Origin of the sequence: Limosilactobacillus antri DSM 16041, assembly GCF_000160835.1 — a bacterium.
In the GTDB taxonomy this organism is placed as follows: Bacteria; Bacillota; Bacilli; order Lactobacillales; family Lactobacillaceae; genus Limosilactobacillus; species Limosilactobacillus antri.
In genome coordinates this window covers 98,926-156,275 of record NZ_GG700738.1, presented here as the reverse complement: position 1 = coordinate 156,275, position 57,350 = coordinate 98,926, and the positions used below count along the sequence as shown (strand labels likewise).

The window sequence follows — 57,350 nt, the reverse complement described above, 5'->3', positions numbered from 1 at the left end:
TTGTAAAACCAATCAGCCCGGTCACAGCTGGGTTTCGGTTACCGTCATTCAAGCACTTACGATTCTTAAAAATATCTCGACCATAATTATAAACTTGAAAAAGTAGTAAAACGCCAAGAATTAATTGAGTTATTAGTGTTGTATTCATTTCGACCACTCCTGGTTGATGGGCAAGAAAGATAAAAAATTAATTAAATATCTCTCTTAGTTACTTTACCAATTCCGCAATTCGATTATAAATTATTTCGGTATCACCCGCTTGCAGCGTCCGTACATCCAAAAGAATTTGATCATGTTCTAAACGTGCAATAATCGGTATTGGACCCGTCCGTAATAGCTGCTCAAATCGGGTTGCTGAATAATCTTCAGGGAGCTGAACGCTTACTAACGCCGTTGGAATCTCGTAGCCGGGAAAGGAACCGCCACCCACTTGAGAGCTACCAGGAATCACTTTAACTGAAAGCCCATTGACGGTGTTGAGCTTGTTTGCTAAATCATTTGCGCACCGTGTTAGTTCATCCATCTCTAAAGTAATCATTCTTAAAGTTGGAATCTCTCTTACTGCCCTTTTAGGGTTACGATACAGATCCAGCGTCGCTTCTAATGCGGCTAATGTTAACTTATCAACCCGCAATGCACGCAATAGCTGGTTACTCTTAATCTTTTCAATTAATGAATGTTTTCCCGCAATGATCCCTGCCTGCGGACCACCGAGGAGCTTATCACCAGAAAAGGTGACAATATCGCTGTTGGCCACTGCTTCTTGAATCAGTGGCTCCTTTGGTAAGCCATACTTACTTAGGTCAATAAACAGGCCACTTCCTAGGTCATTAATCATCGGGATATCCGCAACCTCCGCTAATTGCTGTAATTCGGCTGTCGATGGTCGTTCGGTAAAGCCAATAATACGGTAATTACTGGTGTGAACCTTTAAAATAGCACCCGTATCTTCATTTAAGGCTGCCTGGTAATCGCTTAGATGGGTCTTATTAGTCGTTCCAACTTCATGGAGGGTTCCGCCGCCCTTGGTAATAATTTCAGGAATGCGGAAAGAACCACCAATTTCTACCAACTCCCCCCGTGAAACAATTACCTCTTTACTCGGTACTAGGGTATCTAGCGTTAACATTACGGCCGCTGCGTTATTATTAACAACTAAAACGTCTTCAGCTCCCGTAAGCTCACGCAAAACTTTCTCCACATGATGATAACGCAATCCTCGTCTCTTCTCCTGCAAATTGTATTCTAAATTAGAATACGAGAACATGATCCGGTTAATGTAATCTTTAATCGCAGGACTGAGTAACGAACGGCCTAGATTGGTATGTAGTATTACCCCCGTCCCGTTAATGACAGGTTCAAGAGATGGACGACGTTTCAACGTACATTCGTCAATAATTGACTGAACGATTTGATCTAGGGCAATACTGGTAACTTTACCGCTGATAATGGATTGGCGGACTTCAGTCAGTACCGAATTAATTAGTTTTTTTACCTCTTGGCTACCCATCTCGGTAATTAAAGGTTCTATCCGTGAATGATGAATTAAATCATTCACGGATGGGATCTCCCTGAAAAGTTCTTCGCGTGTATTTTTATTTATCACTATTTTTCTCCTACTACACTTGCTCAGCAATTTCTTTGATAACTTCGCTGGCCGCTAATGCCTCATCTTCGGTATTAAAAGAACAGAACGAGAAACGGACAATTCCCTGCTCCACGGTTCCTAATGTTTGATGAATCAGCGGAGCACAATGGGCACCAGACCGTGTAGCAATTCCATATTCACTTAAATAAGCACTAACATCAGCTGAATTCATTCCAGCAATATTTAGCCCAATTGTCGCGACATGGGGCGCCACTAAGTTAGTATAGATGTGGATATTAGAATGATCTTTAATTTCTTGAACAAAATAATCCGCCAATTTTCTAGTTTCCTGGCCAAGTTTCACATAGTCATGACTCATCAAATAATCTATTCCAGCACCCAAACCAGCAATTCCGGGAACATTGGCTGTTCCTCCCTCTAAACATTCGGGAAAGCGCTTCGGCATTGAGTGATTATACGAATCAATCCCACTACCGCCAACAATCAGCGGCTCGATGTCAATTTGGTGGCTAAAGCAAATTCCACCGGTACCTTCTGGACCATACAAAGATTTATGACCAGTAAAGCAAAGAACGTCAATACCTATTTTTTGCATATCAATTGGTAAAACACCAGCCGTTTGTGCCGCATCTACCACAAAAAGGATGTGGTGACGATGGCAGATCTCTGCTACCTTCTTTAAATCAACTAAGTTGCCGATAACGTTTGAAGCGTGGGTACAAACAACCATTTTGGTGTTGGGCTTAATTGATTTTTCCAACGTAGTCAGATCTACTAAGTTAGTCTGAGCATCTAGAGGCAAGAATGTGTGACTGACATTATACTTCACCATTTGATAAATTGGCCGTAAAACCGAATTATGATCATACATTGTTGCAATTACATCGTCACCCGGCTTTAGATAACCCTTAATAACCGTGTTCAATGCCTCTGTAACATTTTTGGTAAAGACTACCAGGGAACTATCTGGGACGTTAAAGAACTTGGCAATCTTTTGACGAGTTTGATAAACCAGCTCGCTCGCATTAACGGCAATTTGGTACGTTCCCCGAGAAGGATTGCCGTACTGGCCGCTACTCAATACCTGGTACACTGCCTTTGCGACAATCGCTGGCTTATGGACCGTAGTCGCTCCATTATCAAGATAAATCATTTTCTTTTCATCATCCATTTAAAATATGCACCCGATTCATTCGTTTAGTAACTCCATCCTTATCTAAGCGCTCCAATACCATTATCGCGTACTTCCGGGAACTCTCGGTTAAATCACGATACTCACTCAAACCAATTCCTGCTGAATGACTGGCTAAGTAATTACGTACTTTTTGAATAATTTCCTGGTAAGTTTTCCAGCTCAGACAATAGCCATCCCCTAGGTAAACAAAATCTTCTCCATCAAAGGATTCTAAAAGTGGCAAGACTTGAGATTGCTCACCTAGTTGTTCGACACTCACCGGAATCAGGTCACCAGTATTAAGCTTTTTAAGTAACTCAGCCTTCAACTTTTCTTGTTGTGGCGTCAGGACAACCTTAAACTCCTTAGTTGCTACTAGATCATTAACAAGCTTTACCTGCTCCTGATCTTTCATCATTTTAATCAGGCTGGCCCCAACTGGCACCTGAAGTGCCTTATTAAGCCTCGATATTAATTCTGGCCGTGGAACTCCCCTCCTTAACGGGTGCTTTTCTTGGGCGTCCGCCAAGGACCTAACAACCTGTTGCATTACATTGTCAATATTATTACTTGTAAAATAATAATCATCAATTGCTACTAGTTGATGGGCATCAAGAAGTTGCTGAAGATCCTTCTGAAGTTCTTTGGTATCAACATCAATAAGACTGGCTAACTCTCTAGTCGTCGCCACCGTTTTGCCTGAATTTTGAAGGTAATCCACAATAATTGCCTTTTCGTCACCACCTGCGCGAATCCTTAGCGTGTTAATAATTGATTGGTTATTACGCGAATGATGCTTAGCATTAGCCGATAAAATTGTTCCCCCAGCTACAGTAACCATTGGGGAGTAAGTTCGCACAATAAAACGATCTCCATTTTTTACAGCAACTGGGGTTTCTAAACGCAACTGTGCTAGACAGTTTGTGCCAGCTTTAACCTCGTCTTCAACCATAGGGTAAAGACGCCCAAAAACTTCAACAGACCCCACGTACAGCCGAAAACGTTCATTGAGCTTTAGACTGGGGACGTTCGGCAGCATATTTAATTGCACATCCAGTAACTTACTTGAGGTAACATTGCCAGGGACTGTAACTATTTCACCCTTATGAATATCCGATGATTTGACATCAAGATTAAGTGCAACCCGGTGGTCTGGCTGAGCGACTAGTTGATCCTGATCATTAACTTGAATGTTTTTCACCCGGACGGGAATCTGAGACGGGTAAATTTCCAGGTTGTCATTAGCTTTGATAAAACCATCAATTAACGTTCCGGTAACCACCGTTCCATGTCCCTTGATGGTGAAAACCCGATCAATGTTCAAACGGGGGTTACTTCCAGCACGGTGTTTCTTAATTTTTGAAGCAGTTTCATCCATCACGGCGATTAGCTCTTTAATTCCCCGACCACTAACCGCATCGGTCACCACCAGTGGTGCTTTCTCTAGTGGCCCGTTCTTAAAGTGTTCTCGAATATCTTCTATAGTTAACTGACACATTTCCGGATCAACCGTATCTGCCTTGGTTACCGCAATTACAAAATTCTTAATTCCTAGCAGCGACAAAATTGCAGCATGTTCTTCAGTCTGAGGCATCACACCCTCGCCAGCATCAACCACTAGTAACGCCATATCAATCCCTGTCAATCCAGAAATCATGTTTTTGAGGAATTTCTCATGGCCCGGAACGTCAACAAAGGCAATTCGCTTTTTGCTCGGTAAATCAAAATAAGCGAAGCCTAAGTTAATGGTTAGGCCCCGCTTTTTCTCTTCCGGAGCAGTATCAGTATCGATTCCTGTAAGTCGTTTGATAAGGGTTGTTTTACCATGATCAACATGTCCTGCGGTTGCAGCAACAATATAGTCCATAACTATGATAGCCCTACTTTCTTTACTTGATTACTGTATAACTACTCTTAATTCCATCACGAAGGGCATGATAGAATCCCTTATAACTCACATTATTATTATCCAACAATTTTTTCAACTGGTTCGTATCATCCATTTCAAACCGCAAACTCAAACCGCAACCAGCTACAATTTTACCTGGAGTACCAATTAAACGGGCATGAAAATGATTATTCTTAGCAAGCGTTTCCGTTTTAATCGCCTCATGCGTTGAATCAAACACCACTAAGCCATATTCTGCATGCATTTTACATCCCCATCCTTATGAAGGCTTAACAACCCGCTGAGCACTCCGCATCAATTCGGTAATTTGAAACATATTAGTGATGGAGCCAACGCCTAGTTGGTCCTTAATGTCAAAGAAGTTAACACAAATTCCACACTCCATGATCTTAACCCCCATTTTTTCCAGGTCCTGCAGGTCTTCCAGTGTATCAGCATCGTTAATAGCCAGTTTAACACCACTGTTGTACATCAAAATGTATTCCGGTAAAACATCCTGTTCCGTCAGTGAGGAAACAAAGCTCTTCGCTAATTGCTTACCAAGAGTAGAATCACCACGGCCAACTTCATCTGAATTAAGAACAACAATGTAACCGTCAGAAAGCCGTATATTATTGATAGCGGCTGGCTCAATATGTTGCTCATCATCACCGGTAACTGAGTATTCATTAATGGCCATTCGACAGGCATTGGCAGATTTTACATCCTGCTTTTCTACCGTAACTGCCCATTCATGATCTCCTTTTTGTTCAACCGAGCATTTATATCCAAGTTGGGCCGCCATTTTTGAAATATTTTCTGTGGCAATTTCTTCGCTTACTCTAGTCACCACAACATCATTATCGCGAAGCGCCTTCCGTGTCATAATTACTGGTGTTGGACATGCTTTCCCCATTGCATCAACAGTTTGCATAATTAATAATCTCCCTTTCCTTAATCCACAATAATTTCCGTTTGGTCATTTGGATCTTTTTTAGTAATCTTACCAATAACAGCTGACCGTGTAGTAAGCTTTTTCAGCCTATTCATCATTACATCTGCATACTGCGGCTGAACAGCAATTAACAAGCCACCTGAAGTTTGCGGATCAAACAGCACTTCTTGTAATGCGTAATCATCAAAAGTAAAATCAATCCGCTTACCTAAAAAGTCTCGGTTACGTTGACCACCAGCGGTAGTCAAAAATTCACCAGCACATTCATATGCCTCTGGAATCATTGGAATGTTTTCTGCAGTTAACCGGGCCTGATACTCACCGTGCAACATCTCCGTTAAATGTCCCGCCAAACCAAATCCAGTAATATCCGTACATGAATCAACCGGATAATCACGCATAATATCCGCTGCATACTTGTTCAACGTGGTCATTGAATCAGTAGCTGCTTTGAAGGCTTCTTCATCAACCTGGCCGGTATTATACGCCGGAACAATAATTCCAACTCCCAAGGGCTTAGTAAGAATTAAAACATCCCCATCCTGAACATTATCGTTGCGCAGAATCTTATCGGGAGCCACCTTCCCCATTACGGAGAGACCATACTTTGCACGATGATCGTGAATCGAATGCCCTCCAGCAAGGATTCCTCCCGCTTCCTTAACCTTTTCTGCGCCTCCTTTTAATATCTGTTCCAAAATTTTCATGTTACTGTCTTCTGGAAAACACACAATATTTAGACAAGTAACCACATCACCGCCCATCGCGAATACATCTGACAAAGCATTAGTCGCCGCTATTTTCCCAAATAGGTACGGATCTGTCACCATTGACGGAAAGAAATCTAACGTTTGAATAATGGCGGTTTGATCATCGATCTTATAAACAGCTGCATCATCGTCTGAATTATATCCAACCAGTAATCGATCACTCTTTTTCGGTCGTGGCAGTGATTTTAAAATTGCTGCTAAATTACCAGCGCCAATTTTAGCATTACAACCACCGCAAACGGTTAAAAAATCCTTCTCGGTTGACGGCATAGCGTTCACTCCTTTTATTTAATGGATGGTTCCATCCTATGTATGACCATGGTTACCCATGGTCGATCGCTGTTTCAATGCTTAAAAAATCCTAGGCCTTATTTTGAGCCTTAAACTTCTTAATACCTTCGACTAGCATCAAAATTGAAGTATAAACCATTACAATAATAACAAGCCAAGTCAGCATCTTGACATTCATGCTCTTAACAAAAGTATAGGCAACGTAAACACCGATAGAACCGGCAATAGTAATTGCAATTGATGGTACACGTGCATAATCATTATTTTTGATAAAAGTATGAGCAGCAACAGGCATCAACGATGCGCATGAGGCCATCATAATTGGGAAGGTTACCAGTGGGTTCATTCCCATTAGGTAAACTAATGCTAAGCAGGGAGCATAAAGTCCAATTCCGGCTGTCATCAATGCTCCCAAAATAAAGTTGACAATTGCCGCTAACCATAACTTCCAACCGTGAATTCCCATAGCAGTATTACCAGCACCAAGAGCTGCTGTAACTCCAGTAGCTGATAAAACCATTAAAATTGCGGTAACGGCTAAGGCAATCCCCATCACTACTTGAATTTTCTTTTCATCAAGTTTAGCAACCACCTTAGAACCTAACCAAGAACCAAGGATAGCTGCAACAACCATTACCAAAAGAGTCGTACTTTCTACTTTAACAGTACCAGTATAGAGAAACGCTTCCACTAACACAGGGATTGAACAAGCAACCGTTAATGTCCCTGGTAACAACTTGTCACTCTTAAGTGAGTGCGTTAATTTCAGAAACATGGTTGTTGGTGCATAGGAGCCAATTCCCAGTGTATCAAAGAAGTTTGTAATGAATCCGATAATTCCGGTCACAATCCAGTTTCCATCATTAATCTTCTTTCGATTAACAATTAAATCGCGACCGAAAATAATTACAATATATACCGACATAATGCCCAGGATAATCCGGACAATTGTTGTTCCATTCATACCTTAAATACCTCCTACGCTTTTTTATTTGAGGTTAAATCCTCCCGATAGTGGATCATGCGGATCAAATAGTAAGGTATTAAGGCCAGTAATGTAAGCAGAGCCAGTAACTTCTGGGATAGCTGCTTTTTGGTCTCCTATTGTCGTTTCCTTCAGAACCCTACCAACAAACTTAGTCTGTAGAATACTCTCATAAACAAATTTCTCGTTTAAACCTAATTCACCCTTAGCATATAAGGTCGCCATCTTAGCACTTGTCCCAGTACCACATGGTGAGCGATCAACCTGTCCATCACCAAAGACAACTACGTTTTGCTTTGTAGCATCATCGGACTTTGGATCACCGTACATTTCAACTAAGTCAATTGTGTTAATATATGGCATAGTTGGATGTTGAACCTCAATTTGCTTATTAGCAGCATGAAGAATCTTCATCCCAACTTCAGCTAACTTAGATGAGTTTTCTGGTGAGATCTTTTCCTTTACTTCTGCAACTGGCAGGATAGCAAAGAAGCTGCCACCAAATGAAACATCCAATGTAACCTTTCCAAGATCTGGTACGTCAATTGTAACGTCCTTCTTGTACAGAAATGCTGGGACATTTTGGAACGATACACTATCAACAACAAATGGTTCTGACATATGAGCAGTTGCCCGAATAATTCCAGCTGGTGCCTCTAAAACGACCTCTTTTTCACGATCGGTTTCCTTAACGTCGACCATACCAGTTTCAACAATTGCTGTCACCGCAGCAATTGTATTGTGGCCACACATATTAAGGTAACCACCAGTATCCATGAAAATAATGCCAAAATCAGCTTCAGGGTTCTTAGCAGGTACTAAAAATGCCCCAAACATTTCACTATGGCCACGAGGTTCAAGCATAATTGATTTTCTCAAATCATCATGATGATCAATTAAATATTGCTTTTCTTCAGCAATAGTGTTCCCCTCTAATTTGGGAATACCACCAATAACAATTCGAGCAGCTTCACCAGCGGTATGTGAATCAATGACACTTAACATTCGATTGAATTTCATTTTAATATACCTCCAGTCTATCCATTTCCGTCGGCCCGCATTTTAAGCTTTAGTAAGCCGAGTGCCTTATTTGCATCATGCAAATCAAGACTGTTTTCACCAACAACTGTGGTTTCAATTCCCTGTACAGACTTATTAATATCAAGTACATACTTCGTATATTCGTTACTGACCACAAATGTAGCCTGTTTACCAATGAACTTTAAGCCAATAATTGAAATACCTTCATCGCCTATTGCAGACATAGTGTTCATAAAGTCGACGTCCGAATTACCCCAGCCATCCGCTGCAATTACGGCGCCCTGGGTTGACATTCCCTCAAGCCACTTAGCAGTCCGTTTGCCTACCAAGTGCTTCAAGGTATTGTCCTCCGGTGTGCCGACAACAATTACTCCCTGAAGGTTAATGTCCGGATCACTGCCAAAAACTTGGACCAGTGGATCATGAAAGTGATGAAGCGTAGTTTCCTTAGTCGACGGCCCAACACCCATAAGTAATTCCTCCTCTAAACCATTGCATGAATTGCACCATCACGATATTCGTTCGGTGTTAGTAGTACCGGGAAATTATCCATATCAATAATAGATTCTCCTCCACGCATACCGCTTGGTTCCGTTGGAAATAGTAGGTTGTCATACATGGCTCCCTGACCCGAAACCTGTTTTACAATAGCCACGTTCGGTTTACCCTTACCTTGGTTAGGGTAGTTGTGATACTCATGAGTTTCACTAGCCTCACGCCCGTCAATCATTTTCATAATTTTACGAATCGGTTGAAGGTAATCATCAGCATACTTAAAAATATCCGTAAACAGTTTACGACTATATTCATATTTTTCTCCCAACATAACGTCAAACGAAATAATATAATCATCTGGTCCCGGAGTCCCGGGAGTGCCCAGCTGCAACTGATCTTGTAAAATCCCAGCAGAAGATCCAAAGTCATGTAATTGCTTTCCTGTAATATCGGCGCCAGTGATTATAAGAACGACCCCAGTTAACGTATGAGTTAATCCGGTTCCAATCTCCCCCAATACTTTTGTCGAAATTGGCACGATGTCCATAATAGAATTTACCTGGACATTATGATGATGTGGACGAATTATACGAATTTTAATCGAATCATAGTACGAAGGAAGTTTTAAATTAGCCTGCTGTGGAATTATTAAGTGGCCAGCATTAAATTTATATTCATCACCAAAAGAAACAGTCTGAACATTAAATGCTTTAATTTTTAAAATATCATTTACCACTAGACTTCCCTCTTTTCAAAAAAGGCCCGGCCATACAAACAATCTCATATAGCCGCGCCTTATTAGCCTAAATTGAGGTTAAATATCAGCAACATATTCGTACGGAAGTGGTACGATCTTGCCAGGTTGGTCAATTTCCACCAGTTGTTTTAACGTGTCTTTTACGATACCAGTTTGCATCTCCACGTTATTTGGTTCGCCGGCATTGGCACCCATCGGTACACGAGGAGCAACGGCACGTGGCGTACCCTGCTGACGTACTACTGGAGGTAACGCTGCAATGATAATAGTAGGAATCCCTAGAGATTCAATAGCTCGCTGCACGATCACGGCAGTTCTGTGGCAGGTACCTCAACCAGCAGTCAGAATAACGCCATCGACGTTTTCTTCCTTAATCTTTTTAGCAATTGCTGGACCAGTTTCTTCAGTGAAGACTTTAACGTCTCCACCACCACCCATACAAGTGTAGAAGTTAGGTGCAAGAGAACCGATAAATCCTTCATCCGCCAATTCACGCAAACGGTCAATTGGGAACATACAGTTAATGTCCTTGTTAACATCGGTGTTATCATATCCACCGTGTGAAACCATTAGCTCATCATCCGTTGCAGAACTTGGAACTACCCGGTAACTAGTATCACCGGCGAGGTTAAACGGCTTATCTTTTTTCATATGAACACCGGCGGCAGTAACAATCGCAATCTTCATGTCCTTAAGCGGCTTTGTTACTTTAGCAAAGACCGGCTTTGGAGTAATTGGAACGAAGACTTCAGACTGTAAGCCATCAATATTTAATAAGCTCATTCCTTTGTCCTTCCTTTCTCTTTTTCTTTGGCAATTTTGGCCATTCGCTTTTTGTATTCATGAAGCGCACCCAGATATTTCTGGTTGGCTTCAGTGTCAAGAACTTCAGGATATGACATTAGCCAACCGACTTCTTCACCAACTTTTGGATCATACTCCGTAATTAGGAGACGTCGGGGAATATCCATCTTCCCCATCCGCCCTTTGAAATCAATTTTAACACTAACATCATTGACTTCGGTAATTACACCTTCGAAAACACGTTCAGTCGATGAATATTTTAACTTGTCGATTTCAGAGGAATAATCCATTCGTTTGTCAGTCATTAGTCAACATCCTTCTCATAATGTTCCTTACGCTTCTTACTCATTGGTAAACTCTGCTCATTTTTGGCCAGTTCAATCTTCTTACCAGTAGCCTTTTCGATTAAGTCAATGTTGTTTAACTTAACGTTAGGATTCCACTTACGTTCAGGCTTCTTAATCTTTCCACCAGCCATCTTGGTTTCAAGCATTGCCAGGGCCCGAATAGCATCTTCTTGACAAAGCGTATTGTTTTCAAGAACTTCGTTTTCGATTCCCCACTTGGACTTGTTATTATCAACAATAGCGTCCATGTACTTATTACCAGTTACCAGTTCACCCTGAATAGCCGAGTAGGTAATACCTACAACTGGAACACCGCGTGAGCCAATTGCTTCGATGTTTTCACCATAGTCAATGTGGTTATTACCGAACCCTTCGGTAGTCACAATCGCACCATCAAGTCCCATGGCTTCAGCCCACATTCCAAGGCGCTTGGAAACATAGCTCTTTTGAGTGTTTGCTTGTGGTGAGCCAATTAGGCAGACACCGACAACATCAATGTCTTCATCCTTAAGGGCTTCTTCAACTAGCGGTTCACGCCAGTAGTGACGTGAAGTTTCCTTCGATGCGGGTCCAATACAAGTCAGAGCATGGATACCACCATCAAGAACTTCCAGTGGTGAAAGCATGATTGGTAAATTACCAAGGTCAACATTCGCCTGAGCACCTAAAGTACCAACCGGTTCCTTTGGCAGAATTAGGTTATCGTGCATAGCACCTTGGCCCATAATTTCCTTAACTAAAAGGACCCGTTTGTTACCGAAACGACGCTTTTGCTCAATCTTTTCGGTATCAACAACCAAACTGTCGTCAGCCTTCTTAAGAGCTTCACGAATATGTTCGACAATTGTGTCGGCAGCTTCGTGAGCACCACGTGGTCCACGACGTTCACGGTTAGTACCGGCTTGAACAGTTGCGTTAATGACAAGCATAATTTCACCCTTGTCAATAGCACCTGGACGGCCCCACATAACGTTTTCATCAACGTAACCTTCGGAGGAACCAAATTCACCAACTTGAACACCGTTCTCATCAGTACCAGTCAGAACAGTGACAACACCGTCAAGGACACGGGTTACACCTTCACCAAGTTCGCCCTCTTCCTTCGTGGCAATTGGTTGAACGTCCATGATACTATTGGTGTATTTGTGGTAATCGTCAGGAGTAATAACACTAACCGAAATATCCTTAACGATTTCGTGATTTTCAAGTGCTTCCTTGCAAAGTTCGTCTGTGTTACCAATAACCAACGTAGTACCGTCAATCTTGGTTTCATCCCCAAACTCAACCTTGTCAATCTTGAAATGCTTCCGGGTCAGAGTCCGAACAACTTCTTCATCAACTTCTGGTTCTTGTTGAGAAGTAGTTTCCTTCGTCTCACCAGCAGAAGGTGCATTCTTAACAGCACCTTGGTTTACCATTGCTAACGGTACATCCAATTCGATGCCCTTACCTTCCTTCACAGAAAGGTGAACAACACCATTAGAAACATTACCGTTGGCAACCGTGGCAGTTACATCTGGAGAAGCAGGAGTAGCATCTTCTGTAGCAGGTGCATTATCCGTGTCTTCCTCATCATCTTGTGCTGAAGGATCCTGAATATTGTCAACAACATCCGGCGTTAATGGCAGCAAAGCATCCATAGTCTTGTCTAGAGTTGCTCCTAATACCTGACCAATTTTCAAGACATTGTCAGGTAATTCTAGCAGACCTGAATCCTCATAATCAGGGAAAAGCGTAGGATCTTCCAAGTCGGAAGCCTCTAGTAGCTTACCCTTTTCGCGCCGACAGCATAAGACAGCCGGGTCGTTGAGGTGCTCCTTAGCAGTTTCAACTGAAATAGACATAGGCCAACCTCCTTAAATAATGTTCAGTTAGCCGCGTCCGTAAGTAGATTGATGATTCATGTGTGGTTTGTATCATTTATTGTGAATCTACTTACAAATCACGACATAACCAACCTATAATCCTGCTTGATATCATTGCAGCTTCTATCAAGCAATTTCATTATATTTTATTTTTGAACCGTTTTCAATCAAATATAGGATTAAATTAATGCTCATTTTTACAGAAATCACTAATTATTATTATATTTTTTAGATGGAATTGGCTTATTCAGTTAAGCACAATCAAAAGCATATTCCTTCACTAATCAAGAAAAAGAACCAAGAAATTCTTCCTTGGTTCTAAGTTAAAAGTTTATCGGTTTGTCTACGCAACTCTAGTTTAGTCGTGCTCGTCAAGCCATTCCATCAGAGCTTTTTCATAGTCATCCTTTCGTTCTACAAATGCCATATGACGACAATATTCGAACAAATGCCATTTAGCATTTGGGATCCGATCATACATCGACTTTGCTGTATATGGAGTACATAAGTCGTCGGTGCCACTTGTAACCAAAACCGGCACGTGAATATCTTGTAATTTATCCATGTAATCATAGTCTTTTAAATTGCCCTCAGGATTATATTCATTTGGTCCCCATCCAGTAATGTATGCGACTGTTCCCGCATTTTTCTTCCGACGAAGTGGTTCTGGGTCAGTGGAAGTAGGAGCAGAATTACAATGCATTTCCATAAATTTAGCGTTAGCCCGTTGATACTCCGGACTAGTAAAATCCCCTTTAGTCTCCGCGTCTGCAATTGCTTTTTGATCACTTGGATCCATAAATTTAATCATTCTGTGAAGTTCCTTGTCCCACATCCATGATGCCGGCAAGGTACTAGCAAGGATTCCCGACTTTATTCCCTTTGGTTGTTCATCGCAAAGATATATAATTTCAAGCATGCCGCCCCATGATTGTCCTAACACGTGAATCTGCTCAAGTTCTAAATACTCGCGAAGAGCTTTTAATTCTGCTACCCAAGTTTTAGCATTGTAAACCTCGTCAGCCTTATCATCAGGCATCGAAGACTTGCCGCAACCAATTTGATCATACATTACCAGTTGCCGCTGATCCTTTTCAGCTAGATCGTCAAGTAGCTCAAAGTAGTTATGAGTTGATCCAGGTCCACCGTGCAAAAGTAATAGGGGCGCCTTATTACTCTTTTTGCCAACAATCCGATAGTAAGTTTTATACTCTCCAAACGGCATATAACCTTCTTGAATTTCTGTCATTTTATTCACTCCCAAATCAAATAAAAAAGAGAGCCGATAGTGATCGACTCTCATTACTTTTAAAAGCTTTATATTCATCCTGGCGGGAATACGTAGGAATCGAACCTACCTAAGAAGCTTCTAACTCCTCGCACTGGTTTTGAGGACCAGGGGGCACACCAGAACCCATCTACTCCCACTGAACATTGTAACTAAAGCAGTAAGAATCGTCAACCTACAGTTGGATAAGTTTTGCCAGCATACCACGCATGGAAAATAGGATGACTGCGATAATAATTGCAATAACGCCCATAACTCCAAAGTACATGGTTGCATTGGGAACACTATACAGTTTTACTAATTGTGCATTAAATGATTGAGCAGCGGCATCACCCAAAAACCAAATACTCATCATTTGGGCATTAAAAGCTTTAGGTGCTAGCTTTGTTGTCAGTGATAATCCTGATGGAGAAAGGAATACTTCTCCAATTTCCACAATGGCAATACTCAAGATTAACCACCAACCGGAGAATTTAACTCCGACCCCATTAATCGCAATTGGAATTAGCAATACCAAGAATGAAAATGCCGAAGCTAACAAACCGATTGTAAATTTAGAGGTTGAAGATGGTTGATGCTTTCCCATTTTGGTCCACATTGCCGCTACAATTGGCGAATATATTAAGACAAACAAGGCATTAAATCCTGTAAACTGGCTAGCTTGTACATGAAGGCCAAAGAGTTTTAAATTAGTCATTTGTTCCGCAACCAATGGAAAGATCGTCATCGTTTGTTCATAAATTGACCAAAAGAAAACACTGGCAACAAAAACAACAATGTAGACAATTACATTTTTACGATCCTTTGGGGTGATCTTAGGACTTCGAAAAATGTTAAAAAAGTAAATTGCTGGTAACAAAATACCCAGTATTGTGATAATGAAGATAATATTATTAACATTTAAAGTATGAGTAAAGTACATCACCAACAAGCCAACAATTATAATTGCTGTTACCCAACTCACCTGTTTAATAACCTTAGATTTTTCTTCTGGTTTAATCGGATCATTAGGGTATAATCCGTCATTTCCCAAGTATTTTTTACTACCAATATAATACTGAATTAGTCCAAAAATCATTCCAATAGTCGAGAGTGCAAATCCGGCATGGTAACTATACGTTTGTCCAACCCAGCCAACAATAAATGGCGCAAGCAGTGCCCCAATATTTATTCCCATATAGTAAATGTTAAACCCTGCATCACGGCGGTCATCTTTTTTAGAATATAGACCACCTACCATATCAGAAACATTGGGTTTCAAAAAGCCAGTACCCAAAACGATAATTACAATTGACACATATAAGCCAACAAATTTAAGCGGTAATACTAAGATGAAATTCCCAAGAGCAATCAGAACACCGCCCCAAAAAACGGTTTTCCGTGGTCCAAGTAGTCGATCGCTAACGAACCCACCAATTACAGTTGACATATAAATCAATGCACCATAAATAGCAACAATTGATGTTGCTATTGAAGTGTTCATTCCTAATCCACCCTTGCTAAAACTATCAATCAGATAGAAGAGCAAGATAGCATGCATGCTATAGTAACTAAATCGTTCCCACATTTCAGTAAAGAACAACGTTGATAACCCGTGTGGATGACCAAAAAATGCAGTATCCTGGTTTCGCCTTCCACTCGGCGAATCATTACTCATATTAATCCATTCCCTTCACAAAGTGCTTAAAAATAATTTGTTACTACAGGCCAAGTCATATTAAATAGTTTTTATTTGCGGACAATTTCTAAACAAAGTATTCTTAGCAGTTAAGCTATTCAGTACCATACTTGCTCAATTGTATGTTAACCAACAATTACTGTAAAATTTGGTAATAGCTGTGATTCAAGCACTAATATTAGTAATCATTGTTCATAATTGCGCAAGTGACTGGATATTAAAATGCATAATATAAGGGAATAATGTTGTTCCCTTGGTATTATGCATTTTTAGAATAGCAACTAAAAATAATCCTATTCGTTATTTTCTGGCAAAATGTTCCGCATAATCCGCATATCAACTGCCCGCCGAGCAAAATCCGTAGTGTGGTATACGGGCATATTTAGTTTTGGCGCTACCCCCATAACGGTATTAGTACAGTCAGTACAGTTACCTACTAGCAAGGTCTTGGCGCCTTCCTTACGTAGTTTTAAGATGGTTTGTGCCTGTCCAGGACAAATTCCTGGGTTCTTACACTTAGCAGTACCGGTTTTCGGGTTAACTACAGCATTTTTACACCATTCTACACCGGTTACGTCAGCATTCATTTTTTCCGCTAACTCTTTCATCCGTGCTGGTGTAGCGCTGCAGGCACAGGCCAACAACCCCACCTTTTCACCGTGTAAATTAGGGAACGGAATAGTGGCAATAATACCACCATCAACTTTAGTAATCGGACTATCTAGAGTTGTGCTATGACCAGTAAATGGTCCACCCATAATTAATTCTCCGTAATCCGCCATATCAGGGAATTCACTTAAGATATCGCCAACAAGAGTACCAACTGGAACATCCTTATGCACCAATATCATTTTGTTATCACCATTCAACCGGCCAGCAACCGTAATGTCTTTACTCATGACTGGCTCACGATTTTCAATTGCCCGTGCTGCACGGTAAACAGTTTCTACATTAGTGACAATCGCATTAGCGGCATATGGTAATTCTGTTGTTTTTAAGACCGCGTTCTCGCCATCAGGCTTCTTATATAAACCTGAATCACGCAAAACAGCCCGCTCTTCACCTTCTGGGTAGCGGTTCCACATTAACTCTAATGAAATATCATCATGAGTTCGTGTCAATTCCTCAAGCAAGGCCACAACATTAGTATGATAGCGCTTGATTGCAATATGAATATCTTTTGCTTGAACGATTTCTTTGATGTATTCAGCGCCCCGAATAATTTGTTCAGCATCTGTCGTGATTCGTGAAACGTTATGCCCCAGAATTGGTTCACATTCTGCAGCATTAATAAATAAATGCCCACCCGGAATTGGACGCGAATATTTGGCAGCGGCTGGAAATCCTGCACCACCAGCACCAATAACACCAGCTTCACGAATTGCCTCTAAATTAGAATCAGTGTCTGGAATTTTCACAAAATCTGCAGGCTGTTCATCATCGGCTTCAATTACAATTGCCTCATCATTAATTTCAGTAATTGTACCATAGACACTTGCGTGCAAATTTGCACCCAGCCCGTCTGGCTTCCCAATCAGTTGGCCACGTTTGACATGGTCGCCTTTATTAACAATTGGTGTAACTGGAACGCCAACGCTCTCTTTCAGCGGTAACACTAACTTACTCATAAGTGCATCTCCTATTCAATGCACAAACCACACATAAACCTACGTTAATAATATCACAATTACTTGTTGTTGAAAACGGTTCCTAAGTAATAAAGTAAATATCCTAATTCAAAGACATAATTTTCTAAACTATCTTAATTAAAAAACGGGCAACCACACACCGTGGTTCCCTGTCCAACCGAAACAATTTACATTTTCTCTAACCGCTCGATGCGCGCATCCAGTGGTGGGTGGGTCGCGAATAAATCGCTAAACCATCTGTGGTGACCATTCTCCTCCGGATCACTGATGTATAAACCGCTACTGCTAGGAGCAACGTGTTCCATCGGCTGAGCACCTTTGAGCTTCTCTAACGCGCTGATCATCCCGTGTGGATTTCGGGTCAGTTCAACTGAACCGGCATCCGCCAAGTATTCACGATTTCGCGACAGCGCCATCTGAGCAATGGTGGCCGCCAACGGTGCCAGGATAATCAACAATACTGATCCTAGGATTGCGAAGACACCCCAGCTATTATCATCGTCGTCATCGTTACTGCTACCACCAAACCACCAAAAATTGCCGGCAAAGTTAACCAGCATACTAATCGCCGCTGACAACGCCAGCGCAATCGTTTGAAGGCGGATATCATAATTACGCACGTGGCTCATCTCGTGCCCCATCACTGCTTCCAATTCTTCCCGGTTCATAATTTCCATCAAGCCGGTCGTCGCCGCCACCGCGGCGTGCTCCGGGTTATTTCCCGTCGCAAAGGCATTCGGACTGGGGTCGTCAATAATAAAGACCCGCGGCATTGGCACCTGGGCCACCATTGCCATATCCTCCACCACGTGCCACAGTGCAGGTGCCTCCTTTGCGGAATGGATTTCGTGAGCATTATTCATGTTCATCACTACGTCCGTCGATTGGCCAATAATCACAGCCATATAAATCAGGGCCAGTACTCCGGCAATGATAATCCCACCAAACGCAGAACGGGCAAACAGGTAGCCAATTGCCGCCCCAATCAAAGCAACGAGCAAGAAGAAGCCGGCCATCACAAGCACGGTTCTTCGCTTATTTCGTGCAATTTGCTGGTATAACATCTATCTCACCCTAATCGTCAAACGAAACCTTAGGCGTTTCCTTTGCACTGTCCGGCACCTGCAAGTAATCCATCTGCGCAAAGTGGTGCAGCTTAGCGACGATATTGCTCGGGAACGACTGAATTTTGGCATTCAACGCCGCCACCGTACTATTGTATAGCTGCCGGGAGTACGCAATCTTATTTTCCGTATTGCTCAGCTCCTCCATCAGCTGCTGGTATTCGGTGCTCGCCTTTAAATCTGGATAGTTTTCCGCAACCGCAAACAAAGTCCGTAGGGTCCCCGTCAGCTCGTTTGAAACCTCCATCTTCTTGGCGTGATCATCGTCAGGAACATTATTCAACGCCGTGCGGAGCTCCGTAACCTTCGCCAGCGTTGAAGCTTCGTACTTACTGTACCCCTTCACCGTTGACACTAAGTTGGGGATCAAATCATTACGCCGCTGAAGCTGAACGTCAATCTGACTCCAGGACTCCTGGGCGTGAACCCGTAACTGGACTAGCCCGTTGTACATCACAACGTAAATTCCGATGATGACAACCAGCACCAGGATGACAATTAAAATAGCCATTCTGCTCTCCTCCTTTAAATTATTGTTAATATTTTACCAGATTTAATTCGCCAGTGAAAAGCTCCCGCTGCCCCCTTAGCAAAACTTTAGAATTTCTTGTATGATAAACTAAAAGAAATCAATCAATGAGGTGTTAATATGAACGTTCTATTTGTCTGTCTCGGCAACATCTGTCGGTCACCGATGGCAGAAAGCATGTTTCGCCAACTAGTTGCCAGCGCAAACCTTAGCAATCAAATCCAGGTCGACTCTGCTGGCACCACAGACTACGAAGCGGGCAACCCGCCGTATCCCGGCGCGCGGCGGACGATGGAACAACATGGGCTCCCCACCGCGGGACTGGTTGCCCGCCCAATTACTCAACGCGACTTTGCGTGGGCGGACTACATTATCTGCATGGACCAGATGAACCTGACCGCCCTCCGTCGCATGGCCCCTGCTGGTGACCAGCATAAAATCCATCTAGCAAATGAAGTGGTTGCGGGCCACGAAAACGAGGAGATTCCCGATCCTTGGTACACCCACCGTTTCGAGGATACCTACCGAAGCTTATCGCGGGCCCTTCCCCAATGGCTAGACCGGATTAAAGGCCAGCTGTAAGCCACCCGGTTGCCGATTTTCTTTGCGGAAACTCTTATCTGCAGCAGGTGTAGAGAGGGGATACGGCATAGGTATCATTACTAAGCTAAAAATCATACACAAATGGGGCCTAAAGCTCGGCAATGTCGAACTCTAGGCCCTTATTTGTGCTTCCTAAAAGCCAGCTCCGCAGTAACTAAAAAGTCCAGAACGACTTATTCGTCCTGAACTAATAGCGAAAGCCCAAGCTTCCCATCAGCACTCAGCATAAACGGCTTCGCTTACTAATTATTAAAAATCAGTCCTGGTCAGCAGGGTGGTACTTCCCCGCCTTTTGCAAAATATCCTTGGCTTTTTCAAGGTAATGGTGTTCGGCCCGGAAAGCTTTAACCTTATCCCCTTCGGTATCCGTCAATTGACCAAGCTTGTCATCAAGTTCCTTAAAGGCCTTTTCCAAGTCCTTAATAACGACCTCTTCATCTTCCATGTAGATGTAGTGGTTCTCAGCCGGATCCTTATGGCCTTCGCCAGCACGCTCTTCTAACTTATCAGCGTCTTTGTCGACTTTATAAGCGTGCTTCAAGATCGACTTGATATCCTTAATCGTTTCGTGCTGGGCCGTCCGGTGCTTCTTATTATCAATACTATCTTCAATCTTTGTCAGGTGTCCTTCCGCATCGGCAATCTTCTTTGCGATCCGGTCCAATGCTTTTAATTGACGTTTTGCGTAATCAGCCATAGTAACTACCTCCTAAATAAGTAAAACTATTACGTTTACGTCACCATTATAGTAATATAATTTAAATTATACAATCATTTAACATTATATATTATCTAAGCATTAGATAAATAAATTCAAATCACAACTAAGGTTATATTATCCTTGGGATATTAGCCAGCTATTACGAATTCCGTCCAGTAGTGTACTTACTGCTAAAGTTCTTCTGCACCTGCTGGGGAGCCTGCTTGAACGGCTCGGACTGGATGAACCGGCCCCGAAGCATTAACCGCCGTTCGCCGTTAGCGTTGCAAGTGATTAACGTAATGATTCGCTGCGGGGTGTCGTTGACCACTTCTACCTGGGTCGGCTCAATAAAGGTGCGCTGGTAGATCTTATACTCATATACCCGCTTTAAATCGGTAATGTACACCATCTGGCCCACCTTAGCATGGTAGTACAGTGGTGAAAATAAGATTTTACTCCCGTGCGCCATATTATGGCCAGCTAACGCATAGTTGCCCTGGCCCATCTTCATGTCCGGCCGCATCGTTCCCGCTGCTAAGGCTAGGGTCGTATTATTGACCCCATTGGCAATTGGAATCGTCATGTTCGCCGCCGGGACAGTAATTTCACCGATAATGTTAATCGGCTGCTTTTGGGCCCGCGCCCGGGCCACCGTCTGCAGGTTCAGGTCCTGAACATCATTATAATTATACGTCGCCTTCTTTGCGGCGTCCCGTTTGATGGTCTGCTGGGTAATCGCGGGGCGGTAGTTGCCCACCAGCTGCTCCTTGATCTGCTGGTTAAAAATCAAGCAGAGCGAAATTACCAGCAGGATTACCACCAACGTCCACCGGAGCCAGTTCGGCAATCCGCGCTTATTCTTTTTTTCCACGTTCCGTCCTCCTCTATTCCATTCGACTGCGTTCAGTTTACCATAAATAAAAAAGGAGGGCGATGAACAAGCACACCTTGTTCATCGCCCTCCTGCTCCAAGCTAGCGGTCTTACTTGAGACCGTACTTTTTGTTGAACTTGTCCACCGCACCATCGGCCTGGGTAAACTTTTGCTTACCAGTGTAGAATGGGTGTGAATCTGAGGTAACTTCAACCCGGATCAGTGGGTATTCGTTGCCGTCTTCCCACTTGATGGTTTCCTTGGAAGTAGCAGTAGAACCAGAGATAAACTTGAAACCAGTAGAAGAATCTTCAAACACTACTGGATGGTAATCTGGATGAATTCCTTGTTTCATAACTTTATACGCTCCTTTTGCCATGAATCATTGCCTGAAACATAGATAATCAACCCTAATAGAATATCATGAATCAGTTAGCAACGCAACCGCCTAACCAATTTTTACCGACGAATCGTCTTCAATCGAAACGTTTGCGTGGAGGCGGTTCAGCTTCCAAACAATCCGGTCATAGCCCCGCAGGATGTTGCCGGCGTTATTAATTACGGTTGTTCCGTCAGCCATTAAACCAGCAATCGTCAATGCGGCCCCGGCCCGAATTTCTCCGGCACTCACGTTTGCCCCGTGAAGGGTAGCCGTATGTTTAACGACGATCGTTCCGTCATGGGCTTCAATCTGCATCCCCATCTTCTGTAATTCAGGGACGTGCTTAACCCGCTTCGGGTAGATCGTATCGACAATCACGCTGTCCCCTTCCGCCAATGACATTAACGGGGTCAACGGCTGCTGCAGGTCAGTTGCAAAGCCCGGGTACGGCATCGTCTTAACATGGATTGGCTTAAACCTAGTGGTCTTTGGTACAAAGATGCGGTCGCTATCAATCTGCAAGTCAACGCCCATTTCAATCATCTTACTGGTGAATGATTCCAGGTGCTCAGGGATCACATTGTGGATCATTACGCCATCGCCAAGCGCTGCAGCTAGGGACAGGTAAGTCCCCGACTCAATCCGATCGGCAATAATCGTGTGGGTATTCATCGACTGGAGGGTGTTAACCCCCGTGATCCGGATGGTATCAGTTCCCACTCCCCGAATCTTGGCGCCCATGTTATTCAAAAACGTTGCCAGATCAATGATTTCCGGTTCCCGAGCGGCGTTTTCAATCACCGTCGTTCCCTCGGCCCGTACCGCCGCAAGGATCGCGTTGATCGTCGCCCCAACGGAAACCATGTCCATAAAAATCCGGGCGCCGTGAAGACCATTTTGGGCCTCTAAGTGAACGGTCCCGCCGTTCTCACTGACCGTCGCGCCTAAAGCCTTAAACGCTTTAAGGTGCTGGTCGATTGGCCGGGGCCCGATATTGTCACCACCAGGAAAAGTTAACGTAGCACGGTGGAAACGACCTAACAGCGAGCCCATAAAGTAATAAGAAGCCCGCAGGCTCTTGATTGCCTTGCTTGGAAGTTCAGCTTCGATGATTTGTGTTGGATCAATGTCTAAAACGCCATGGCTAAACTCCGACTTGACGTTCATCGACTTCAAAATGATCATCAGATTGTGAACATCCAAGATATCCGGTACCGTATCAAATTGTACAGGTGTATCCGCTAGAATTGCGGCCGGAATCAGCGCGACGGTGCTGTTTTTCGCGCCGCCGATCGTTACTTCGCCCGACAGCCGGTTTCCTCCTTGAATGATCATTCGTTTCATTTCCGTGTTTCCTCACTTAAAAATAGTTAGTTATTATTTGCTTTATTTTTTTAGTTATTGTTAATAAACAATCAATAGTAATGATAATTAATTGTTTATTAAATTACAACCTTTTATCGGTAATCTTAAGGAAATTAAAAGAGGCGGCGAACCGGTCGTACTGACCTTATTTGTCCCCTCCCCCGTCGATGTGCCGTTAGTCAACTAAAACGCCGACTAGCCAGCACTAGTGCAATCGCGTTAGTACCTTTCCGCTGCAATGGAACCTGGTTGTCCCCATTTACCCGGTTTACTTACCAGCCGCTGCCGCCTTGACAAAGGCCGCGAATAGTCCTTCTGGGCGGTTGGGGCGTGACAGGAATTCTGGGTGGTACTGGGCCGCAACAAAGAACTTCTTCTCCGGCAGTTCCACGACCTCGACCAGGTTCCGGTCAGGGTTAACCCCCGAAACAACCAGGCCGTGATCTTCCATTTCTTGCCGGTAGGCGTTGTTAAACTCGTAACGGTGCCGGTGCCGTTCGCTAATCATGGATTGATTACCGTAGGCTGCTGCCGCAACGGTCCCCGCCTTCAGCTTGCATGGGTAGGCCCCGAGACGCTGCGTTCCTCCCATATCCTCAACGTCTTCCTGGTCGGCCATCAAGTCAATAATGTTGTGTTCCGTATTCGGGTCAAATTCGGTCGAGTTGGCGTCCTGGTAGCCAAGCACGTCCCGGGCAAACTCGATGCAGGCGGTTTGCATCCCCAGGCAGATTCCCAGGTAAGGCACGTCATTTTCCCGGGCGTACTTAATCGCCGTAATCATTCCTTCAACTCCCCGGTTGCCAAAGCCGCCCGGAACCAGGATTCCATCGTAGTCCTGCAGGGTTTCTTTGACGTTTGCCGGCGTAATGTTTTCCGCGTTAAAGTGGTCGATCTTAACCTTGGCATTAACCGGGTAGCCGGCGTGGCGCAGGGCTTCGTTAACGGAAATGTAAGCGTCCTGCAGGTCGGTGTACTTCCCAACCATCGCGATCTTGATCGTCTTGGTCAGCTCGTGTTCAATGTGGTTGACCATGTTGGTCCATTCCCGCATATCGGCTACTGGCACATCCAAACCGAAGTGGTCAACAACCAGCTGGTCCATCCCCTGCTTTTGCAGGTTCAACGGAATTTCGTACAGGGTATTGACGTCCATCGATTCGATAACCGCTTTAGGATCAACGTCACAGAAGAGGGCGATCTTCTTCCGCATTTCATCGGTAATCGGCTGTTCCGTCCGGACTACCAGAATGTTGGGCTGGATCCCCAGGCCGCGCAGTTCCCGGACACTGTGCTGGGTTGGCTTAGTCTTCATTTCACCGGCTGCCCGCAGGTATGGGACCAGGGTCGTGTGGATGTAGAGGACGTTATCAGGGCCCACTTCTTCACGCATCTGCCGGATGGCCTCCATAAACGGCTGGGACTCAATGTCCCCGACGGTCCCGCCGATTTCGGTAATGACCACTTCGGCGTCCTTGCTTTCGCCAGCCCGCTTAATCTTGTCCTTAATCGCGTTGGTAATGTGGGGAATGACCTGGACAGTCCGTCCCAGGTAGTCGCCCCGCCGTTCCTTGCGCAAAACTTCAGAGTAGATCTTACCAGTAGTGACGTTGGAATACTTGTTCAAGTCGTTATCAATAAACCGTTCGTAGTGACCCAGGTCCAGGTCAGTTTCGGTCCCATCATCGGTAACGAACACTTCACCGTGCTGGTATGGGCTCATCGTACCGGGATCCACGTTAATGTATGGGTCAAACTTTTGAATTGCTACCTTGAGCCCGCGGTTCTTTAATAAGCGACCGAGAGAAGCGGCGACAATTCCTTTTCCTAGTGATGAAACAACCCCACCGGTTACAAAAATGTACTTCGTCATTGCTTTACTACTCCTTTAATTAATTTCAGGTGCCAACCAAAATAAAGAAAAGCTCCCCATTTCAGCTGAAACAGGGAGCTTCTTTTATTTAAGAACGTTATCGCCTGCATAATTTACAGGCGCCCAAGAACGATAATACAAGCTCACCGGAAAATAGTCAAGGCTCCCGACGAGATTTATTCACCGTCGTCTTCGTCGTCCTCATCTTCTTCGTGTAATTCGGACAACTGATCTTCGATGTTTTCATCTAAGTCAGCGTCGTCCTCACTGAAGTCATCGTTTTCTTCGTCGTAGTCATCATCGCTGTCATCGGCTTCGTCGTGGTCATCCAGGTCTTCATCTTCCGGATCATCGTTGTCGTAGTCAATCACATCGTCGTCATCATCGGAGTCGGCCAAGAAGGCGTTGACCTTACGCCGCTTCTTCTTTGGGCGGTCCTCTTCATCTTCGGTTTCACCAACCGTTGCTTCGTCAATGGATTCGAATGGGTACCAAGCCCGCAGGCCCCAGGTATTGTCACCAAGGGAAATAAAACTGCCGTCGACATTCAAATCAGTGTAGAATTGAGCGAGACGTTCCCGGATTTCCTCATCACTCTTGCCCAGGTACTGTTGAATTTCATTAGTCAGGTCCACAAACGCCATTGCCTCACCGTGATGAGCTAAAATCGCGTGTGCTACCTCAACCATTGAAAGTTCTGATTTGTCTTGGCCGTCAAAAACCTTTAATTCCAAATTGGTGCACATCCCTTCAAAAAGTCTAAATTACATCATACAATACTAAGGTTGAAATTGCAATCGAAGTTGGTAACTTCCAACCGTCTGGCCGGCCGCCACTAAGGCGTAGTCGACCGCCAGCTGACCAGCCGGAGTTGCGGGGATTACTTTCTTCTCCAAGCGGCTGGTTTCGACTTCCAGGTTGATGACCCCATACTGGGTCTGGTACCGCGTCGGCCTTGCTTTCGTCAGGTCAAAATTGAGCAGGGTCGTCACTTCCCCGCTCCGGTGCAGGTGGACCTGGTCGTCCAGCCGAAATTGGACGGGCGTGGCCTTGCCATGCTGGTGTTCCAGGTAACGCAAATAATACTTGCCGTTGAGCTCGACAAAGTTCCCCGCTTCGTCAAAGCTGAAGCGTTCCCGTTGGCCCTCCTGTTCAATCACCGTGGTCAGGTGAACGTGGACCGGTGTAATTTTCTTAATTCTCCCCATCCCCTTTCGTCACAATTATACTTGAAACTGCCGAAAAAGGTGACCGTTTAGGGTTAATTTCCCCCGCTTTCTTGTATAATAGCTATATAAACCAAAATTAAAGAAGAGTCAGAATTATGAAAGCATTTTTAAGCCAACCGGTCAGCGAGTTCTGCCAACCCTTGCGGCCGCAAAATAATATCACTTCGTTTATCTACACAAACGCCATTCTGCGCAACAGCGATGTCCTTCCTACTCCCCTGCTCCACTTTTGGACGTTAGCAGATACCGTCATCCTTGGCCTCAAAGACCAGCGCCTCCCCCACCTGCCCGCTGCCCTCGCCCTCCTGAAGCGGCGGCAGCTCCACTACTTTCTCCGTAATTCCGGCGGTCTGGCAGTGGTAAGCAATGAAGGGATCTTGAACTGCTCGCTCTTCTTCCCCTGGCACTTAGAAGCGCACCAATTAACGATTGATGAAGCCTACCAACGAATGGTCACCGTCATCCAAGCCGCGTTCCCAGAATTGGCAATCACAACTGGCGAAGTTACCCACTCCTATTGTCCCGGCACCTTTGACGTCCAGGTCAACGGGCAAAAAATCGGTGGGATCTCCCAACGCCGCAACATGGCTGGGGGTGTAGTCATGCTCTACCTCAGTGTCAACGGCAACCAGCTTGCCCGGGGCGAATTGATCCGGGACTTTTACACGGCCGGCCTGCAGACAACGCCTAACCAATGGCACTTCCCTGACGTGTGGCCCGCGGCAATGACGACGATCTCTGACCTGCTCGGCCAGCCGCTCACGGTGGCCGCTGCCCAAGAGCGCTTACGTAGTGTTTTCCACTTGGCAGCCCCCCAGGCCTTCAAGCAGTTTAGCTGGCAGCCGCGGTTTATTAAGTCCTTAAATGATGAACGGCTCGCAATCAGCAAGCTGCAAGAACGGCTACCAAAGGAGGTTTAAGCGTGCGCTTCAGTGACGAACAGTTATCCCGGGAGAAGGTCTTCCGGGACCCCATCCACGGCCAGATTATCGTGGATAACCAAATTATTCTTGACTTAATCAACACCCCAGAATTCCAGCGGCTGCGGCGAATCAAGCAGCTCGGCACCTCCTCCTTTACCTTCCACGGTGCCGAGCACTCCCGCTTCGGCCACTGCCTCGGGGTTTACGAAATTACCCGGGAAATGTGCAACTATTTCCAGCGAAATTATCCCCACCAGCAGGCTGGTGATGGCCGCTGGGACGACCGCGAACGGCCCGTCGCCCTCTGTGCCGCCCTCCTGCATGACCTTGGCCACGGCCCGTATTCCCACACCTTTGAACACATCTTCAAAACGGACCACGAGCAGATCACCCGCCAGCTGATTACCAGCTCCGGAACCAACATTAACCGGATCCTCCGGCGGGTTTCGCCAGAGTTTCCCCACCAGGTCGCCAGCGTCATCGACCACAGTTATAAAAACCAGCAGGTCGTGCAAATGATTTCCAGCCAGGTCGACGCCGACCGGATGGACTACCTCCAGCGGGATTCCTACTATACTGGCACCAACTACGGCAAGTTTGACCTCGACCGGGTGCTCCACGTAATGCGACCGGTTCAGGGCGGGATCGCCTTTGAAATTTCCGGAATGCACGCGGTGGAGGACTACATTATCAGCCGCTTGCAGATGTACCTGCAGATTTACTTCCACCCCGTTTCCCGGGCAATGGAGGTAATCCTAGACCACCTGCTGATGCGGGCCAAGTACATCTACGAACACCCCAACGACTTTGAGCCCGAGTTTACCCCCCACATGCTGATGCCGTTCTTTAACCACAAGTTCAGTCTGGACGACTACCTGGCCTTAGATGATGGGGTTTTGACCACCTATTTTAACCACTGGACCCATTCCCGTGATGATATTTTAAGTGACCTAGCCCGGCGCTTCCTCTACCGTCGCCCCTTCAAGTCGGCAATTTACGACCAGCACTCGGCCGCCTGCCTGCCGCAGCTGCGCAACCTCATCCAGACGGCTGGGTTCAACAGCGATTACTACACTGCGGTCAACGATAGCTTCAAGCTGCCCTACGACACCTACAACCCCCAGGACTCTAACCCGCAAACCCAGATTGAACTGGTTCAGCCCAACGGGGAGTTTGTCGAACTGTCCCAGGTTTCAACCCTGGTTGCCAGTGTGTCCGGCCGGGAAGCCGGTGACCAGCGCTTCTTCTTCCCCAAGGAAATGTTGGAGAAGCACCAGGACATCGAAGTGTTTGAACCAATTTACGAACGTTTCCAAGGCTATATTAAAAACAACCATATCGTGAACCCCAAGGAGGACAATTAATAATGACAATTAAGATGGTAGCAATCGACATCGACGGGACCCTCATCAACGACCAGCGGGAAATCACCCCCAAAACGGTCGCAGCAATAAAAAAAGCCAGCCAGCAGGGCGTTAAAATCGTCCTGTGTACTGGGCGGCCGATGACCGGAGTGCGAGCCTACTTAAAGCAGCTTGGCCTAAATAACCGCGACGACGAATACGTGGTCAGCTTTAACGGCGGCCTGGCCCAAACCACCAGCGGCAAGGTGATGGTTGACGAAAGCCTCTCCTTTAATGACTATGCCGACTGGGAAAATTACTGCCTCAAGGAAGGCGTCCACTCGCAGCTGGAAACCCGGGACTACATCTACACAACCAACCAGGACATCAGCAAGTACACCGTTTATGAATCCGAACTAGTCGATATGCCGATTCGTTACCGCCCCCTGGATGAAATGTCCCGGATCCGGGATCAGTACGTGATTGCCAAGGCAATGATGGTTGACGAAAAGGAGGTCATTGACCGGGCCCTCGCCGACCTGCCAGAAGAGCTGGCGAGCCGCTTTTCCATCGTCCGCAGCGAAGACTTCTACCTAGAATTCATGCGCAAGGGGGTCAGCAAGGGCCAAGCGCTGGATATGCTGTGCCAGGAACTGGGAATTGGTGCCAGTGAAGTCATGGCCCTGGGGAACGCCCAGAATGACAACTCGATGCTTGAATTTGCCGGGCACGGGGTCGCGATGGGCAATTCCGTAGAGAAGACCCTGGCAATTGCCGACGACGTCACTGCCGACAATAACCATGACGGGGTCGCCGCCGCGATTGACAAGTATGTATTTACGGATTAGTTAGCTAAAACTTTAGTAAACGTCGGGCTGTGACATAAGCTCTCTTACTTAAATAAAATACGAATGGCGCAGTACGCAAATGGGTTCCAGTGCTCGGCAAAGCCGAACTCTGAAACCCTATTTGTGCTTTCTAAAGACTAGTTGTGCGTCGACGGGGGCTCCCCACAGGTTAGCTCGACTTTTCTATTTTTTCACATTTAATATGGGGTCCCTGCAAAATAATTACCATGAATGAATCAAACCTCCCCTTCAATGATTAACTGTTTCTAAGTTTAACTATATAATTAATCCATTAATATAAAGGGGGAGTATTCACTTTGAAAGAACACAAGAAGATGTATAAGGCCGGTAAGCACTGGCTAACAGCAACCCTATTCGCCATGGCCATCGGGATATTTGCATCGGGATCAGCCGCCTCAGCAGATTCAACCAGCAATCAGCCTAACTCGGAGCCGCTTACCCAGCAAGTGCCCGTTCCAACTAGCACTCAGTGCGCGGTTGCTACTGCTACCTATTCTGATTACCATACGGTTACCATCAACTATTGCAACCAAAATGATGTGCAAGTCGGCAACCAGGTGCTTGGTGGCTATGAGGGAGAGAATGTTGCTAATCAAGTTCAACCACCCCAAGGGTACGAGTTTGATCCCATGGACCAGAATGACTGGTCAAACGTTGAAATCTTACCACATGACGAAACGTATACCCGTAAGGTAATTCCAAGCTACATTGACAGCAGCAACGTTGATTATAGTGTCAACGCTGGCCATTTTGATGGATACCGGTTAACTACTTCTGATAGTCCAGACCTCGCCCACTGGATGGTCCAGGGGTGGCACGTCGCTAGTGCTAGCAAGGCTCAGCCATACTACTACCTAATTATTCGCGACAATACTACTAACCAGGAAATTGAGCGCCGGCGGATTACCCCCTTGCAACGTCCAGATGTTCAGCAAGCCTACCCAAGCACCGCCAATAGCCTCTATTCTGGTTTTAACGAGAACCTCTTTATTCCTTACACCAGCATCGGTGATTCGCTTACCTTAATTGCCCGCTATTCCAACGATCCGATAAATGGTGAAGGCACCTACACCGACTACGCCTTTGCACCAGTGAGCTTTGACCTAACCCACCATGCTAAGATTGAAAATACCGTAGTCTCGAATAACACGGTCTGCTTTACCGGCTATGATGCAACCAATGCCGCAGCAACTCTGTATCACCATTTCATCATTGCCTACGATGTCACTACCGGACAAACAATTGGTCAGCGGCAAGCTTCTGTTGGTGACAGCAGCTCATTACGTAGCGACCTCGTTTCTCAATTTCCTCAGGTTGTTAACGCTGGTTTCTCCGGCTTTGAGGTTTCGTTTGACCTTTCATCGGCCCTCCAAAATGACCAGATCCGGCTAATCAGTCGGTGGGCCGAAAATGAAGACGGCAGTGGTAACCATATCGATTTTCGCTTTGCTCCCCAGTACCTGTTTGGCAATCAGCAGCGAAACTATGATTATACCGGCAATTATGCCTATCAGGAAGGCTACCAGCTCTCAAAGACCGCTCAAGGGCAAGCCAGCTTACACGTTGGCGGTTGGCACGCCGACGGGGCTAGCAGCAGTCAACCATATCACTGGCTAATTCTCTTCGATGGCAGCACTAATTCAGAAATTGCCCGGGTGATGGTTGATAATGTCAATCGTCCAGATGTCGCTCGGGCCTATCCAAATGTTCCCAACGCCGGGCAAAGTGGTTTTAACGGCTCCTTTACGATTAGTCCGCAGCTGCTCAACCACTCACTGCGGCTAATTAGCCGCTGGTCCAATGATGGTGACTACGGTGAAGGCAGCCGCACCGATTACTGGTTCCAACCAATGCAATTTGACCACGGGAACCACGCCTGCCTGGATAACGTGGCGGTTAAGGGAAATCAAATCCAGGTCAGCGGTTGGCACGCAGCTAACCAGGCTACCGAGATGAACCATCACTTTATCATTGTCTGGTACGCGAACCGGGGGCGGGAACTAACCCGGACAGAAGTCCAGCCAGCGGTCCGCCAAGATGTCGCTAATGCCTTTCCAACGGTTGCCAATGCTGGGCAAAGTGGCTTCACGGCTGCATTTAACTTCTTGCCAGAAATGAGCACTGACCAGATTCAGTTCATCAGCCGTTACAGCAGTGACCCCACTGGCAACAGCAATTACTGTGATTACTGGTTCCCAGCTAAACAATTATTAGCTGACCAAAGCAACCGTGGTTGGTTAGACCAGACCAAAGTCACCGGCAACATTATTCGGTTTAACAATACTGCCGGTGAAACAAACTATCTCAGCATCAGTGGCTGGCACGCCACCAACCAGTCACTAGGCCGGCCTTACCACACCATTATTATCCTGGACGCAACGACTCACCGGGAATTGGAACGGAAAACAATTACCAACGTCGCACGGCCCGACGTTGCCAACGCCTATCCTGGAATCCTCACTGCCAAAGATTCTGGTTTTAGTATTAGGATGGACCTGAAACCAGCGATGGCTATCCACCCCGTTCAAATCATTAGCCGTTACAGCACCAGCGCGGATGCCAACGAGAATTACGTCGATTACTGGTTTAACCCCGTCTCTCTCGTAACCGATACTGCCAACCGCGCGGCCCTGGACGAATTTAAGGTTGAAAATAACAAAATTATCGCCGCAGGGTGGCATGCCACCAATCTTTCAATGGGGATGAACTATCACTACCTCATTTTGCTTGATAAAACAGCTGGTAACCGGGAATTACAACGAGTCTGGACTAATTATAACAATTACCGTCCTGACGTCGCTAACGCTTTCCCCCAGGTATTAGTAAACTGCGTCAACTCTGGTTTTAACGTTCAATTTAACTACACCCCTTCCTTAGCGGGGCACCAATTGCAGATCGTCAGCCGGTGGACGGATGATGAAGGCGGTAATGGCACCCACCCGATTGACTATTGGTTCGACGCTAAGCAGCTAACCAACCAGCCAGTCGTTGCCGGTCGTAACCAAAGCACCGTCCTGATTCCAAATGGTTATGACCAAGCGGTTGCCGCTACATTTAATAATGACGCCTTAGACCAAACCTACTTGGAGATTGCAAGGACTGGGGCCGCAATGAATGGCGATATCATTGACGGCTTCGGATTACAAAACTCCAATAAGAGCTTCATCCACAATCCCCAGGACCAGCGGGTTGTTATCAACGACCCCTACCACCTGGATAACCAAACGCGTGCCGCACTAAACGAATTTGCCGCCGGCGTCATCAATAAGATTCGGCTACAAATGCCGGCCAGCAGTGACGGCCTCGTCTATGCTAGTCCCGCCAGTGCCGAGTTTGGGGCGGTGGTTACCAATGGCTATAATCAAAATATGGGAGGCGATGGAACGGAACTAGGTCATCTTCCAGCGGTTGCTAAAGCAGCGGCTGAGGCCAGTGGCGTTAATGCTTGGATTGGTGAAAACCGTTACAGCGGTAACCTCGTGGGTACCCGTTCCGCCGATGGTTATAGTCTTGTCTACACCCTCGATAGCTTAAAGCAGAGTGTTTACAACGCTATCCTAACCTGGCTATTCAACGATGGCCCGTTCAACAATCCTTTTGGCATCGGCGGTCATACCACTGCTCTCTTGAATTATGGGGGTCCAAATGCCGGTAACCACATTGCCGACCGGCAGTACATTAGCTTGGCAATTACCAAGGGCAACGTTATTACGATTAACTTTATCCCTGTTAATAACAGCACTGCTCCAGCAGACACAATTGCCCGTTTTGCTAACGGGGCCACTGATGGTCTCGCTTAGCTAGAAAAAGAGAAGTGTCAGATGATTTATTAGTAGATCTCTGACACTTCTTTTTATTATTCAAACTTATTCAAACGTGATCGCCCGTGGCCCAAGCAGGGACTGCAGGTTTCTTTTGATGGTCTTTCCACCCCGGCAGCTGGTAAACCGATACTCTGTCTGGTCCCGATCAACCACCGCCCAGTAGTGAGTGTAATTATTCTCATGATCCTGGTTATGCGGGACCGTCACGCTTTTTAGGAAATCCTGCATCTCCGCAACAGTCCCTGGTCTCACCCGCCAGCGTCGTAACGCTGCCTGCTGGAAACGGGTTGCTGAGTTGCCGCCAGCTGGCCAGGTCCCCCGGCAATTGGTAACTGCCTGGGCACAAAAGGCCGTACCAGTTAACCCCAGTCGCCCATTGAGGCGGCGAATTTGATCGGGTAACGCCGGCGTATTGGTCAGGACTTCGGCCGGGTTGCGGCTTATCCGCAAGCGGCCACCGGTTGGCTCAATCACGTACGTCCCACTGGCGTCCATCAATAGCCAGTGGAAGGGATAGTAGTTGCCGTCAAACCAGTTAGCCCCCACGACCGTAACGTTAGCCAGGTCCGCTGCCAGCTCAGCGACCGTTGCGTGCTTTCCCAGCACCCACAGGATAAAGTCCTGCGGTGTTAGCCCCCGAGTTCCGGGCCGGACCGTCACTTCGTAAGTTGCCGCAACCGGGAAAAACAGCTCGGCGCAAAATAGTCCGGCATCGTTAACCCCATCGCCAGCCAGGTAGTGGCCGCCAAAGTGACGCATCCCGCCGAGAATCCGGTGATGGTTAATTACTACCCGGTCCCCGGTCGCTGGCTGCCATTGATAACCGGCGGGCAGATAGGTTAAGTGCCACGGCGTGCGGGGCGGAAAGTCCATTGTCCGTCCTACCAGACCGCTGCTGGCCATTACCGTACACAAGTTAACCGCCCCCTAGTAAAAAAGGCCAGCGGAAACCCTTAATTTCCTCTGACCAAATTATCTTCTCAGTATAACTAATTAGCTCAGCTTGGTAACGGCACCGGTTTGGTTATTATATTGGTAAATCCCCACTAGGTTAGCAACGGTGTTATCACTGTTACTCCGCCGCACTTCAAACTTATAGGTGTTGCCAGACTTGTCGGTTTGGACAATCTGGTAGCCCTTGTCGCCGCTAAAGCCCATCTTATTAGCAAATGCCACCACCACGTCATCATTCGTCTGGTCGGTGCTGCTTTGGCTAGTGCTACTGGTCTTGTTGCCGGCAACGCTGCTTGAGGAGCTGCTGTCTTGTGCCTTGGCAATCTGCTTTTGCAGCTTCTTGTTGGCCTTCCGCATTTCCGGACTGGCAGACTTTTGTTCCTTCAAAGTGGCCGCCGCAGTGGTATAGTTACCACTCCGGTACGCATTGCGCGCACTCATATAGTTTTGCAAGTCAGTAGCAAGATTATCTTCCTGCGTTGAACGATTATTAGCACTGTTGAGACGGTCGTAAGCCCCTTGGTAGTCCTCATTTTGAATCAGCTTGTTAGCTGACCGGTAAGCACTACTCTGCTTGCTAGTTGAAGCAGTCTTTGCCGAGCGGACCGATGAACTACTGGATTCTGTAGTTGTCGTATCGTGGTGGCCACAGCCCGCCAGCGTCAAAGCGATGGCGAGGGCCGCCGATCCGGTAAGTACCTTATTAAATAATGGTTTAGTTTGCATGTTATCCTCCTTAGCTACTGCGTTTCTATTATATCATGGAAGGTCAAGCGGACCCAAAATCTTAATAAAAACGCAAGCTCTCCGCTCGGTAACCGCCAGCGGCGAGGAGAATGGACGTCACCTAATTTGACAAAACAGGCCTGTGACAAAACAACATTTGCCACAGGCCCTCGTTTTAGTTCCGACTAGTTTAAAGATATCACGTGACCCCAGATAGGCTAGCTTTACAGTCCCTAACCGTGGGTTGGGTCACAGCTCCTTTTAAAAAGCCATTAGTTAATTTTCTTGGCGCTTTGAAAGACCTGCTTAAAGAGGGGACTCACCGGGCGGTTTTCGTTAATCCGCTTGATTGCGGCCGCAATCAACGGTGCTACGGAAACCTGCTTAATCTTGTCAATCTGCTTTTCCTTCGGCAGCTGAATGGAATCAGTGACGACCACTTCCTTTAACGGCGACTTGGCGAGCCGCTCAATTGCCGGCCCCGACAAGACCGCGTGGGTACACGAAGCGTAAACTTCCTTAGCCCCTGCGTCGATCAAGGCCTGCGAGCCTAGGGTGATCGTTCCGGCGGTATCAATCATGTCATCAATCATGATGCAGGTCTTGCCCTTAACATCCCCGATGATGTTCATCACCTGGGCAACGTTGGCTTTGGGCCGGCGCTTATCGATAATCGCGATTGGCGACTTCAAAAATTCGGCCAGGGCCCGTGCCCGGGTTACCCCACCGTGGTCGGGTGAAATCACGACCGCGTTGTCAGCGACGCCTTCCTTGATAAAGTATTCGGCCAGCAGCGGCGCCCCCATCAGGTGGTCCACTGGAATGTCAAAGAAGCCTTGGATCTGGGCCGCGTGCAGGTCCAGGGCAATCACCCGATCAACCCCGGAGTTTTGCAGCATATTAGCAACTAACTTGGCCGTAATTGGTTCCCGGCTCCGTGCTTTCCGGTCCTGCCGTGCATAGCCGTAGTAAGGCAAGACGACGTTAATCGTCTTGGCACTCGCCCGCCGCAACGCATCCACCATAATCAGCAATTCCATCAAGTTGTCGTTAACGGGCGCCGACGTTGACTGAATGACGTAGACGTTGTCGCCACGGACACTTTCTTCAATGTTGATTTGAATTTCACCGTCGCTAAAACGGTCCACTGATAGTTTCCCCAGCTCAATTCCCAGGTGTTGAGCAATTTTTTCTGCCAAGGGCCGGTTAGAATTGAGCGCAAACAGTTTTAAGTTGGAATCAGTATTCGACTGTGTCATTAGAGCCTCCGGAAGTATAAGTAAGTCTTTTGTCTATCCTTATCTATGATATAAAGCGGTCTGTTAAAAAGCAAGCAAAAGTCGGCTTACCATGGCAACTTCTTGGCATAATCCTTCTTATTGGTCTGCCGGGCCCGCGCAATTGCCATGTCGTATTGCTCCGTGCTGTCGGTAATCGTCGAACCTGCCGCAATAAAGGAATCCGCCGCAATGTTAACCGGTGCGACCAGGTTGCTGTTGCTACCGATAAAGGCGTGGTCGCCAACATTGGTATGGTGCTTGTTGGTACCGTCGTAGTTAACGAAGACCACCCCGCAGCCAACGTTAATGTTCTTCCCGAGGGTCGCATTGCCGATGTAAGTCAGGTGGCCGACCTTGGTCTCCGCACCGATATAGGACTTCTTAACCTCACAGAAGTTGCCAATGTGCACGTTCTCGCCAATCTCGGCTTCCGGCCGCAAGTGGCTGTTCGGCCCAATGTCGCTGCCGTTGTGCATTTCTGCGCCCTCCAACGTTGACGAGGTAACCTTCACCCCATCGTGGATCGTAGAGTCGGTGATCCGGGAGCCGGCACTGATGTAACAGTCATCGCCGATCACGGTATTGCCCTTCAGCACCACGTTGCCCTCAAGGACGGTATCCCGGCCCAGTTTAACCCCAGCATCGATGTAGGTGGTCGCCGGGTCAACCATTGAAACCCCCTCCTGCATCCAGTGCTTGTTGATACGGTCACGCATTACCTGGTTGGCCTTGGCCAGTGCGATCCGGTCGTTAACCCCCATTGATTCGCTAAAGTCTGCCATCTTGTAGGCGGTCACGACTTCGCCTTCCTGCTTCAGAATCCCAATCACGTCGGTCAGGTAGTATTCACCCTGGGCATTGTCATTATTAATCTTTTTCAAAGCGGCAAAGAGCTTTTGGTTATCAAAGCAGTAAACCCCAGTATTGATTTCCTTAATCGCCCGTTCCTGAACGTCAGCATCCTTTTGTTCCACAATCCGTTCCACGATGCCAACATTATCCCGGACAATCCGTCCGTAGCCCGTCGGGTCGGGAGCAATGGAAGTCAGAATCGTTGCCGCAGCGTGACGCTGTTCGTGGTACTTAAAGAGTTTCTCAAAGGTTTCCGCAGTAAAGAGCGGTGTGTCGCCACTGACGATAATCGTTTCGCCGTCTTCATTTCCTAACAGGTCCTCAGTTTGCATTACCGCGTGGCCAGTTCCCAGCTGCTGCTTTTGCAGGGCGTAGCGGGTCCGGTGGGCTAGGGTCTGCTTGACCGTTTCCGCACCGAAGCCCACAACCGTAATGATGGTATCAATGTGGGCCTTTTCCAACTGGGTCAGGACGTGGTCAACCATCGTTTTCCCGCAGACCTGGTGCAAAACCTTATAGAGCTTTGACCGCATCCGGGTCCCCTTGCCAGCTGCTAAGATAATTGCGTTTTTCTTTGCCATCCTTAATGTTCCTTTCCAAATACCGTTTCCATAAAGTTCCCCGGCCGGGCACTGATCGTCTTTTGGTCGCCATCTTCGGCATCAACCTTGACCAGTGATGTACAGTCATCGACTAAGCGTTTGCCATTTGCGGTTCCCTCAGCGAGGACGGTCATCCCCACCAGGTTGGCGTCGAATTCCTTGATTAAGGAGTGCATCCCGTTTAGCGTTCCGCCACCCTTGAGGAAGTCATCAACAATCACCACGTTGGCGCCCGCCGAAAGGGTCCGCCGGGACAATTCCATCTTCTTGATCCGTTTGACCGACCCCGACACGTAGTTCACACTGACGGTCGGCCCCTCCGTTATGTGGGAGCTGTTCCGGACGATCACGAAGGGTTTGTTCATGTACATCGCCGCCGCCTGGGCAATCGGGATCCCCTTCGTTTCAACCGTCATCACCACGTCAACGTCCTGGTCGACGTACTGGGTTGCGATCAGCTGACCCACCTGGTGAAGAATATCCGGCCGGCCAATCAGGTCTGATAGGTAAACGTAGCCGCCAGGCAAGAAGCGGGAGTCGTCATTAACCTCGCGAACCAGGTTGGCGATTGCTTGTTCGGCGTTTTCCTTAGAGTAAAACGGGGTCAGCACGGCACCGCCGCTCGCCCCCGGAATGGTCTTTAACTGTCCCTCACCCCAGGTTTCAAAGGTATGCTTAACAATACTAAGGTCCTCACTGATCGAGGATTTAGCCGAACCATAACGCTCACTGAAAAATTTGAGCGACACTAATGTTCGGGGGTGTTCCAACAGGTATCTGGTCATGTCAACCAGGCGATTACTTCTTCGTACTTTCATCTTCGTTCTTTTCCGCCTTTCAAAAAGGAATAATACACCATTGATTTTACCATAAAATGTTCGTCTTTTCTGGACTAAATCAATCCAGCCACCACCGAATGCCAAGCTGGGCAGCGACTTTCCTCCGGTTGAAGAGCCGCAATGCAGGGCCAGGACTGATCTTTAAAATAATAACGGGGCGGCGGTTAATCCGGGCCCCGTTCAATTCTAATTTGCCTCTATAAAGTTCTGGTATAGCAAGGCGATAACGTAAATTACGACTTCAATGGCCGCGATAAAGAAGCTCACCGGCCAGTTGGTCAAATAGCCTAACAGCAGTCCCGTCCAGGTCCCTAATAGGGCAAACAGGATCGCCAGTCCCACCATCTTAGCAACCCCGTGCGTAAAGTACTTCGCGCTCGCCGCCGGAATTGTCAGCAGGATAAAGATCAGCAGGGAGCCGACGATCTGGGCAGCCACGCTCACGCTAAGGGCTAACAGTACCAGAAAGGCGACCGAAACCAGTGTCTGGTTGACCCCGCTGACCCGGGCGCCAACCATGTCAAAAGAAGAAAACTTCAACGGCCGGTACATCAATAGCGTCACGACGAGGACCACGACCGACAGGATAATTAGCTGGTGGACCTCCGCCGCGCTAATCCCGACGACGCTCCCGAAGAGGATGCTGGTCGCCGAGCTGGCACTCTGGTTGCTCAGGGACAGGAACAAAATCCCCAGGCCGATAAAGAGCCCGGAAACCGCACTGATTACCGCTTCCCGACGGGACTCCTTAATGCTCATCTGACCAACCAGGACCGAGCTGAGCATCGTAAAGAGGATCATCCCATTCAGCGGCAGCCAGCCGGCAAACACGGCAAACGATGCCCCCGCAAAGCCGATTTCTGAGAGGGTGTGGGTCAAAAAGGACAGCTGCCGGGCCACGACGAACACGCCGATAATTCCGCTCACCACCGCGATAAAGGTGCTGGCAATAAAGGCGTGCCGCATAAACGCCAAAGTTAGCATTCGACCGCCTCCTTCCTTAGTTCCGCCAGTTCGTCAATCGAACCGGTCGAGTAGCCATCCTTGGTCATGTGGAGGTACCGGGTCCCATAGTGTTCTGCCAGGTCCCAATCGTGGGTAATAAACATCACGCTCAGACCGTTTTCTTGAAAGCGGGTCACCAGGTCCAGCAGGCTGTACTTCATCTCGTTGTCTAGGCTGGCCGTCGACTCGTCCAAAATCAGCAGGCGGGGCCCCGGCAGCAGTGCTTGGGCGAGGTAGGCCCGCTGTTTCTCCCCACCGGACGCCAACCCCAGCGGCCGCCCAGCAATTGTCGTTAAATCGGTAACCTTTATCATCCGGTTGAGGGCGTGGCGTTCCTTGCTGGTCAGCCAGGGCAGCCAGGATTGCCGGCTGTTTAAGGCCACAAAGTCACGAATCGATAAGGGGTATTCCTCATCAATATTCCGAAACTGGGGAACGTAGCCGATGCGGGTCCCCGTGGGGATATTAACCGTCCCCGCTTTAGGTTTGATTAAGCCGAGCAGGGCCCGGACCAGGGTGGTCTTGCCGACCCCGTTTTCACCAACGACCACCAGAAAGTCGCCATCATTGACGGTAAAGCTCAAATCCTTAAAGACGGTGTGATCGCCATACGCGACCGTTAAGTCATCTACCGAGAGCACTGTCATTGCTTACTTCTCCCCTTCTTGAATCTTAATCAGCTGCTGGTACTGCTTAGTCATCCATTGTTCGTAGGTCAGCCCATTTGGCTTGGACTCCGTTACTTTCAGGACCGGTACGCCATACTGATGCGCCAGCTTCACCAGGTTCGTGACGACCCGATCGTCGGTCTGAGAATTCTCCACTAAGAAGGCAAGCTGGTGATTCTTAATCGCCGTTTGCAGAGCGGAAATGTCTTGTGGAGAGGGGTCATTGCCGTCTTCCACCGCCTTGGCAAAATGGTGGTCAACCACCTGGTAACCAAGGTTTTCCAAGGCATAATCGAAGACCGGTTCACTCACCGCCACCCTCCGGTTAGCCCCCACGCCCTGCCGCGCTTGCGCAATTGTTTGGTCGAGCGGCTGGAGAGTATTTAGGTACGCCCGCGCCCGCTGGTGGTAGTAGCTTGCGTGCGCCGGATCCAGTTTGCTGTACTGATCCGCCAACTGCTGGGCAAGGCGGCCGATCGTTGCCGGCTGGTACCAGACGTGTTCGTTGTCGCCAGACTTCTTGGCGGCAACCTGGCGGGCAACGTCAATGGTCGTCACCCGGCCGTTGCCGCTTCCCTGAACGAGTTTCGTCAACCAGTGATCGTAGCCAAGGCCGTTTTGAATCACCAGGTTCGCATTGCTCAGCGCCCGGGCCTGCTGGGTTCCCGGCTGGTAATCGTGGGGGTCTACCGCGGCGTTATTAATAACCGTCGTCACTTGGCCATACTTTCCGGCCACCGCCCGCGCTACTTCCCCATAGAAGTCCAAGCTGGCAACCACCCGAATTGGCTTTTGGTGCTGGCTGAAATTCCGCAGGGGGATCAATGATAGCAGAAACACGACCGCTAGTAGGCCAACCAGGCCGCTAACCCCGATCCAGTACTTGCGCATTAGTGTGAACTCCCTTCTAATTAATCGTAATGATTACTATTTGCAACAAAAACCATCTTACCGGAAGGCTGACGAAAATGCAAGCGGTCGTGGAAAAATTAGTGAGACGCAAAACACCCAAGCTCGGCCAGAAAGCTGATCTTGGGTGTTTATCATTATCACTTACAGCAGCGTCACCACGTGAACATCGCGGCAAAAGCCACTGATGCTGTTTTGAATTCGTTTCGCCCGGGACGCGGTGTGGCAAATTGCAAAGACGGTCGGTCCCGTCCCACTCATCTGCGCCACGTCAGCGCCTAAGCTCGCCATTTTATCCTTAAGCCGGCGAATTTCGGGATAAAAGCTCATCGTCACGGGTTCCAAAACGTTGCCCATGTACTTGACCGCCTCCTGCCAGTCCTGCGCCCGTAGGCTAGCGATCAGCCGCTCATTATCAAGGTGCTTCAACTGCTCATAGTTAATCTGCCGTAAAATTTGGGGCGTCGAAACACTGATCTGCTGCTTGGCAATTACGGCCCAGTAGTGCGGCTGCGCAGGCAGCAGCTCGATTTCTTCGCCGTGCCCGGTCACATGCGCCAGCCGGCTGTACACGCAGTATGGTACGTCGGAGTCAATCGTCAGCGCAATCTTGGCAAGCTCAGCCAGCGAAAGGCCCAGCCGCCAAATATTGTTAAGGGCCCGCAAAACGGCGGCCGCGTCCGAAGAGCCGCCCCCCAAGCCGGCCGCAACGGGGATGTTCTTGCGAATGTGGATTGTTACCCCCTCGCGGCAGTGAAAGCGGCTTTTAAGAATGTGGGCCGCCTGGTAGGCCAGGTTGCGCTGGTCGTTGGGCAAAAAGCCGCTGTCGGTATACACCTTAATCGTTGTTGGCCGCTGGTGCGTTTCCACAGTCACGTAATCCGCCAGATCCGCCGAAGTCATCACCATATCCCACCGGGGCGAGCCGTCAAAATAACGCATCGGCGTATCCAAGCTCAAGTTGAGCTTTGCCGGTGCTTTTTCGGTTACACGCATTACCATCCCTCCCCATCGCAAGTTATTCTTAGTTTGATTATACTAATGAGCTAATTAAACGGCAAGTTGAACCGGCGGGCTGGTAATATTAAAGCGGCTGGTGAGAAAAAAAGAGGCTGGGATGAACTCAGCCTCTTTGCTATTTTAAAGATAGTAATGCAACAACGCAGTAGCTGGCTGGCAGTTGTTTCCTACTCCCTTACTCTTAACCCTCTTCACCGAAGGCCAGCGAAATATTATGGGTCAATAAGTCGGTGTAACTGTACGAAATCCGGTCGGGCGCTCCCTTGCCATCATTTAGGTGAACAACGAAGATGGCCGGATAAGTCTTGCTTAAAACACCATGATGGGTTGCCACCCGCTTCCGACCAGCCTGAGCCTTGATGAGGACTGGTTCCCCAATCCGATCATCTAATTCTTTTTTGATTTCAACAATTGATTCTGGCACTATAACTTCACCTCACTGCGTTAGAACAGTACCTGTGCTCAACACGAAACAATTAATATTATCATTTTATTATAACAAAGTCAATAATATTAGATCTTAGAGGAGCTGGGCCGCATGGAGGGCGTTGGCCAGTTTGATAAATTGTTCCAGGGTGAGCCGCTCGGGGCGGGTCTGCGGCGAGATTGCCAACTGCGTCAAGATCGCCTGCAGCTGCTCCTTAACCGCAGGCTGCTTGCCAACCGCAGCCTGCAGGTTATTCCAGAGGCTCTTCCGCCGGTGGGCAAAGCAAGCCCGGATGAAGCCAAACAGTTTCTGCTTGTCAAATGGTTCCACCGCCAGCGGGGTTGCCCGCGGCTTCAAAACCACGATTGCGGAGTCAACATTGGGGGCTGGGACAAAGACCCGCCGGGAAACGTTAAAGGCAATCTCCGCCGTCATCTGATACTCAATCGCCAGGGTTAACGCGCCATACTGCTTCGTTCCCGGCTGGGCCGTCAACCGCTGAGCAACTTCCTTTTGCATCATGACGCAGATTGCTGCCCAGTCCACCGGCGCGGCAAGCAGGTTCATCAAAATCGGGCTGGTAATGTAGTAGGGCAGGTTAGCGACCACCTTAACCGGTTTGGCAGGGTCCGCAAACTGCTGCTTGATGAGTTCCGGCAGGTTCGCCTGCAGGACGTCCTGGTTTAAAACCGTGACGTTATCGTACGGGGCCAGCACCTCCGCCAGGACCGGGATCAGATCCTGGTCAATTTCGAGGGCCAGCACTTCTCCTGCGGCTTGGGCCAGCTGTTCCGTTAGCGCCCCGATTCCTGGGCCAATTTCAATCACGTTATCGTCCTTGCTGATTTCGGCCGCGGAAACAATGTTTTTCAGCACGTTCAGGTCGGTCAAGAAGTTCTGACCGAACCCCTTTTTGGTGTGAATCCCGTACTTTTCCATGATGGCCCGGGTGCGCGTCCGACTGCCAATTTCCGGTGTCTTACTCATTGTCTTCCTCCCGATTAATCTGCTGTACGGCCTGGCTAAACTGTGCTGGAGCAATCCGGAACATATTCAGGCGGTGAACCAGCTGCTTGCCGTTGCCGTAGCCAATCCCCAGCAGCTGGCCCAACCGTTCCCGGCGTTTCCGGGCCCGCGGATTGCCAACCAGGCCCGCGTTCTGGAGGTCGTGCTGGGTATAGGCGTTCGTTTCTGCTCCCGCCTCGGTGTAGAGGTGGGCCAGCGCGGCCCTGATTACCTCTGGCGCCGCGTGTTCAACGCCTAAACTGCCGTGGGTGCCGTGCGGGACCCCCTGCTGGCGTTCAATAAAGGCGTGCTTGACTCCCGGAATTGCGGCCCCAATCAGCTTGCGGAGCCGCTCCCCGTTGAAATCGGGGTCCGTAAATACAATCAGTCCCCGACTGGCCTGCAATTTTTTCAGCCGGGCCAGGTCGGCATCATTCAGCGCTGAGCCATTCGTTTCATAGGTGTCGGCAGCGACCGCCCGTTCAATCTGCTTGGTGTCGTCTTTGCCCTCAACCACAATTACTTCTTTAATCTTCGTCATCTTTTTGATCCTTTAGAAATAGCCGGCTGGCGTTCAGGTAAGTTCGGTAAGCTACCTGCTCCGGTGCCAGCTGCTTTAACTCCGCGATTGCGTCCACGACAAACTTGGTAAAGGCCGGCTCATTTTGCTTTCCCCGGTACGGGGCGGGAGTCAGGTAGGGGGCGTCGGTTTCAACCATCATCCGCGATAGGGGAACCGCCCGCACCGCGGCATGGACCTCCTCGGCACTGCCAAAACTAGCGACCCCGCTGAAGGAAATCGCCATTCCCAGCTCCATAAACTTCGCCGCCCAGTCCGGCGACCCGTTAAAGCTGTGCATGACCCCGCCAAACTCATCGACGTGGGCGTCCTTGAGGAGCGCGTAGGTATCCGCCAGCGCCTCGCGGCAGTGGATTGATACCGGCAGGCCGAGCTGACGCGCCCAGTCCAGCTGCTGGGCAAAGACCGCCTGCTGTTGGTCATGGGGCGACTGCTGGTCATTATAGTAGTCCAACCCGATCTCGCCGATGGCCACGACCCGCGGATCCTGTAATTGCTGCCACAATTGTGCCTGCGCGGCGGCATTAAATTCCCGAATGTCCTCGGGATGCCAGCCGATAATCGGGTGGAGGTTCGGGTATCGCTGCCCCAGTGCCAGTGCCCGCTGGTTAAGCTTTGCGTTAGAACCCACGATATTCAGCTGGGTGACCCCGTAATGCGCCGCCCGGTCGATAAATGCCGGAACGTCATCATAGAACGGGTCGTCGTTAAGGTGGGTGTGGGAGTCATAGACCTGACGCCATTCTTGTTGCCGCTTTCCCATTGCTTAGCCGAGCTCCAATCCTGGTTCCAGGCTGTCGTCAACCGTGACGACTTGAACCTGACCATCCTTTTCAACCGAAAGGAGCATCCCCTGGCTCAGCTCGCCACGCATCTTCCGTGGCTTCAGGTTCGCCACGATCACGACCTTCTTGCCAACCAGGACTTCCGGTTCTGGATACCACTTGGCGATTCCAGACAGGATCTGGCGGCCTTCCGCCGTCCCGTCATCCATGTGGAACTTCAAGAGCTTATCGGCCCCTTCCACGTGGCCTGCGGCGGTAATCTTAGCGACCTTCAAGTCGACCTTGTCAAAGGCTTCGATCCGAATCAGCTTTTTACCGTCAGTTGCAACTTCTGGCTGCTTTTCCGCAGCCTTCTTGGCTTCTTCCATTGCCTTCCGTCCCTTCTTCTTTTGGTTCGCGCTCATCTTGCTCTTAATAAACTCGACTTCTTCGTTGACGTCCAGCCGGGGGAAAATTGGTGTCCCCTTCGCAACCACCTGGCTGCTTGCCGGGAAGTCGTTGAAGTCCAGGTCGGTCAGGCTGATGGCTTCTGCTGGCAGGCCCAGTTGCCGGCAAATTTCCTTCGGTGCGTCCGGCATTACCGGCTGGAGCAGGGCGGCAATCACCCGGAGGCTCTTCGCCAGGTGGGTCATCACGTCGGACAATTCTGCCTGCTTGCTGTCATCCTTAGCCAATACCCACGGTTCGGTTTCGTCAATGTACTTATTGGCCCGCGAAACCAGCTTCCAAACCGCCGCCAGGGCGTCCGCAAAGTGGGTCTTGTCCATTTCCTGCTTGTATTCAGCAACCGCTTGGGCCGCAGTATCCTCCAGGTCGGCATCATAAGCCGTCTGGGCATCGTTAGTCCCCTGAATACGACCATTCTGGTACTTGTTAATCATGGCAACGGTCCGGTTCAACAGGTTCCCCAGGTCATTTGCCAGGTCGAAGTTAACCTTGTCGACAAAGTCTTCGGGACTGAAGACCCCGTCGTTGCCGAATGGCATTGCCCGCAGGAGGTAGTAACGGGTGGCGTCGAGGCCATACCGGTCCACCAGTGTTTCCGGGTAAATCACGTTGCCCTTCGACTTCGACATCTTGCCGTCCTTCATCGTCAGCCAGCCGTGACCGATGACGTGCTTTGGCAGCGGCAAGCCAAGGGCGTGGAGCATGATTGGCCAGTAGATCGTGTGGAAGCGGACGATCTCCTTGCCGACCATGTGGACGTCGGCCGGCCAGTACTTCTTGAAGAGGCTGTCATCAGCCGAGCCGTAGCCCAGCGCGGTAATATAGTTGGACAGGGCGTCAATCCACACGTAAACCACGTGCTGCGGATCGTTTGGCACCTTAACCCCCCAGTTAAAGGAAGTCCGGGTAACGGCCAGGTCTTCCAGGCCCGGCTTTAAGAAGTTGTTGACCATTTCGTTCATCCGTGTGTGGGGTTCGATGAAGTCCGGATGATCCTGGTAGTACTTCATCAGCCAGTCGGCATACTTGCTCATCTTGAAGAAGTAGGATTCTTCCTTCACCAGTTGGACTTCGTGACCGGATGGGGCCTTCCCGCCGATTACCTTACCGTTATCATCGCGGTAGACTTCCGCCAATTGGCTTTCGGTAAAGTATTCTTCGTCATCGACCGAGTACCAGCCGGTATACTCGCCCTTGTAAATGTCACCCTGGTCCAAAAACTTTTGGAAAATCTTCTGAACGGCCCGTTCGTGGTAGTCGTCAGTCGTCCGGATAAACTTGTCGTTGGTAATTTTCAGTGTCTGCCAAAGCTGCTTGATTCCAGCAGCCATTTGGTCCACGTATTCCTGAGGCTGCATCCCGAGCTTGTCGGCCTTTTGTTCAATCTTTAGGCCGTGCTCATCAGTTCCCGTCAGGAAGAACACGTCGTACCCACTCAGCCGTTTGAAACGTGCTTCCGCGTCACAGGCAACCGTCGTATAGGAGTTACCGATGTGCAGCTTACCAGATGGATAGTAAATGGGTGTCGTAATGTAATAAGTTGGTTTCTGTGTAGCCATATGAGGCCCCTCTTTCTCATTAAAGATAGTATTGACGTTTAGTATAGCATAGATGGGAGTGGGCTTAAAACAGGTCTAGCTGTTCTGGCGACCGCGGTGCCAGGCCCGTAAACTGAACCCCCATCATCTTTTGCAGGGCCAGGGCGTTTGGCGCGGCGTCCTTGCCTGAATTATTGTTAAAGATAACGCAGACTTCCCGCGGTTGGGGAGCCAGTTCCCGAATCTGCCGGGCAAATTCCGCTAATTCCTGGTCCGAATACTTGTAGAGAGTCCGGGTCTTGCGCCAGTTTTGTCCCTGGCTTGCCCACCCCCGCTTATTCCGTCCGTGCAGCCGCAGCATCACCAGGTCTGGGTTGGTGGTCACCAGCTTGAAGGGCACCGTGGTCACCTGGTCGTGCGGCTCGTCAGCGGCCACCAGGGTAAATTTGAGGTCGTGGCAGTAGCTGACCAGTGCATCAACCACTCCCGGCTGGTACCAGCTGCTATTGCGCAGCTCCACGGCTACCGGGAGGTCCCCGAGCCAGGCGCGAACCATTTTCAGGTAGTCGATATCGGCCACGCTGGCATCAAAATAGGGTGGAAACTGAAACAGGATCGTTTTTAGCTGGCCGCTCGCGACTAAAGGGGCAATCGTCCGCCGGTACTGGACAAACAGCTGCTCAACTTCCCCCTTCTCTTGGTTACGCTTGTGGAGGGTCATCCCCTGGTTGGCCTTAACGATGAACTGGAAGTCCTCTGGAACCATCGTCAGCCAATTTTGAATTGTCTTCATTTGGGGAAGTGCGTAAAAAAACGTATCGACTTCCACCGTTGGAAAGTGCTGGGCGTACTCATTTAAGGTGACCGGCCGCTGCTCGCCGTGGATCAGCACCGGGTGTTCCGTCCAGGTCGTCATCCCCATCGTAATTTTTGCTGTCATTATACCCTCCTATCGCTCTTCCGTACTGACCACGATCACTGCACAATTGTCCCTGATCTGAGAAACTTGCTCAGTAATTTCTTATAATTGCCAAAAGAATTTATATTCATTATTCACCATTAGTTTAGCTATTGTATCAACGTTTATGCACTGCCAACCGTCAATATACAAGCAAGCCGCAACTAACGTGATAAATTATGCAACGGCTAAATTAGGACCCGCCTGCCGCGCCTTTGCTTCGCCCGGGCAAGATGGTATCTTTAATGTGAACAGTAATGAAGGGAGCGATCATAATGTTACTAAATTCAAAGTTCTTTACTTTCAGCAAAAAAGACAACCGGTCAAAGAAGAGCCGTAAATCTGGTTCATTACCCATCAAGGTTGATGGCAAGGTCGTCCTCTTTGCGTAGTAATTAAATCGTCATTTACTTAGTAAAACGCGGAATTGAGTCAATCTCAACTCCGCGTTTTAACTTATTACAAATCCGTCAGCTGTTTTTTGAGGGCCGCCGCCTGCAGTTCAACCACACTATTTCCGTTAAAGTGGGCAAAGACTAACGCCGCCGAGAGCAAACCGGCCACGGTCGCAGAGCTTTCGTCCGCCCGCATCGCGTTATTTGCCGCCAGCAGCTTCACCCGCGGCATAAACACGGTCAGGTAGCGGGCCGCACAGAGGCGGTTGACCTGAGCAAGCGTCTGGTTGCTGTCCCGCAGCCGTTTGCGAAGCGCTTGGTACTCCGCCACATAGTAGCACATCATCACGAGCCGCGCATACTGGGTGTTGGTCAGATCGGCGAGGCTTGCCGAGTTGGCAATTGTCCGGTGCAGGTAGTTAATCACCTTCGTGAAGAAGAATTCGGCGTTGCCCAGGCGGCTTTTCCGCGCGTATAAAATCCCGCAGCCCAGGTAAGCCAGCTGGGAAAAGGCCGTCTGGTGCTGTTCATCCAGCTTATCAAGGATCTGGGTGAAATTAAACATCGTCGTCGCCGTCTGGTTGCTCGTCAGGGTATCAATCATGCCCTTCAGGTAGTAATACTGCATCCGCGCCTTGTCGCTCGTCAGCTGCCGTTCCTTAACCTGGTTTAAAGTCTTAATCGCCAGGGGAAACTGCTCCCCAAGCAAAAAGTGTTCGGCTTGGTCCAGGAGTGTCCGCCGGTGGGCTTGGGGCGCCGCCGCCTGCTCGCTAAGTTCCCCCAGGGAAATTTCAAGGCGCTGGCAGAGCTGCTCCAAAATCTTGACCGAGGGGATCCGGCCCTTGTTCTCAAACTTGCTCAGGGTGGACTGCGTACAAATTCCGGCACACAGCTCCGCCTGGGAGAAGCCCAATCGTTTGCGCTGCTGGACAAATTTGCGGATATCCATTCCTCATTCAGCCCCTTTTAACCATGCAATCCAAGTGCAATCTTAGCGAACCGGCTCATCCGGTCAATCCCCCAGGCTGGTTCCCAGACCAGGTTGATCTTGCAGTCGTTCACGCCGTCGACCGAGGTGGCCGCCTTGGTAATCGCCTCGTTCAAGAAGTCCCCCAGCGGGCAGCCCATTGTGGTCAGGGTCATCGTGATAATGCAATGGCCATCTTCATCCACCTGGACATCGTAAATCAGGCCGAGGTTGACCAGGTCAATGCCCAGTTCAGGATCGATGACCTGTTCCAGCGCTCCCATGACCGCGTCTTCCGTCGGTGAATACTGCCGTTCTTGTTCATCCGCCATGCTTGATTCCTCCTTTGCCTAGCCGATTGAGCCTTCCATTTCAAAGCTGATCAGCCGGTTCAATTCGACCGCGTACTCCATCGGCAGCTGCTTGGTGAACGGCTCCACGAAGCCCATGATAATCATCTCAGTGGCCTTGGCTTCGGAAATTCCCCGGCTCATCAGGTAGTAGAGCTGCTCTTCGGAAATCTTGGAAACCTTCGCCTCGTGCTCCATCGCCACGTGGGCATTGTCAATTTCATTGTAGGGAATCGTATCCGATGAGGACCGGTCGTCCATGATGATCGTGTCACACTCAACGTGGGCCTTGGAGCCGTCGGAATACTTGCCGAAGCGAACCGTTCCCCGGTAGTCCGTCGACCCGCCGGTCTTGGCGATTGACTTGGAAACAATCGAGCTGGAGGTGTTCTTGGCATTGTGAATCATCCGGGCACCGGAATCCTGGTGAATCCCGTTGCTGGCCACCGCAATCGATAGCATCGTCCCCCGGGCACCCTCACCATTCAGGTACACGCTTGGGTACTTCATCGTCACCTTGGAACCGAGGTTGCCGTCGACCCATTCCATCGTGGCGTTTTCGGCCGCCGCCGCCCGTTTGGTTTCCAGGCTGTACACGTTATCGGACCAGTTTTGAATGGTCGTGTAACGGCAGTAGGCGTCCTTGCAGACGTTCACCTCGACCACCGCCGCGTGCAGGCTATCGGAAGAGTAGTTTGGCGCCGTACAGCCTTCAACATAGTCCACACTGGCCCCTTCATCGACGATAATCAGGGTCCGCTCAAACTGGCCGGTGTTTTCCGCGTTCAAACGGAAGTAGGACTGGATCGGGGTCGTCGTCTTAACGCCCTTTGGCACGTAGATAAAGGAACCCCCGGACCAGACCGCCGCGTTTAGGGCTGCAAACTTATTATCGGTTGGCTGGACCAGCTTGCCGAACCACTTCTTGAAAAGGTCCGGGTATTCCCGGAGGGCGGTGTCGGTATCGGTGAAGATGATGCCGAGCTTAGCAAATTCATTCTTCATGTTGTGGTAAACCACTTCTGATTCGTACTGGGCTGAGGACCCGGCCAGGTACTTCCGCTCAGCTTCAGGAACCCCAAGCCGGTCAAAGGTCTTTTTCAGGTCCTCCGGTACGTCCTTCCAGTCACGGAACTTCTTGTCCGTCATCTTCTGGTAGTAGAGCATATTTTTCAGGTCCAGTTCGGACAGGTTCGGGCCAAACTTCGGCATCGGCAGCTTCTTGTAGATGTGGTAGGCCTTGAGCCGGTAATCTAGCATCCACTGCGGCTCGTGTTTGGCCGCCGAAATCTGCCGCACAACCTCCTCGGTCAGCCCCCGGCCCGTGGAATAGACCGGCTTCACATCGTCGTGGAAGCCATATTCGTACTGTTCATCGCCGTTTACGATGCTTGCTGCATCCTCGCTCATTGCTCTTCCTCCTCATCGTCTGTTTTCAACAAGGCCCGTTGCAGTGCCCACCAGGAAATCGTGGCGCACTTAATCCGGGCCGGGAATTCCATAATGCTGGTCAGAATTTGGGCATCCCCCAGCTGTTCAAGGTCGGCCTGGGAATGCTGCTTGCCGATTGCCATGTCGGAAAAGGTCTTTGCCATCGCCAGGGCCTCGTCAGTTGTTTTTCCCTTCACGGCCTCGGTCATCATGCTGGCTGAAGCCTGGCTGATCGTACAGCCCGAACCGGAATAGCCGATATCCTTGATCCGGCCGTCTTCCACATCGACGGCCACGTTGATGGTATCGCCGCAAGTCGGGTTGTGGACCGTCATCTTGCTCGTGGCTTCCGGAATGTCGTGTTTATTGTGCGGGTGATTGGCATGGTCCAAAATCACCTCACGGTATAAGCCGTTTAACTTAGATAGTCCCACCGTTAAAGAACTCCTTTGTTGCCTTGATGGCATTAATCAGTTGATCTGCATCTTCTTGCGTATTGTAAAAGTAGAAACTTGCCCGGGTCGTGGCGTCCACTCCCAGGGCAGCCATCAGCGGCTGTGCACAGTGGTGGCCAGCCCGGACTGCCACCCCTTCGGCGTCCAAGGCGGTCGCAACGTCATGCGGGTGGAGCTTATCCATGTTAAAAGCAATCACCCCGGTGTGCGCTTGCGGGTCCTGGGGCCCGTACACCGTAACGTAAGGCAACGCTTCGAGCCGTGGCAAAACGTAGTTCACCAGTTCCTGTTCCTTGGCCGCCACCTGGTTCATCCCGATCCGTTCGAGGTAGTCAACCGCGGTTCCCAGGGCAATCGCCCCGGCAATGTTTTGCGTCCCGGCTTCAAACTTGAAGGGGATGTCGGCAAACTCGGTCCGGTCCCGGTAGACCGCACTAATCATTTCCCCGCCGTACTGGTAAGGGGGCATCTCCCGCAACAAGTCGGCCTTGCCATAGAGGACCCCGATCCCGGTCGGGCCCATCATCTTGTGGCCGGAAAAGGCGTAGAAGTCAACGTCAAGGTCCTGGACATCAACCGGCATATGCGGCACGGACTGGGCCCCGTCGCCAACGATAATTGCGCCGTGCTGGTGGGCTAGTCGGGCCAGCTCCTTGAGCGGGTTGATGGTACCTAAAACATTGCTGGCGTGGGCCACGGCGACAATCTTCGTCTTATCGGTAATCTTTTGTTCGGCATCCGCCATGTCCAGCGTCCCCTCCGGGCTCAATTCAATGTACTTGAGCTTGGCGTGCTTTTTGATTGCCAGCTGCTGCCAGGGAATCAGGTTGCTGTGGTGTTCCATGATTGAGATCACGATTTCGTCGCCATCATGGATATTCTGTTCCCCGTAGGTTGAGGCCACCAGGTTCAGGCCATCGGTACAGCCCTTGGTAAAGATAATTTCCCGGTTGTCCGCGGCGTTGATGAAGTGCTGGACCTTCTTCCGGGCTTCCTCGTACTGGGTCGTTGCCCGTTCCGCCAGGGTATGAACACCCCGGTGGACGTTAGCGTTATCGTGCTCGTAAAAGTGGACCAGGCTGTCGACTACCTGCCGGGGTTTCTGGGCCGTGGCCGCGTTATCCAGGTAGGCAAGCCGCTCCCCGTTCACCTGCTGGTCCAGGATCGGAAAGTCATTTGATAAATCATTGATATTGCTGGCCATCGGTAAGCTTCCTTTCTAGAATGTCCACTAGTTTGTTCCGGACGTCCGCGGCTGGGATAGCACTCAACACGGCCCCCAAGAAGCCCCGGATCACCATCCGTTCCGCCTGCTTGCGGGGGATCCCCCGGCTCATCAGGTAGTACATCTGGTGGGGGTCAACCGGACCGACACTGGCTGCGTGCCCGGCTTCCACGTCGTTTTCGTCAATTAACAGGATCGGGTTGGCATCACCGCGCGCCTGGTCCGACATAATCAGGACCCGGTTCTGCTGGTCGGCCTTGGCACCGTGCGCACCGTGAATAATCTGCCCGATCCCATTGAAGATCAGTTCAGATTTTTCGAGGATCACTCCCCGTTGGTTAATCAGGCCGGTCGTGTGCTTGCCACGGTTGGTCACCCGGTTGTTGACCCCGACCTCCTGCTGGCGGGTCGTGACCGCAATCATCTTTGAGTTGGCGTAGCCGCCCTCACCGAGCAGTTCAGAATCCATATCACCGACCGTGTCGCCATCGTTCATCAGACCAACCGCCCATTCGACGTGGGCATCACGGCCAATATCAGCCCGCCGCTTGAAGTAGGTATGGGTCTGGGCCCCCAGTTCATCCAGGGACGAAAAGTCAATTTCACTATTATCGCGGGCAATCAGCTCAATCATCATGTTCGCTGGATTAGCCTGGTCGCCAACCGTGGTCAGGTGCTGGATAAACTTAACCTTGCTACCCCGGTCTGCCACCACCAGGATGTGGGAAAGCAGGGGCTGGTCCTGGGTATTGTCCTGCACCAGTTCGGCTTCAATCGGCTTTTCAATTTCAACGTTCTTCGGGACGTAAAGGAACAGGCCGGCATTCAGGTAGGCCACGTGATAAGCCGTCAGCAGGTTTTCGTCTGCCTTAATTGCCGACATAAAATACTTTTCAAACAGTTCGGGGTACTGCCGGGCCGCGGTGAAAATATCAGTCAGCACCACGCCCGCCGCCCGTAGGCGTTCCGGGATGTGAATTTGGACGGTCGTTTGCCCTACCTGGGTTACCCGAATCACCTCATCATCTGGAGCGATTGCTTCGAGTTTGGGATCCGAAGCCACCCATTGAAGGGGCTGGTCAGCAACCAATGGCCAGTCCTGAAACTTAAACCGCTGCATCCGGGGCAGGTGAAGGCGGGCCATCAGGTCCCGGGCCGCCAGCCGCCGTTCCAATAAGCTGGCTGGCTCATCGTTCTGCTGGCTGGCTGCGGTCAGCTGCTGTTTTGCTTCTGCTAAATTAGTCATGCCAACACCCCCTAGTCCTCATCATCGACCAGTTTGATGTCTAAGCCCAATTCGTCGCGCAGACCCGCGTAGCCCTCATCTTCCAGCTTCTTGGCCAGTTCTGGGCCGCCGGTCTTAACGATTTGGCCGCCCATCATCACGTGGACGGTGTCCGGCACGATGTAGTTCAACAGGCGCTGGTAGTGAGTGATGATCAGGGAGCCGAAGTTGTCGCCCCGCATGGAGTTAACCCCCTTGGCGACCACCTTTAAGGCGTCGATGTCCAAGCCGGAGTCGATTTCGTCTAGGATGGCAAAGGTCGGTTCAATCATCAGCAGCTGTAAAATTTCGTTCCGCTTCTTTTCCCCGCCGGAGAAGCCTTCGTTGAGGTAGCGCTCAGTCATCTTTTGGCTCATGTCCAACAGGCTAAGGTTCTTATCGAGCTTTTTGATAAAGTCCATGACGGAAATCTGGTCGTCTTCCGGCCGCCGGGCATTGATGGCGGCCCGGAGAAATTCGGCGTTGGTAACCCCCTGGATTTCGGCCGGGTACTGCATCGCTAGGAACAGGCCCTTCCGTGCTCGTTCGTCAACTGGCATTTCGAGGATACTTTCACCGTTCAAGAGAATGTCCCCCTGGGTCACATGGTAGCCCGGCTGTCCCATAATGGTCTGGGACAAAGTCGACTTCCCCGTCCCGTTTGGTCCCATGATGGCGTGAATTTCGCCAGTCTGCATTTGAAGGTTGACTCCCTTGAGGATTTCCTTTTCCTTCTTACTCTCCTCGTCCTTTACTGAAACATGCAAATCACGCACTTCAAGTGTGGCCATTTGTAAAGCATCCCCTTAATTTAATATTCCAAAATATTCCAAAAAATATCAGGTTTAAAATAATACACTTCTATTATAACCGAATATTTGCAAATTAAAACTTAATATTCAATTTTTCAACCGCTTCCAAGGTAGTATAATAAGTGTATAATAATTAGCTTTTTATATAGTATTGGAATAACAAATTATGAGGAAATAATATGATTAATCACCAATATATATTACAATCATTTAGCTGTCTGAGCCGGCCAACCGCCAGCCGCCTCCACAATATGGGGCTGTGCGAAGGCTGCCCGATCAAGGTAATCCAGCGGTACCCCTTTCACGGACCGGTAATTATTGAAAATAACCACCAGCGGATTGGCATTCGCTACCAGGACTTTGCCGCCTTGACGGAGGTTGACGCCTAATGACAAGTATTGCCCTGATCGGTAACCCCAATACTGGCAAGACCACCCTCTTTAACTCCCTCACCGACAAATACGCCGTCGTGGGGAATTGGACCGGCGTGACGGTCGATAAAAAGGTGGGAACGCTCAAACATTCTGCCATCCAGGTGGTTGACCTCCCCGGCGCCTATTCCCTCAACCCCCTAACCAAGGATGAGGCGGTCGTCGCCAAATACCTGCTGAATGACCAGCCGGATTTGATCTTAAACATCACCAACGCAAGCCAGCTCAAGCGCAACCTCCTCCTGACCATTGAGGTCTTGGAGCGGGGGCTACCGCTGATTTTAATCTTGAACATGATTGATGACCTCCGCCGCAGCGGCCAATCCTATGACCTGGTCTTAATCAGCCAGCGGTTAGGCTGTAAGGTCCTCACGACTAACGCCCGCGGCCACCAGGGGATCAAGGAGCTGCGCCAGCAAATCATCAACTACCAGGAGGTTCCGGCGCCCCAGCTGCGGCTCAACTATCCACCGATGCTCCAGCAGGCAATCCGCCAGGCAGCTGAGGCCCTTGAGGCAGACTTTAACTATTCTCCGGCCGTGGCCCGCTGGCTCGCAATCCAGTTTATCGACCAAAACAAGGCGATCCGGGAATACGCGGCAGTCCATCAGCTGACCCCGCTGACTAGCCAAGTCCGGTACTACGATGCCCAGCAGTTTGCTGACCAAATCTACAACACCCGGCTCGCCTTCATTGAGGACCTCTTGCACGACGCGGAGCAGCACGCGGCCCAGGGCGACAGCAGCCAGCTGACCGGTAAAATCGACAAGGTCGTCACCAACCCGATCTTGGGACTGCCGATCTTCGCGGGAATTTTCTACCTAATGTTTAAACTCTCGTTCGAGTGGGTGGGGACCCCCTTATCAGACGCCCTCGACTGGTTCCTGTCCGTTCCGGTTTCCAACACCGTCGACCACTGGCTGCTCCAGCTGGGCGCCATGGCGCCCCTGCGTTCGCTGATTGTGAACGGGCTGATCGCCGGAGTCGGCGGGGTGCTCGCCTTTATTCCGCAGATTTTCACCCTCTTCGCCTGCATTTCGCTTTTAGAGGACTCTGGCTACATGGCCCGGGCCGCGCTGGTCACCGACCGGCTGATGCAGATGATTGGGCTAAACGGCAAGTCCTTCATCCCGCTGATTATCGGCTTCGGTTGTAACGTGACCGGCATTATGGCGGCCCGAACGATTGAGCAGCCAAAGGAGCGGCTGGTCACCACCTTAATCATGCCGTTTATGAGCTGTTCAGCCCGGCTGCCGATTTACGGCCTGGTCGTGGCGGCCTTCTTCCCGCACCACCAGGCCCTGGTTGTCCTGTCCATCTACTTTTTGGGAATTGTGGTGGCTCTCCTGGTCGCTAAACTGTACCAAGTGCTGTTCCAGGTCAAGGAGCGGTCGGTGTTTATCATTGAGCTACCCGAATACCACCTGCCGCGTTTTGACGTGATCTGGCACGGGACCTGGGACAAGGGCAAGGGCTTTATCAAGAAGGCCGGGACCATCATCTTCGCCGGAACGGTCCTCATCTGGCTGCTGTCCAGTTTCGGTCCGACCGGCTTCGTCACGGATTCTACTAGGAGCTTTGCGGCGGCGCTCGGCCGCGGACTGGTTCCCTTCTTCCGCCCGCTGGGCATCGTCCAGTGGCAGGCAATCAGTGCCCTGTTCACCGGGATCCTGGCCAAGGAAGTCATTACGTCCAGCATGATGGTGATGTTCCACACCTCCAGCAAGGCCGTCCTCATTGCGGCACTCGGGCAATTCATGAACCCGGTCGCCGCTTACTCCCTGCTCGCTTTCGTTCTGCTCTACATCCCTTGTTTCGCCACCCTGGCAACTATTAAGGAGGAGACGGGATCGTTTAAGTGGGTCCTCTTCGCCGTTGTTTCGGGTCTGACAATCGCTTACTGCACGTCGTTTTTGATTTTCCAAATCGGTTCACTCATCTTTTAGGAGGGTTCTGCCCATGCAAATACTGTTAAACCTGCTGATTATCCTGGCAATCGTCAGCTGGGCCGTCGTTATCATTGTCCGCACCTTCCGCAAGGTCAAGGTCGGCGGCAAGTGCGCCGCCTGTGAATATGACTGTGCGGCCAAACGGCTCAAAAACCAGCACGACCAGGCGCTAATGAAGCATTAAAATAACGGTGCCCGCCGCCCGGGTATCGTTATAACATTCGGAACTAAAAAGTTGGA

General features: G+C 49.3%; 57 protein-coding genes and 1 tRNA gene (1 of these 58 running past the window's edge). 8 read left to right on the top strand and 50 right to left on the bottom strand.

Features of this window, described 5'->3' with window-relative positions; all coding sequences use genetic code 11:
- The 21 genes from HMPREF0494_RS10300 to HMPREF0494_RS10205 form a co-directional block, all read right to left on the bottom strand.
- Positions 1-148, bottom strand: partial view of a TSUP family transporter gene (locus HMPREF0494_RS10300; protein WP_007124914.1) — the beginning only. Its footprint begins 746 nt before the window's first position; the window shows 148 of its 894 coding nt (coding positions 1-148); the start codon lies at positions 146-148; the stop codon falls past the left edge of the window.
- 60 nt (positions 149-208) lie between these two features.
- Entirely contained in the window at positions 209-1,606 is a 1,398-nt protein-coding gene (gene selA / locus HMPREF0494_RS10295; protein ID WP_187368700.1) for an L-seryl-tRNA(Sec) selenium transferase, read from the bottom strand.
- 13 nt (positions 1,607-1,619) lie between these two features.
- Positions 1,620-2,780 carry an aminotransferase class V-fold PLP-dependent enzyme gene (locus tag HMPREF0494_RS10290; RefSeq protein WP_007124912.1) on the bottom strand — a complete coding sequence of 387 codons (1,161 nt, stop codon included), beginning with the start codon at positions 2,778-2,780 and terminating at the stop codon, positions 1,620-1,622.
- Entirely contained in the window at positions 2,773-4,650 is a 1,878-nt protein-coding gene (gene selB, locus HMPREF0494_RS10285; RefSeq protein ID WP_007124911.1) for a selenocysteine-specific translation elongation factor, read from the bottom strand. Before selB ends, HMPREF0494_RS10290 begins: the two co-directional genes overlap by 8 nt.
- Before the next feature lie 22 nt (positions 4,651-4,672).
- Positions 4,673-4,936 (bottom strand): putative Se/S carrier protein, encoded by a 264-nt coding sequence (locus tag HMPREF0494_RS10280; protein WP_007124910.1) that lies wholly within the window; start codon positions 4,934-4,936, stop codon positions 4,673-4,675.
- Between the two features lie 15 nt (positions 4,937-4,951).
- Positions 4,952-5,605 carry a sulfurtransferase-like selenium metabolism protein YedF gene (gene yedF / locus HMPREF0494_RS10275; protein WP_007124909.1) on the bottom strand — a complete coding sequence of 218 codons (654 nt, stop codon included), beginning with the start codon at positions 5,603-5,605 and terminating at the stop codon, positions 4,952-4,954.
- Positions 5,606-5,625: 20 nt separating this feature from the next.
- Entirely contained in the window at positions 5,626-6,666 is a 1,041-nt protein-coding gene (gene selD, locus HMPREF0494_RS10270; RefSeq protein WP_007124908.1) for a selenide, water dikinase SelD, read from the bottom strand.
- Positions 6,667-6,757: 91 nt separating this feature from the next.
- Positions 6,758-7,651: a TSUP family transporter gene (locus tag HMPREF0494_RS10265; protein WP_007124907.1), complete on the bottom strand. Its 894-nt coding sequence runs from the start codon at positions 7,649-7,651 to the stop codon at positions 6,758-6,760.
- A gap of 24 nt (positions 7,652-7,675) precedes the next feature.
- A complete protein-coding gene (locus HMPREF0494_RS10260) occupies positions 7,676-8,692 on the bottom strand; it encodes a proline racemase family protein (RefSeq protein WP_007124906.1) in 1,017 nt (338 codons plus the stop codon).
- A 17-nt stretch (positions 8,693-8,709) separates the two neighbouring features.
- Positions 8,710-9,183, bottom strand: coding sequence for a glycine/sarcosine/betaine reductase component B subunit (locus HMPREF0494_RS10255; RefSeq protein ID WP_007124905.1), 474 nt, complete (start codon positions 9,181-9,183; stop codon positions 8,710-8,712).
- A gap of 14 nt (positions 9,184-9,197) precedes the next feature.
- Positions 9,198-9,944 carry a proline reductase cluster protein PrdD gene (prdD, locus tag HMPREF0494_RS10250; protein ID WP_007124904.1) on the bottom strand — a complete coding sequence of 249 codons (747 nt, stop codon included), beginning with the start codon at positions 9,942-9,944 and terminating at the stop codon, positions 9,198-9,200.
- A gap of 78 nt (positions 9,945-10,022) precedes the next feature.
- Positions 10,023-10,268, bottom strand: a complete 246-nt coding sequence (locus HMPREF0494_RS11845) for a hypothetical protein (RefSeq protein ID WP_204365263.1) — start codon at positions 10,266-10,268, stop codon at positions 10,023-10,025.
- A 27-nt stretch (positions 10,269-10,295) separates the two neighbouring features.
- Positions 10,296-10,748: a glycine/sarcosine/betaine reductase selenoprotein B family protein gene (locus HMPREF0494_RS11840; protein ID WP_007124903.1), complete on the bottom strand. Its 453-nt coding sequence runs from the start codon at positions 10,746-10,748 to the stop codon at positions 10,296-10,298.
- Entirely contained in the window at positions 10,745-11,074 is a 330-nt protein-coding gene (locus HMPREF0494_RS10235; protein WP_007124902.1) for a CBO2463/CBO2479 domain-containing protein, read from the bottom strand. Before HMPREF0494_RS10235 ends, HMPREF0494_RS11840 begins: the two co-directional genes overlap by 4 nt.
- On the bottom strand, positions 11,074-12,960 hold the full coding sequence (gene prdA / locus HMPREF0494_RS10230) for a D-proline reductase (dithiol) proprotein PrdA (RefSeq protein WP_007124901.1): 1,887 nt from the start codon (positions 12,958-12,960) through the stop codon (positions 11,074-11,076). The genes HMPREF0494_RS10235 and prdA overlap by 1 nt, the downstream gene beginning before the upstream one ends.
- Positions 12,961-13,339: 379 nt before the next feature.
- Positions 13,340-14,230: a proline iminopeptidase gene (gene pepI / locus HMPREF0494_RS10225; protein WP_040459072.1), complete on the bottom strand. Its 891-nt coding sequence runs from the start codon at positions 14,228-14,230 to the stop codon at positions 13,340-13,342.
- An 80-nt stretch (positions 14,231-14,310) separates the two neighbouring features.
- Positions 14,311-14,407: transfer RNA gene (locus HMPREF0494_RS11315), tRNA-Sec, on the bottom strand.
- A gap of 37 nt (positions 14,408-14,444) precedes the next feature.
- Positions 14,445-15,926, bottom strand: a complete 1,482-nt coding sequence (locus HMPREF0494_RS10220; RefSeq protein ID WP_040459071.1) for a peptide MFS transporter — start codon at positions 15,924-15,926, stop codon at positions 14,445-14,447.
- A 314-nt stretch (positions 15,927-16,240) separates the two neighbouring features.
- Positions 16,241-17,575: a proline reductase-associated electron transfer protein PrdC gene (prdC, locus tag HMPREF0494_RS10215; protein ID WP_007124898.1), complete on the bottom strand. Its 1,335-nt coding sequence runs from the start codon at positions 17,573-17,575 to the stop codon at positions 16,241-16,243.
- A gap of 188 nt (positions 17,576-17,763) precedes the next feature.
- Positions 17,764-18,660, bottom strand: coding sequence for a zinc metalloprotease HtpX (gene htpX, locus HMPREF0494_RS10210; RefSeq protein ID WP_007124897.1), 897 nt, complete (start codon positions 18,658-18,660; stop codon positions 17,764-17,766).
- A gap of 10 nt (positions 18,661-18,670) precedes the next feature.
- On the bottom strand, positions 18,671-19,231 hold the full coding sequence (locus HMPREF0494_RS10205; RefSeq protein ID WP_007124896.1) for a LemA family protein: 561 nt from the start codon (positions 19,229-19,231) through the stop codon (positions 18,671-18,673).
- Between the two features lie 138 nt (positions 19,232-19,369).
- On the opposite strand from HMPREF0494_RS10205, the gene HMPREF0494_RS10200 reads away from it, so the two are divergent.
- Positions 19,370-19,831, top strand: a complete 462-nt coding sequence (locus HMPREF0494_RS10200) for a low molecular weight protein-tyrosine-phosphatase (protein WP_040459070.1) — start codon at positions 19,370-19,372, stop codon at positions 19,829-19,831.
- 277 nt (positions 19,832-20,108) lie between these two features.
- Here HMPREF0494_RS10200 and HMPREF0494_RS10195 read toward each other — a convergent pair whose 3' ends face one another.
- From HMPREF0494_RS10195 to HMPREF0494_RS10165, 7 genes are all read right to left on the bottom strand, one after another.
- Entirely contained in the window at positions 20,109-20,549 is a 441-nt protein-coding gene (locus HMPREF0494_RS10195) for a hypothetical protein (protein WP_007124894.1), read from the bottom strand.
- 163 nt (positions 20,550-20,712) lie between these two features.
- A complete protein-coding gene (locus tag HMPREF0494_RS10190; protein ID WP_007124893.1) occupies positions 20,713-21,426 on the bottom strand; it encodes a class A sortase in 714 nt (237 codons plus the stop codon).
- A 111-nt stretch (positions 21,427-21,537) separates the two neighbouring features.
- Entirely contained in the window at positions 21,538-21,783 is a 246-nt protein-coding gene (locus HMPREF0494_RS10185) for a type B 50S ribosomal protein L31 (protein WP_040459069.1), read from the bottom strand.
- Between the two features lie 93 nt (positions 21,784-21,876).
- On the bottom strand, positions 21,877-23,154 hold the full coding sequence (locus HMPREF0494_RS10180; RefSeq protein WP_007124891.1) for a UDP-N-acetylglucosamine 1-carboxyvinyltransferase: 1,278 nt from the start codon (positions 23,152-23,154) through the stop codon (positions 21,877-21,879).
- 289 nt (positions 23,155-23,443) lie between these two features.
- Positions 23,444-25,048, bottom strand: coding sequence for a CTP synthase (locus HMPREF0494_RS10175; RefSeq protein WP_007124890.1), 1,605 nt, complete (start codon positions 25,046-25,048; stop codon positions 23,444-23,446).
- Positions 25,049-25,224: 176 nt separating this feature from the next.
- Entirely contained in the window at positions 25,225-25,782 is a 558-nt protein-coding gene (gene rpoE / locus HMPREF0494_RS10170) for a DNA-directed RNA polymerase subunit delta (RefSeq protein WP_187368699.1), read from the bottom strand.
- Between the two features lie 45 nt (positions 25,783-25,827).
- On the bottom strand, positions 25,828-26,256 hold the full coding sequence (locus HMPREF0494_RS10165) for a YwiB family protein (RefSeq protein WP_007124888.1): 429 nt from the start codon (positions 26,254-26,256) through the stop codon (positions 25,828-25,830).
- Between the two features lie 116 nt (positions 26,257-26,372).
- Between HMPREF0494_RS10165 and HMPREF0494_RS10160 the strand changes: the two genes are divergently transcribed.
- The 4 genes from HMPREF0494_RS10160 to HMPREF0494_RS10830 all read left to right on the top strand — a co-directional run bounded on the left by HMPREF0494_RS10160 (position 26,373) and on the right by HMPREF0494_RS10830 (position 33,212).
- Positions 26,373-27,197: a lipoyl protein ligase domain-containing protein gene (locus HMPREF0494_RS10160; protein ID WP_007124887.1), complete on the top strand. Its 825-nt coding sequence runs from the start codon at positions 26,373-26,375 to the stop codon at positions 27,195-27,197.
- A gap of 2 nt (positions 27,198-27,199) precedes the next feature.
- Positions 27,200-28,564 (top strand): HD domain-containing protein, encoded by a 1,365-nt coding sequence (locus tag HMPREF0494_RS10155; RefSeq protein WP_040459068.1) that lies wholly within the window; start codon positions 27,200-27,202, stop codon positions 28,562-28,564.
- Positions 28,565-28,566: 2 nt separating this feature from the next.
- On the top strand, positions 28,567-29,391 hold the full coding sequence (yidA, locus tag HMPREF0494_RS10150) for a sugar-phosphatase (RefSeq protein ID WP_007124885.1): 825 nt from the start codon (positions 28,567-28,569) through the stop codon (positions 29,389-29,391).
- 317 nt (positions 29,392-29,708) lie between these two features.
- A complete protein-coding gene (locus HMPREF0494_RS10830; protein ID WP_050759660.1) occupies positions 29,709-33,212 on the top strand; it encodes an SEC10/PgrA surface exclusion domain-containing protein in 3,504 nt (1,167 codons plus the stop codon).
- Between the two features lie 66 nt (positions 33,213-33,278).
- On the opposite strand, the gene HMPREF0494_RS10140 is transcribed toward HMPREF0494_RS10830, so the two are convergent.
- The 22 genes from HMPREF0494_RS10140 to sufC form a co-directional block, all read right to left on the bottom strand.
- A complete protein-coding gene (locus HMPREF0494_RS10140) occupies positions 33,279-34,151 on the bottom strand; it encodes a linear amide C-N hydrolase (protein WP_040459067.1) in 873 nt (290 codons plus the stop codon).
- Between the two features lie 78 nt (positions 34,152-34,229).
- On the bottom strand, positions 34,230-34,916 hold the full coding sequence (locus HMPREF0494_RS10135; protein WP_007124882.1) for a hypothetical protein: 687 nt from the start codon (positions 34,914-34,916) through the stop codon (positions 34,230-34,232).
- A 272-nt stretch (positions 34,917-35,188) separates the two neighbouring features.
- Positions 35,189-36,175 (bottom strand): ribose-phosphate diphosphokinase, encoded by a 987-nt coding sequence (locus tag HMPREF0494_RS10130; protein WP_007124881.1) that lies wholly within the window; start codon positions 36,173-36,175, stop codon positions 35,189-35,191.
- An 86-nt stretch (positions 36,176-36,261) separates the two neighbouring features.
- Positions 36,262-37,629: a bifunctional UDP-N-acetylglucosamine diphosphorylase/glucosamine-1-phosphate N-acetyltransferase GlmU gene (glmU, locus tag HMPREF0494_RS10125; RefSeq protein WP_007124880.1), complete on the bottom strand. Its 1,368-nt coding sequence runs from the start codon at positions 37,627-37,629 to the stop codon at positions 36,262-36,264.
- 2 nt (positions 37,630-37,631) lie between these two features.
- Positions 37,632-38,468 (bottom strand): pur operon repressor, encoded by an 837-nt coding sequence (gene purR, locus HMPREF0494_RS10120; protein ID WP_040459066.1) that lies wholly within the window; start codon positions 38,466-38,468, stop codon positions 37,632-37,634.
- A gap of 207 nt (positions 38,469-38,675) precedes the next feature.
- On the bottom strand, positions 38,676-39,473 hold the full coding sequence (locus HMPREF0494_RS10115) for a metal ABC transporter permease (protein ID WP_007124877.1): 798 nt from the start codon (positions 39,471-39,473) through the stop codon (positions 38,676-38,678).
- Positions 39,467-40,141, bottom strand: a complete 675-nt coding sequence (locus HMPREF0494_RS10110) for an ABC transporter ATP-binding protein (protein ID WP_007124876.1) — start codon at positions 40,139-40,141, stop codon at positions 39,467-39,469. Before HMPREF0494_RS10110 ends, HMPREF0494_RS10115 begins: the two co-directional genes overlap by 7 nt.
- Before the next feature lie 3 nt (positions 40,142-40,144).
- Complete coding sequence (locus tag HMPREF0494_RS10105; protein WP_007124875.1) at positions 40,145-41,053, bottom strand: metal ABC transporter solute-binding protein, Zn/Mn family; 909 nt, start codon at positions 41,051-41,053, stop codon at positions 40,145-40,147.
- A 162-nt stretch (positions 41,054-41,215) separates the two neighbouring features.
- Positions 41,216-42,067, bottom strand: coding sequence for a 4-(cytidine 5'-diphospho)-2-C-methyl-D-erythritol kinase (gene ispE / locus HMPREF0494_RS10100; RefSeq protein WP_040459065.1), 852 nt, complete (start codon positions 42,065-42,067; stop codon positions 41,216-41,218).
- Between the two features lie 205 nt (positions 42,068-42,272).
- A complete protein-coding gene (locus HMPREF0494_RS10095) occupies positions 42,273-42,515 on the bottom strand; it encodes a Veg family protein (RefSeq protein ID WP_007124872.1) in 243 nt (80 codons plus the stop codon).
- A 96-nt stretch (positions 42,516-42,611) separates the two neighbouring features.
- Positions 42,612-43,505 (bottom strand): 16S rRNA (adenine(1518)-N(6)/adenine(1519)-N(6))-dimethyltransferase RsmA, encoded by an 894-nt coding sequence (rsmA, locus tag HMPREF0494_RS10090; RefSeq protein ID WP_007124871.1) that lies wholly within the window; start codon positions 43,503-43,505, stop codon positions 42,612-42,614.
- Entirely contained in the window at positions 43,498-44,064 is a 567-nt protein-coding gene (gene rnmV, locus HMPREF0494_RS10085) for a ribonuclease M5 (protein ID WP_007124870.1), read from the bottom strand. Before rnmV ends, rsmA begins: the two co-directional genes overlap by 8 nt.
- Positions 44,051-44,866 (bottom strand): TatD family hydrolase, encoded by an 816-nt coding sequence (locus HMPREF0494_RS10080; RefSeq protein ID WP_007124869.1) that lies wholly within the window; start codon positions 44,864-44,866, stop codon positions 44,051-44,053. The genes rnmV and HMPREF0494_RS10080 overlap by 14 nt, the downstream gene beginning before the upstream one ends.
- 3 nt (positions 44,867-44,869) lie before the next feature.
- Positions 44,870-46,894: a methionine--tRNA ligase gene (gene metG / locus HMPREF0494_RS10075; RefSeq protein WP_007124868.1), complete on the bottom strand. Its 2,025-nt coding sequence runs from the start codon at positions 46,892-46,894 to the stop codon at positions 44,870-44,872.
- Between the two features lie 64 nt (positions 46,895-46,958).
- Positions 46,959-47,813, bottom strand: coding sequence for a DUF72 domain-containing protein (locus tag HMPREF0494_RS10070; RefSeq protein ID WP_007124867.1), 855 nt, complete (start codon positions 47,811-47,813; stop codon positions 46,959-46,961).
- A 477-nt stretch (positions 47,814-48,290) separates the two neighbouring features.
- Positions 48,291-49,175, bottom strand: a complete 885-nt coding sequence (locus tag HMPREF0494_RS10065) for a helix-turn-helix domain-containing protein (RefSeq protein ID WP_007124865.1) — start codon at positions 49,173-49,175, stop codon at positions 48,291-48,293.
- A 17-nt stretch (positions 49,176-49,192) separates the two neighbouring features.
- On the bottom strand, positions 49,193-49,525 hold the full coding sequence (locus tag HMPREF0494_RS10060) for a metal-sulfur cluster assembly factor (protein WP_007124864.1): 333 nt from the start codon (positions 49,523-49,525) through the stop codon (positions 49,193-49,195).
- A gap of 18 nt (positions 49,526-49,543) precedes the next feature.
- The gene (gene sufB / locus HMPREF0494_RS10055) at positions 49,544-50,953 is read right to left on the bottom strand and encodes a Fe-S cluster assembly protein SufB (RefSeq protein WP_007124863.1); all 1,410 of its coding nucleotides are present in this window, start codon (positions 50,951-50,953) and stop codon (positions 49,544-49,546) included.
- Positions 50,950-51,408 carry a Fe-S cluster assembly sulfur transfer protein SufU gene (gene sufU / locus HMPREF0494_RS10050; protein WP_007124862.1) on the bottom strand — a complete coding sequence of 153 codons (459 nt, stop codon included), beginning with the start codon at positions 51,406-51,408 and terminating at the stop codon, positions 50,950-50,952. Before sufU ends, sufB begins: the two co-directional genes overlap by 4 nt.
- Positions 51,395-52,633, bottom strand: coding sequence for a cysteine desulfurase (locus HMPREF0494_RS10045; RefSeq protein WP_007124861.1), 1,239 nt, complete (start codon positions 52,631-52,633; stop codon positions 51,395-51,397). The genes sufU and HMPREF0494_RS10045 overlap by 14 nt, the downstream gene beginning before the upstream one ends.
- Positions 52,614-53,900 carry a Fe-S cluster assembly protein SufD gene (sufD, locus tag HMPREF0494_RS10040; RefSeq protein WP_007124860.1) on the bottom strand — a complete coding sequence of 429 codons (1,287 nt, stop codon included), beginning with the start codon at positions 53,898-53,900 and terminating at the stop codon, positions 52,614-52,616. Before sufD ends, HMPREF0494_RS10045 begins: the two co-directional genes overlap by 20 nt.
- An 11-nt stretch (positions 53,901-53,911) precedes the next feature.
- Positions 53,912-54,709 carry a Fe-S cluster assembly ATPase SufC gene (sufC, locus tag HMPREF0494_RS10035; protein WP_007124859.1) on the bottom strand — a complete coding sequence of 266 codons (798 nt, stop codon included), beginning with the start codon at positions 54,707-54,709 and terminating at the stop codon, positions 53,912-53,914.
- Between the two features lie 200 nt (positions 54,710-54,909).
- On the opposite strand from sufC, the gene HMPREF0494_RS10030 reads away from it, so the two are divergent.
- Genes HMPREF0494_RS10030 through HMPREF0494_RS11310 form a run of 3 tightly spaced genes read left to right on the top strand, consistent with a single transcriptional unit; the run spans position 54,910 to position 57,294 of the window.
- Positions 54,910-55,119, top strand: a complete 210-nt coding sequence (locus HMPREF0494_RS10030) for a FeoA family protein (RefSeq protein WP_040459064.1) — start codon at positions 54,910-54,912, stop codon at positions 55,117-55,119.
- Positions 55,119-57,107 (top strand): ferrous iron transport protein B, encoded by a 1,989-nt coding sequence (feoB, locus tag HMPREF0494_RS10025; protein WP_007124857.1) that lies wholly within the window; start codon positions 55,119-55,121, stop codon positions 57,105-57,107. The genes HMPREF0494_RS10030 and feoB overlap by 1 nt, the downstream gene beginning before the upstream one ends.
- Positions 57,108-57,120: 13 nt before the next feature.
- Complete coding sequence (locus HMPREF0494_RS11310; protein ID WP_007124856.1) at positions 57,121-57,294, top strand: hypothetical protein; 174 nt, start codon at positions 57,121-57,123, stop codon at positions 57,292-57,294.
- Positions 57,295-57,350 lie beyond the last annotated feature (56 nt).

What these genes read in the sequence shown, in the direction of transcription:
- HMPREF0494_RS10290 (WP_007124912.1), bottom strand. Translation starts at nt 2,780, where the DNA reads ATGGATGATGAAAAGAAAATGATTTATCTTGATAATGGAGCGACTACG.
- selB (WP_007124911.1), bottom strand. Translation starts at nt 4,650, where the DNA reads ATGGACTATATTGTTGCTGCAACCGCAGGACATGTTGATCATGGTAAA.
- HMPREF0494_RS10280 (WP_007124910.1), bottom strand. Translation starts at nt 4,936, where the DNA reads ATGCATGCAGAATATGGCTTAGTGGTGTTTGATTCAACGCATGAGGCG.
- yedF (WP_007124909.1), bottom strand. Translation starts at nt 5,605, where the DNA reads ATGCAAACTGTTGATGCAATGGGGAAAGCATGTCCAACACCAGTAATT.
- selD (WP_007124908.1), bottom strand. Translation starts at nt 6,666, where the DNA reads ATGCCGTCAACCGAGAAGGATTTTTTAACCGTTTGCGGTGGTTGTAAT.
- HMPREF0494_RS10265 (WP_007124907.1), bottom strand. Translation starts at nt 7,651, where the DNA reads ATGAATGGAACAACAATTGTCCGGATTATCCTGGGCATTATGTCGGTA.
- HMPREF0494_RS10260 (WP_007124906.1), bottom strand. Translation starts at nt 8,692, where the DNA reads ATGAAATTCAATCGAATGTTAAGTGTCATTGATTCACATACCGCTGGT.
- HMPREF0494_RS10255 (WP_007124905.1), bottom strand. Translation starts at nt 9,183, where the DNA reads ATGGGTGTTGGGCCGTCGACTAAGGAAACTACGCTTCATCACTTTCAT.
- HMPREF0494_RS11840 (WP_007124903.1), bottom strand. Translation starts at nt 10,748, where the DNA reads ATGAGCTTATTAAATATTGATGGCTTACAGTCTGAAGTCTTCGTTCCA.
- HMPREF0494_RS10235 (WP_007124902.1), bottom strand. Translation starts at nt 11,074, where the DNA reads ATGACTGACAAACGAATGGATTATTCCTCTGAAATCGACAAGTTAAAA.
- prdA (WP_007124901.1), bottom strand. Translation starts at nt 12,960, where the DNA reads ATGTCTATTTCAGTTGAAACTGCTAAGGAGCACCTCAACGACCCGGCT.
- pepI (WP_040459072.1), bottom strand. Translation starts at nt 14,230, where the DNA reads ATGACAGAAATTCAAGAAGGTTATATGCCGTTTGGAGAGTATAAAACT.
- HMPREF0494_RS10220 (WP_040459071.1), bottom strand. Translation starts at nt 15,926, where the DNA reads ATGAGTAATGATTCGCCGAGTGGAAGGCGAAACCAGGATACTGCATTT.
- prdC (WP_007124898.1), bottom strand. Translation starts at nt 17,575, where the DNA reads ATGAGTAAGTTAGTGTTACCGCTGAAAGAGAGCGTTGGCGTTCCAGTT.
- htpX (WP_007124897.1), bottom strand. Translation starts at nt 18,660, where the DNA reads ATGTTATACCAGCAAATTGCACGAAATAAGCGAAGAACCGTGCTTGTG.
- HMPREF0494_RS10205 (WP_007124896.1), bottom strand. Translation starts at nt 19,231, where the DNA reads ATGGCTATTTTAATTGTCATCCTGGTGCTGGTTGTCATCATCGGAATT.
- HMPREF0494_RS10200 (WP_040459070.1), top strand. Translation starts at nt 19,370, where the DNA reads ATGAACGTTCTATTTGTCTGTCTCGGCAACATCTGTCGGTCACCGATG.
- HMPREF0494_RS10195 (WP_007124894.1), bottom strand. Translation starts at nt 20,549, where the DNA reads ATGGCTGATTACGCAAAACGTCAATTAAAAGCATTGGACCGGATCGCA.
- HMPREF0494_RS10185 (WP_040459069.1), bottom strand. Translation starts at nt 21,783, where the DNA reads ATGAAACAAGGAATTCATCCAGATTACCATCCAGTAGTGTTTGAAGAT.
- HMPREF0494_RS10180 (WP_007124891.1), bottom strand. Translation starts at nt 23,154, where the DNA reads ATGAAACGAATGATCATTCAAGGAGGAAACCGGCTGTCGGGCGAAGTA.
- HMPREF0494_RS10175 (WP_007124890.1), bottom strand. Translation starts at nt 25,048, where the DNA reads ATGACGAAGTACATTTTTGTAACCGGTGGGGTTGTTTCATCACTAGGA.
- HMPREF0494_RS10165 (WP_007124888.1), bottom strand. Translation starts at nt 26,256, where the DNA reads ATGGGGAGAATTAAGAAAATTACACCGGTCCACGTTCACCTGACCACG.
- HMPREF0494_RS10160 (WP_007124887.1), top strand. Translation starts at nt 26,373, where the DNA reads ATGAAAGCATTTTTAAGCCAACCGGTCAGCGAGTTCTGCCAACCCTTG.
- yidA (WP_007124885.1), top strand. Translation starts at nt 28,567, where the DNA reads ATGACAATTAAGATGGTAGCAATCGACATCGACGGGACCCTCATCAAC.
- HMPREF0494_RS10135 (WP_007124882.1), bottom strand. Translation starts at nt 34,916, where the DNA reads ATGCAAACTAAACCATTATTTAATAAGGTACTTACCGGATCGGCGGCC.
- HMPREF0494_RS10130 (WP_007124881.1), bottom strand. Translation starts at nt 36,175, where the DNA reads ATGACACAGTCGAATACTGATTCCAACTTAAAACTGTTTGCGCTCAAT.
- glmU (WP_007124880.1), bottom strand. Translation starts at nt 37,629, where the DNA reads ATGGCAAAGAAAAACGCAATTATCTTAGCAGCTGGCAAGGGGACCCGG.
- purR (WP_040459066.1), bottom strand. Translation starts at nt 38,468, where the DNA reads ATGAAAGTACGAAGAAGTAATCGCCTGGTTGACATGACCAGATACCTG.
- HMPREF0494_RS10115 (WP_007124877.1), bottom strand. Translation starts at nt 39,473, where the DNA reads ATGCTAACTTTGGCGTTTATGCGGCACGCCTTTATTGCCAGCACCTTT.
- HMPREF0494_RS10110 (WP_007124876.1), bottom strand. Translation starts at nt 40,141, where the DNA reads ATGACAGTGCTCTCGGTAGATGACTTAACGGTCGCGTATGGCGATCAC.
- HMPREF0494_RS10105 (WP_007124875.1), bottom strand. Translation starts at nt 41,053, where the DNA reads ATGCGCAAGTACTGGATCGGGGTTAGCGGCCTGGTTGGCCTACTAGCG.
- ispE (WP_040459065.1), bottom strand. Translation starts at nt 42,067, where the DNA reads ATGCGTGTAACCGAAAAAGCACCGGCAAAGCTCAACTTGAGCTTGGAT.
- rsmA (WP_007124871.1), bottom strand. Translation starts at nt 43,505, where the DNA reads ATGAGTAAGACACCGGAAATTGGCAGTCGGACGCGCACCCGGGCCATC.
- rnmV (WP_007124870.1), bottom strand. Translation starts at nt 44,064, where the DNA reads ATGACGAAGATTAAAGAAGTAATTGTGGTTGAGGGCAAAGACGACACC.
- HMPREF0494_RS10080 (WP_007124869.1), bottom strand. Translation starts at nt 44,866, where the DNA reads ATGGGAAAGCGGCAACAAGAATGGCGTCAGGTCTATGACTCCCACACC.
- metG (WP_007124868.1), bottom strand. Translation starts at nt 46,894, where the DNA reads ATGGCTACACAGAAACCAACTTATTACATTACGACACCCATTTACTAT.
- HMPREF0494_RS10070 (WP_007124867.1), bottom strand. Translation starts at nt 47,813, where the DNA reads ATGACAGCAAAAATTACGATGGGGATGACGACCTGGACGGAACACCCG.
- HMPREF0494_RS10065 (WP_007124865.1), bottom strand. Translation starts at nt 49,175, where the DNA reads ATGGATATCCGCAAATTTGTCCAGCAGCGCAAACGATTGGGCTTCTCC.
- HMPREF0494_RS10060 (WP_007124864.1), bottom strand. Translation starts at nt 49,525, where the DNA reads ATGGCGGATGAACAAGAACGGCAGTATTCACCGACGGAAGACGCGGTC.
- sufB (WP_007124863.1), bottom strand. Translation starts at nt 50,953, where the DNA reads ATGAGCGAGGATGCAGCAAGCATCGTAAACGGCGATGAACAGTACGAA.
- HMPREF0494_RS10045 (WP_007124861.1), bottom strand. Translation starts at nt 52,633, where the DNA reads ATGGCCAGCAATATCAATGATTTATCAAATGACTTTCCGATCCTGGAC.
- sufD (WP_007124860.1), bottom strand. Translation starts at nt 53,900, where the DNA reads ATGACTAATTTAGCAGAAGCAAAACAGCAGCTGACCGCAGCCAGCCAG.
- sufC (WP_007124859.1), bottom strand. Translation starts at nt 54,709, where the DNA reads ATGGCCACACTTGAAGTGCGTGATTTGCATGTTTCAGTAAAGGACGAG.
- HMPREF0494_RS10030 (WP_040459064.1), top strand. Translation starts at nt 54,910, where the DNA reads ATGATTAATCACCAATATATATTACAATCATTTAGCTGTCTGAGCCGG.
- feoB (WP_007124857.1), top strand. Translation starts at nt 55,119, where the DNA reads ATGACAAGTATTGCCCTGATCGGTAACCCCAATACTGGCAAGACCACC.
- HMPREF0494_RS11310 (WP_007124856.1), top strand. Translation starts at nt 57,121, where the DNA reads ATGCAAATACTGTTAAACCTGCTGATTATCCTGGCAATCGTCAGCTGG.